Annotated in this window: 48 protein-coding genes and 1 other RNA gene (1 of these 49 running past the window's edge); 26 read left to right on the top strand and 23 right to left on the bottom strand. The window is 40.9% G+C overall.

Annotation, left to right across the window (positions count from 1 at the left end):
- The 3 genes in view from K9M07_02400 to K9M07_02390 are tightly spaced (at most 4 nt apart) and all read right to left on the bottom strand, a layout consistent with a single transcriptional unit that may run on beyond the window.
- Nucleotides 1-239 carry the start of a hypothetical protein gene (locus K9M07_02400; protein MCF7852073.1) on the bottom strand. The gene continues 289 nt to the left of window position 1, outside the view, so the window shows 239 of its 528 coding nt (coding positions 1-239); the start codon lies at nucleotides 237-239; its stop codon lies off the left edge, out of view.
- Nucleotides 226-987, bottom strand: a complete 762-nt coding sequence (locus tag K9M07_02395; GenBank protein MCF7852072.1) for a hypothetical protein — start codon at nucleotides 985-987, stop codon at nucleotides 226-228. The genes K9M07_02400 and K9M07_02395 overlap by 14 nt, the downstream gene beginning before the upstream one ends.
- A 4-nt stretch (nucleotides 988-991) precedes the next feature.
- Nucleotides 992-1,234 carry a hypothetical protein gene (locus K9M07_02390; protein ID MCF7852071.1) on the bottom strand — a complete coding sequence of 81 codons (243 nt, stop codon included), beginning with the start codon at nucleotides 1,232-1,234 and terminating at the stop codon, nucleotides 992-994.
- Nucleotides 1,235-1,527: 293 nt separating this feature from the next.
- Here K9M07_02390 and K9M07_02385 point away from each other — a divergent pair, with 293 nt between their 5' ends.
- The 10 genes from K9M07_02385 (at nucleotide 1,528) to K9M07_02340 (ending at nucleotide 10,419) form a co-directional block, all read left to right on the top strand.
- Entirely contained in the window at nucleotides 1,528-2,043 is a 516-nt protein-coding gene (locus K9M07_02385) for a hypothetical protein (protein MCF7852070.1), read from the top strand.
- A 208-nt stretch (nucleotides 2,044-2,251) separates the two neighbouring features.
- The gene (locus K9M07_02380) at nucleotides 2,252-2,878 is read left to right on the top strand and encodes a hypothetical protein (protein ID MCF7852069.1); all 627 of its coding nucleotides are present in this window, start codon (nucleotides 2,252-2,254) and stop codon (nucleotides 2,876-2,878) included.
- Between the two features lie 10 nt (nucleotides 2,879-2,888).
- Entirely contained in the window at nucleotides 2,889-3,665 is a 777-nt protein-coding gene (locus K9M07_02375; GenBank protein MCF7852068.1) for a DUF2764 domain-containing protein, read from the top strand.
- A complete protein-coding gene (locus K9M07_02370; GenBank protein MCF7852067.1) occupies nucleotides 3,662-5,458 on the top strand; it encodes a V-type ATP synthase subunit A in 1,797 nt (598 codons plus the stop codon). The genes K9M07_02375 and K9M07_02370 overlap by 4 nt, the downstream gene beginning before the upstream one ends.
- A complete protein-coding gene (locus tag K9M07_02365) occupies nucleotides 5,455-6,765 on the top strand; it encodes a V-type ATP synthase subunit B (GenBank protein ID MCF7852066.1) in 1,311 nt (436 codons plus the stop codon). The genes K9M07_02370 and K9M07_02365 overlap by 4 nt, the downstream gene beginning before the upstream one ends.
- Before the next feature lie 9 nt (nucleotides 6,766-6,774).
- Nucleotides 6,775-7,401 (top strand): V-type ATP synthase subunit D, encoded by a 627-nt coding sequence (locus K9M07_02360; GenBank protein MCF7852065.1) that lies wholly within the window; start codon nucleotides 6,775-6,777, stop codon nucleotides 7,399-7,401.
- On the top strand, nucleotides 7,398-9,323 hold the full coding sequence (locus K9M07_02355) for a V-type ATP synthase subunit I (GenBank protein ID MCF7852064.1): 1,926 nt from the start codon (nucleotides 7,398-7,400) through the stop codon (nucleotides 9,321-9,323). Before K9M07_02360 ends, K9M07_02355 begins: the two co-directional genes overlap by 4 nt.
- A gap of 20 nt (nucleotides 9,324-9,343) precedes the next feature.
- Nucleotides 9,344-9,769, top strand: coding sequence for an ATP synthase subunit C (locus K9M07_02350; GenBank protein ID MCF7852063.1), 426 nt, complete (start codon nucleotides 9,344-9,346; stop codon nucleotides 9,767-9,769).
- Between the two features lie 25 nt (nucleotides 9,770-9,794).
- Nucleotides 9,795-10,259 (top strand): hypothetical protein, encoded by a 465-nt coding sequence (locus K9M07_02345; GenBank protein MCF7852062.1) that lies wholly within the window; start codon nucleotides 9,795-9,797, stop codon nucleotides 10,257-10,259.
- A 4-nt stretch (nucleotides 10,260-10,263) separates the two neighbouring features.
- Nucleotides 10,264-10,419 carry a hypothetical protein gene (locus K9M07_02340; protein MCF7852061.1) on the top strand — a complete coding sequence of 52 codons (156 nt, stop codon included), beginning with the start codon at nucleotides 10,264-10,266 and terminating at the stop codon, nucleotides 10,417-10,419.
- Here the strand turns inward: K9M07_02340 and K9M07_02335 are convergent.
- The 3 genes from K9M07_02335 to K9M07_02325 all read right to left on the bottom strand — a co-directional run bounded on the left by K9M07_02335 (nucleotide 10,391) and on the right by K9M07_02325 (nucleotide 12,964).
- Nucleotides 10,391-11,677, bottom strand: a complete 1,287-nt coding sequence (locus tag K9M07_02335; protein ID MCF7852060.1) for an MFS transporter — start codon at nucleotides 11,675-11,677, stop codon at nucleotides 10,391-10,393. The two genes, K9M07_02340 and K9M07_02335, sit on opposite strands and share 29 nt — an antisense overlap.
- 42 nt (nucleotides 11,678-11,719) lie before the next feature.
- Nucleotides 11,720-12,346: a thymidine kinase gene (locus K9M07_02330; protein MCF7852059.1), complete on the bottom strand. Its 627-nt coding sequence runs from the start codon at nucleotides 12,344-12,346 to the stop codon at nucleotides 11,720-11,722.
- Between the two features lie 126 nt (nucleotides 12,347-12,472).
- Nucleotides 12,473-12,964 (bottom strand): hypothetical protein, encoded by a 492-nt coding sequence (locus K9M07_02325; GenBank protein MCF7852058.1) that lies wholly within the window; start codon nucleotides 12,962-12,964, stop codon nucleotides 12,473-12,475.
- Between the two features lie 66 nt (nucleotides 12,965-13,030).
- Between K9M07_02325 and K9M07_02320 the strand changes: the two genes are divergently transcribed.
- The 3 genes from K9M07_02320 (at nucleotide 13,031) to K9M07_02310 (ending at nucleotide 16,364) form a co-directional block, all read left to right on the top strand.
- Nucleotides 13,031-13,390, top strand: a complete 360-nt coding sequence (locus K9M07_02320) for a hypothetical protein (GenBank protein MCF7852057.1) — start codon at nucleotides 13,031-13,033, stop codon at nucleotides 13,388-13,390.
- Nucleotides 13,391-13,523: 133 nt separating this feature from the next.
- A complete protein-coding gene (locus tag K9M07_02315) occupies nucleotides 13,524-14,756 on the top strand; it encodes an MFS transporter (GenBank protein ID MCF7852056.1) in 1,233 nt (410 codons plus the stop codon).
- A gap of 192 nt (nucleotides 14,757-14,948) precedes the next feature.
- Nucleotides 14,949-16,364, top strand: coding sequence for an ankyrin repeat domain-containing protein (locus K9M07_02310; protein ID MCF7852055.1), 1,416 nt, complete (start codon nucleotides 14,949-14,951; stop codon nucleotides 16,362-16,364).
- Between the two features lie 21 nt (nucleotides 16,365-16,385).
- On the opposite strand, the gene K9M07_02305 is transcribed toward K9M07_02310, so the two are convergent.
- Together K9M07_02305 and K9M07_02300 are read right to left on the bottom strand one after the other, a co-directional pair.
- Nucleotides 16,386-16,952: an NAD(P)H-dependent oxidoreductase gene (locus K9M07_02305; protein ID MCF7852054.1), complete on the bottom strand. Its 567-nt coding sequence runs from the start codon at nucleotides 16,950-16,952 to the stop codon at nucleotides 16,386-16,388.
- Between the two features lie 4 nt (nucleotides 16,953-16,956).
- Nucleotides 16,957-17,469: an NUDIX hydrolase gene (locus tag K9M07_02300; protein ID MCF7852053.1), complete on the bottom strand. Its 513-nt coding sequence runs from the start codon at nucleotides 17,467-17,469 to the stop codon at nucleotides 16,957-16,959.
- 152 nt (nucleotides 17,470-17,621) lie between these two features.
- On the opposite strand from K9M07_02300, the gene K9M07_02295 reads away from it, so the two are divergent.
- A complete protein-coding gene (locus K9M07_02295; GenBank protein MCF7852052.1) occupies nucleotides 17,622-18,035 on the top strand; it encodes a hypothetical protein in 414 nt (137 codons plus the stop codon).
- Here the strand turns inward: K9M07_02295 and K9M07_02290 are convergent.
- Complete coding sequence (locus K9M07_02290) at nucleotides 18,020-19,147, bottom strand: 3-deoxy-7-phosphoheptulonate synthase (protein MCF7852051.1); 1,128 nt, start codon at nucleotides 19,145-19,147, stop codon at nucleotides 18,020-18,022. The genes K9M07_02295 and K9M07_02290 overlap by 16 nt on opposite strands.
- A 69-nt stretch (nucleotides 19,148-19,216) precedes the next feature.
- On the opposite strand from K9M07_02290, the gene K9M07_02285 reads away from it, so the two are divergent.
- Nucleotides 19,217-20,605, top strand: coding sequence for a sodium:alanine symporter family protein (locus tag K9M07_02285; protein ID MCF7852050.1), 1,389 nt, complete (start codon nucleotides 19,217-19,219; stop codon nucleotides 20,603-20,605).
- A gap of 1 nt (nucleotide 20,606) precedes the next feature.
- Nucleotides 20,607-21,980: a sodium:alanine symporter family protein gene (locus K9M07_02280; protein ID MCF7852049.1), complete on the top strand. Its 1,374-nt coding sequence runs from the start codon at nucleotides 20,607-20,609 to the stop codon at nucleotides 21,978-21,980.
- Here K9M07_02280 and K9M07_02275 read toward each other — a convergent pair.
- Entirely contained in the window at nucleotides 21,975-24,794 is a 2,820-nt protein-coding gene (locus K9M07_02275; GenBank protein MCF7852048.1) for a valine--tRNA ligase, read from the bottom strand. The two genes, K9M07_02280 and K9M07_02275, sit on opposite strands and share 6 nt — an antisense overlap.
- 72 nt (nucleotides 24,795-24,866) lie before the next feature.
- Nucleotides 24,867-27,731, bottom strand: coding sequence for a protein kinase (locus K9M07_02270; GenBank protein ID MCF7852047.1), 2,865 nt, complete (start codon nucleotides 27,729-27,731; stop codon nucleotides 24,867-24,869).
- Nucleotides 27,732-27,880: 149 nt separating this feature from the next.
- Between K9M07_02270 and trpS the strand changes: the two genes are divergently transcribed.
- Complete coding sequence (gene trpS / locus K9M07_02265) at nucleotides 27,881-28,888, top strand: tryptophan--tRNA ligase (GenBank protein ID MCF7852046.1); 1,008 nt, start codon at nucleotides 27,881-27,883, stop codon at nucleotides 28,886-28,888.
- 29 nt (nucleotides 28,889-28,917) lie between these two features.
- On the opposite strand, the gene K9M07_02260 is transcribed toward trpS, so the two are convergent.
- From K9M07_02260 to ruvB, 3 genes are read right to left on the bottom strand one after another with little or no spacing between them, the layout of a single operon-like run.
- Nucleotides 28,918-29,301 carry a hypothetical protein gene (locus K9M07_02260; GenBank protein ID MCF7852045.1) on the bottom strand — a complete coding sequence of 128 codons (384 nt, stop codon included), beginning with the start codon at nucleotides 29,299-29,301 and terminating at the stop codon, nucleotides 28,918-28,920.
- Nucleotides 29,302-29,308: 7 nt separating this feature from the next.
- Nucleotides 29,309-30,499, bottom strand: a complete 1,191-nt coding sequence (locus K9M07_02255; protein ID MCF7852044.1) for a hypothetical protein — start codon at nucleotides 30,497-30,499, stop codon at nucleotides 29,309-29,311.
- A gap of 18 nt (nucleotides 30,500-30,517) precedes the next feature.
- Complete coding sequence (ruvB, locus tag K9M07_02250) at nucleotides 30,518-31,516, bottom strand: Holliday junction branch migration DNA helicase RuvB (GenBank protein ID MCF7852043.1); 999 nt, start codon at nucleotides 31,514-31,516, stop codon at nucleotides 30,518-30,520.
- A 419-nt stretch (nucleotides 31,517-31,935) separates the two neighbouring features.
- On the opposite strand from ruvB, the gene dcd reads away from it, so the two are divergent.
- From dcd to K9M07_02230, 4 genes are all read left to right on the top strand, one after another.
- Nucleotides 31,936-32,505: a dCTP deaminase gene (dcd, locus tag K9M07_02245; protein ID MCF7852042.1), complete on the top strand. Its 570-nt coding sequence runs from the start codon at nucleotides 31,936-31,938 to the stop codon at nucleotides 32,503-32,505.
- Between the two features lie 136 nt (nucleotides 32,506-32,641).
- Nucleotides 32,642-33,142, top strand: coding sequence for a single-stranded DNA-binding protein (gene ssb / locus K9M07_02240; protein ID MCF7852041.1), 501 nt, complete (start codon nucleotides 32,642-32,644; stop codon nucleotides 33,140-33,142).
- Nucleotides 33,143-33,366: 224 nt separating this feature from the next.
- Entirely contained in the window at nucleotides 33,367-34,218 is an 852-nt protein-coding gene (locus tag K9M07_02235; GenBank protein ID MCF7852040.1) for an RluA family pseudouridine synthase, read from the top strand.
- Nucleotides 34,215-35,246 (top strand): glycosyltransferase family 9 protein, encoded by a 1,032-nt coding sequence (locus K9M07_02230; protein ID MCF7852039.1) that lies wholly within the window; start codon nucleotides 34,215-34,217, stop codon nucleotides 35,244-35,246. The genes K9M07_02235 and K9M07_02230 overlap by 4 nt, the downstream gene beginning before the upstream one ends.
- Before the next feature lie 131 nt (nucleotides 35,247-35,377).
- On the opposite strand, the gene K9M07_02225 is transcribed toward K9M07_02230, so the two are convergent.
- Nucleotides 35,378-38,107 (bottom strand): hypothetical protein, encoded by a 2,730-nt coding sequence (locus tag K9M07_02225; GenBank protein MCF7852038.1) that lies wholly within the window; start codon nucleotides 38,105-38,107, stop codon nucleotides 35,378-35,380.
- A gap of 338 nt (nucleotides 38,108-38,445) precedes the next feature.
- Between K9M07_02225 and K9M07_02220 the strand changes: the two genes are divergently transcribed.
- On the top strand, nucleotides 38,446-39,486 hold the full coding sequence (locus tag K9M07_02220) for a hypothetical protein (protein ID MCF7852037.1): 1,041 nt from the start codon (nucleotides 38,446-38,448) through the stop codon (nucleotides 39,484-39,486).
- A 7-nt stretch (nucleotides 39,487-39,493) separates the two neighbouring features.
- On the opposite strand, the gene ffs is transcribed toward K9M07_02220, so the two are convergent.
- Nucleotides 39,494-39,591, bottom strand: an RNA gene (gene ffs, locus K9M07_02215) — signal recognition particle sRNA small type.
- Nucleotides 39,592-39,816: 225 nt separating this feature from the next.
- Entirely contained in the window at nucleotides 39,817-45,513 is a 5,697-nt protein-coding gene (gene uvrA, locus K9M07_02210; GenBank protein MCF7852036.1) for an excinuclease ABC subunit UvrA, read from the bottom strand.
- 80 nt (nucleotides 45,514-45,593) lie between these two features.
- Between uvrA and K9M07_02205 the strand changes: the two genes are divergently transcribed.
- Both K9M07_02205 and pyk read left to right on the top strand, forming a co-directional pair.
- Nucleotides 45,594-47,258 carry a hypothetical protein gene (locus tag K9M07_02205; GenBank protein ID MCF7852035.1) on the top strand — a complete coding sequence of 555 codons (1,665 nt, stop codon included), beginning with the start codon at nucleotides 45,594-45,596 and terminating at the stop codon, nucleotides 47,256-47,258.
- Nucleotides 47,259-47,356: 98 nt separating this feature from the next.
- Nucleotides 47,357-49,174 (top strand): pyruvate kinase, encoded by a 1,818-nt coding sequence (gene pyk, locus K9M07_02200; protein ID MCF7852034.1) that lies wholly within the window; start codon nucleotides 47,357-47,359, stop codon nucleotides 49,172-49,174.
- On the opposite strand, the gene K9M07_02195 is transcribed toward pyk, so the two are convergent.
- From K9M07_02195 to cdaA, 5 genes are read right to left on the bottom strand one after another with little or no spacing between them, the layout of a single operon-like run.
- On the bottom strand, nucleotides 49,156-49,875 hold the full coding sequence (locus tag K9M07_02195; GenBank protein ID MCF7852033.1) for a 16S rRNA (uracil(1498)-N(3))-methyltransferase: 720 nt from the start codon (nucleotides 49,873-49,875) through the stop codon (nucleotides 49,156-49,158). The genes pyk and K9M07_02195 overlap by 19 nt on opposite strands.
- A 1-nt stretch (nucleotide 49,876) precedes the next feature.
- Nucleotides 49,877-51,214, bottom strand: a complete 1,338-nt coding sequence (locus tag K9M07_02190) for a lysophospholipid acyltransferase family protein (protein MCF7852032.1) — start codon at nucleotides 51,212-51,214, stop codon at nucleotides 49,877-49,879.
- The gene (locus K9M07_02185; protein ID MCF7852031.1) at nucleotides 51,202-52,359 is read right to left on the bottom strand and encodes a glycosyltransferase family 4 protein; all 1,158 of its coding nucleotides are present in this window, start codon (nucleotides 52,357-52,359) and stop codon (nucleotides 51,202-51,204) included. Before K9M07_02185 ends, K9M07_02190 begins: the two co-directional genes overlap by 13 nt.
- Nucleotides 52,349-53,599, bottom strand: coding sequence for a hypothetical protein (locus K9M07_02180; GenBank protein ID MCF7852030.1), 1,251 nt, complete (start codon nucleotides 53,597-53,599; stop codon nucleotides 52,349-52,351). Before K9M07_02180 ends, K9M07_02185 begins: the two co-directional genes overlap by 11 nt.
- Nucleotides 53,596-54,393 carry a diadenylate cyclase CdaA gene (gene cdaA / locus K9M07_02175; GenBank protein MCF7852029.1) on the bottom strand — a complete coding sequence of 266 codons (798 nt, stop codon included), beginning with the start codon at nucleotides 54,391-54,393 and terminating at the stop codon, nucleotides 53,596-53,598. Before cdaA ends, K9M07_02180 begins: the two co-directional genes overlap by 4 nt.
- 251 nt (nucleotides 54,394-54,644) lie before the next feature.
- Here cdaA and K9M07_02170 point away from each other — a divergent pair, with 251 nt between their 5' ends.
- Both K9M07_02170 and cydB read left to right on the top strand, forming a co-directional pair.
- A complete protein-coding gene (locus K9M07_02170; protein ID MCF7852028.1) occupies nucleotides 54,645-56,015 on the top strand; it encodes a cytochrome ubiquinol oxidase subunit I in 1,371 nt (456 codons plus the stop codon).
- Nucleotides 56,015-57,043, top strand: coding sequence for a cytochrome d ubiquinol oxidase subunit II (gene cydB, locus K9M07_02165; GenBank protein ID MCF7852027.1), 1,029 nt, complete (start codon nucleotides 56,015-56,017; stop codon nucleotides 57,041-57,043). Before K9M07_02170 ends, cydB begins: the two co-directional genes overlap by 1 nt.
- Nucleotides 57,044-57,074: 31 nt before the next feature.
- Here cydB and K9M07_02160 read toward each other — a convergent pair whose 3' ends face one another.
- Nucleotides 57,075-57,458: a hypothetical protein gene (locus K9M07_02160; GenBank protein ID MCF7852026.1), complete on the bottom strand. Its 384-nt coding sequence runs from the start codon at nucleotides 57,456-57,458 to the stop codon at nucleotides 57,075-57,077.
- Between the last annotated feature and the right edge of the window lie 213 nt (nucleotides 57,459-57,671).

Below are 57,671 nucleotides of genomic sequence, written 5' to 3'. Positions count from 1 at the left end.
TCCCCGACAAAGATGTTTAAATAGGCTTTGAGTTTGCCTTCAAAGTAGAGCCATTGCATTTGGGGTTCATTGACTTTATTTTTAATTTTTGAAACGAGTTCCGTAAATGGGTGCTCTTCAGCTTCATGTTGTTGATAGGCAAAGGTAGAAGAGTGAGAAGAGCAAGCGCTTAAAAAAATGCAAGAGATGATAAGAGTAATAGAGCGTGAAACAAGAGAAATTGAGTCAATTGTTTTCATTCTGTACGACATCCGGTGTAGGTGATAAATTCTGAACATAATCATTGAGGTAATTTATAGTAAGAATAGGGAAATACGTTCCATATTCTTTACAGTCATTTAAAAGAATTGATTCGATTTGTTTGCTCTCAGAAATCAAAGCATTTTTATATAGCTTAAGAGGGGTAGATTGAAATTGCTTGGCAGTAGAGCAAAAGGAATCCATTGCACTTGAGAGTTTTGAGCGTAATAGAGGGGCATGATTTAAAACGTCTAGAGGGGATGAAATGAGTTGTGCAGATTTAAATGTTTCTAAAATATCAGAATCATAACGATGAAAATCACTCTCCAAGGTGGGAGCGGAAAGAATGTGGACAGTATCCTGATCAAAGATGACAAGTTGAAGCAGGGTCACTTTGCCTATAGGCATTTTCTGATCAATTTGAAGTAATTCGGCATGATGAGAATCGATTTGCAGGGAGCCTAAAGAGATGCAGGTGTGATTGCGGTCCTGATTGAGAAGTTTCAAAGCACTTTTGACATAGTCGTTTGCAGAGACTGAATTGGGCTTGATATCATAGGCGATTGTCGGGGTGATTGTTTTTAGTTTTTTCGGGCTAACAAAAGCAATCGTCTCCTTTTTTTCAGCACTCTTTTGATCACAATAAACCCAATTTTTTGGAGGGATGAAAAAACAAGTTTTAATGGCGGATTGCAAATAGGTCATTGATAGAAAAGAAGCGAGAATAAGAAGGGGGTGGGCTTTCATGCGGCTAGCTCCCGTGCGAGTGCGTTGTCGCCTCTTCATCCGGTGGAATCAGAATAGTAATGGCGGCGATTGCAGCCGTTAGACCGATTCCCCATCCTATCATACTAATGCTAATAGCCGTTGTTGCAGCATCGGCAGAGCCAATAGCCGCATTACTCGTATATGAAGTGTCTCCATCAGGCTCTAAAGCAAAGATCCTAGATGTGGAGAGAAAAATAGAAACAAGTATGCAATATATTTTCTTCATAAATTTTACTATACTATTAGGCGATATCGACATTCAATAGATTTTCTGGTTTTTTACTCGACTTTGTAACTTTTTGGGCTTGATAGCCTCGAGATATTTGTTCTCTAGGGTTTAATAATCCCCCGGTTCGACCACAGGTTGAGCGTCCGAGAGCAAAGACCGCGGCAGGCGGATCCAAAAAGTTGCAAAGTCGAGTTTTAGAGTTTTTCATTTTTTTTCAACTCATTTCAGTGTAATCTTGAATCACGAGCGATATAATAATTTCGGTATATATTTTAAAAAGTGAGTTCTTTGTGAGAAAAAATTGGATTGGGTTGGTTTTGTGTGTGATGCTTTTGCCTGCATTTGTTCATGCAAGAGCTTCAAAACCCCGAACCGTCATGCGCGATCAATCGGGGATTTCAATTGGTCCTATTTATGACAATATTTTACAATCCGTTATTCCCTATCTTCAGATTTATAGTCGTGGCTATACGGTAGGATTTGGAGGAAATGGGTTTTATCGGGATCGATCCGTTGAACATAAAAAAAATGAAAAGATGAACCTTGTGGGTCATTTGGGATTTAGGGCAAAAAGTGCCAGTGATCTCTTTATGACATTTGGCGTCAGCGGAACCTATATGATTAAAGAAGATACGAAAAATGCCTATTTAATCGGCCCCTTTAGTGGTGTCGATTTTAACTTAGCCAAGCACATTCTTCTCACGGGGCAGGTGATGCCGTATGCCTATCGCCAAAGAGATATTGTCCAAAAAAAATCCCATTTGTTTTTTCAAAAATGGCAGTTAGGCATTGCTTATGCGTTTTAATTTGAACGGGGGCCAAGCTGCAATCTCCCTTGCTCCAGCCGGGAGCTCAAGCGGTCAGCGGATAGTGATAGCCAATATTCCTTAACCGTCAAAAAATCTCCTCTATTCATGGAGGGGATTTTTTAATGGAGTGGGAGAATTTTCATAGAAAATTATTTGCAATTATAGTATGTTGTTCCTTGTTATTGCTTTTGAGGAGTGAAGAAATATGAAAGTTATCGACTCATCCAAAGAGAAAGTCAAAAAAATTTGCGATGTACTTATTCGTGAAACCCTAGAGCCGGCTCATAAGCAAGCCGAAGCTGTGATTGAAGAGGCTCATAAAGAGGGTGAGAAGATCATCGAAAAAGCGCGCCTCAAAGCAAAAAAAATGATTGAGGAAGCGGAAGCATCCATTCAAGAGAGACAGCGCGTGTTTGAGTCTTCTCTTAAAGTATCGACTCAACAGGTGTTAACGCAATTGCGCGATCGCATTGAACATCACTTGTTTCACAAAGAACTCGACTCTCAAATTCGACGCTATCTGTCGAATAAGGAGACAGTTGTAAAAATTATCAATACAGTTGTTGAGGCCCTTAAAAAAGATGGGGTTTCTGCTAATATTGAAGCAATTCTTTCTAAAAAATTTAAAGCGGAAGAAATCTGTGCGGATCTTTTAAGCGATGTTATCGTTGCTTTAAAGGGGCAGACAGTCCAAGTTGAAAGTGCTTTAGAGGGCGTTATGATCAAATGTATTGATCAACATTTTTCAGTGGATATCACTGAAAAAGCTGTAAAAGAACTCTTGACGATGTATGCGCAAGAGAGCTTAAGGAAAATCCTTTTTAACCTTTAATTAATTGCTTATGAGAAATTATTTTTTTCTCGCAAATACACTTCCGGACTTGAGTGTAGATTCTAAGCCGGTCATGGCTTTTTCTGAATTGATGGTGCTTTTTAATGAGAATCTATCATCAAGCGATTTAGAAGAGGTTAGAGTGTTGCGCGCCTTCTATGACGTGATGAATTTAGAGCGACTCTTGGATGAAGAGGAACTCGATTTTAGAGCTAATCTTAATTATAATGAGTTGAAGGATGAGCTCGTTCATCAAGAGTATCTTCCGAAATATTTCTTTAATTTTCTTGAAAAGCATAAAGAAAACGAAGAACAGAGGCTCTTTTTTCCGGAGCTTTTAATGGATTATTTTCGCACGGAATCTGAAAAGAAGAAAGTATCCGCCTTCGTGTTACAATTTGAGCGCAAATTGAGATTATTTCTTTTAGCTTACCGAGCATTTAAGTCGAATTTGAGTCTTGATGAAGAGCTCCGGTTTGAAGATAAAAATGATGCTTTAGTTGGCCTATTACTCTCTTCCAAATCCATTCATGATCTTGACTTTGGAGATGAATATCAACATCTCGCCGCATCTTTAGATCAACTCAAAGAGAATCCTTTAGAAGAAGAGAAATTGATTTTAAAGTTTCGCTTTGATTTTTACACAAACTTTGCCATAGGCCATCCTTTTTCCCTTTATAATTTACTCGCATTCATGATGAAACTCATCCTTTTAGAAGATTTTGAGAAGCATGAGAAAGAAGACGGCAATTTAATACTAAACTCAATACTTAAGGATAGCGCATGAGCACTGATCTAAAAGAGGAAACCCATATTTTTGCAACAGGACATATCACTCAAGTTTTTGGTAACTTGATTCATGTGAAATTCGAGGGCGATATCAGACAAGGTGAAATGGCTTTTGTCAAAATCGATCAATTATTGCTCAAAGCAGAAGTCATTGAGATTTACGGGAATCATGCAAAAATTCAGGTTTTTGAAGATACCCGCGGCATAGAATATATGACCCCTGTTGAATTCCGCTATCATTTGTTAGAAGCAGAATTAGGGCCCGGTCTGATTTCCTCTATTTTTGACGGTCTGCAAAACCCTTTAGAGGGAATTGCTAATATCTCGGGTCTCTATTTAAATCGTGGCATTTATATCAATCCGATTGATCGGTCGACAAAATGGGATTTTCAACCGACGGCAAAGTTAGGGAATACCCTTAAGAGGGGAGATGAGATTGGATTTACGATGGAGGGGAGATTCCACCATCGCATCATGCTTCCGTTTGTTTTTTATGGCACATATACTTTGACATGGATTGCTGAGCCCGGGACGTATGTCATCGAAGATGTGATTGCTAAAGTGAAGGATGAAAACGGAGTCGAGCGTTCTGTCACTATGCTCCAAAAATGGCCGGTCAAAGCGCCGCTATTTGAAGGTAAGAAAATCAAAGCAAAAGAAATGATGGAGACGGGATCCCGCATTATTGACACCCAGTTTCCTATTATGCGAGGGGGGACATTTTGCACTCCCGGTCCTTTTGGAGCCGGAAAAACGGTGATTCAGCACCATCTCTCTAAATATTCATCTGTCGATCTTGTGATTGTCTGCGCTTGTGGGGAGAGGGCGGGAGAAGTCGTTGAAGTACTAAAAACGTTTCCTCACCTGATTGACCCTCATACTAATGAATCATTGATTACGCGTACAATCCTAATCTGCAACACCTCGTCGATGCCTGTAAGTGCTAGAGAAGCATCGATTTATATGGGAGTCACCATTGCTGAGTATTACCGTCAAATGGGACTCAACGTTCTTCTCTTAGCAGACTCAACATCGAGATGGGCTCAGGCCATGCGTGAAATGTCGGGAAGGTTAGAGGAAATTCCCGGGGAAGAGGCGTTTCCTGCATACCTCTCTTCGAGAATTGCAGCTTTTTATGAGCGCTCGGGCGTTGTCGAACTGGCAAACGGAAGAACAGGTTCTTTGACAATTGGCGGAGCAGTATCACCTGCAGGCGGTAACTTTGAGGAGCCGGTGACCCAAGCCACTCTCTCCGTTGTGGGAGCCTTTTTAGGTCTTTCAAGGGACCGCTCAAACGCCCGCAAATATCCGGCTATTGACCCAATGATTTCTTGGTCAAAGTACACGCGTCAAGTAGGTGAGAGTCTCTCGCATCGTTCTAAACAATGGGGCCATATCACACAAAAGGCAGCCGTAATTTTAAAGCGTGGGGATGAGATCCGAAAGCGAATGGAGGTTGTAGGTGAGGAAGGGATTGGAATTGACGAATTGATGATTTATTTAATGGCGGAGCTTTATGACTTTTCCTATCTTCAACAAAATGCTTTTGATAAGGAAGACACCTATTGCGCCCTTGATCGCCAAATAGAACTATTGGATTTGATCGCTTTGATTTTTGAGAACCACTTTGTTTTTTCAAGTCATGATGAAGCGCGCTCATACTTTTTAAATCTTCAAAATGATATTAAGAACTTAAACTTTACCGCATTCCATTCTGAAAGTTATTATAAAGCCTATCAAAAAATTGAAAATAAAATTCGATCTGCAATGAATGGGGAGAGTTCAATATGAGAAAGATTTATGATCGCATTGTTGATATTAGAGGCAGTCTATTGACCGTCATTGCAAAAGGAGCCAAACTGGGTGAGCTCGCCAAAGTTGATCGAAAAAATAACATATCAATATATGCTTCCGTTTTGCGCATTGAAAATGAAAAAGTCACACTACAGGCTTTTGAGGATACAAGAGGGATTTCAACCGGAGACAAGGTGACGTTTTTGTCTCAGCAGGTCAAAGCGACATATGGGGATGAATTATTAGGTCGCCGATTTAGTGGATTTGGATTGCCAATTGACGGGGGACCTGAGTGCCATGGCAATCAAGTTGAAATCGGGGGTCCTTCATTTAACCCTGTCAGAAGGGTTGTTCCTCATCAATTGGTCAGGACAAATATTCCAATGATCGACGTGTTTAACTGTCTTGTGAAATCACAAAAAATTCCCATTTTCTCAATTCCCGGAGAGCCCTATAACGAGCTGCTCATGCGTATTGCCAATCAAACGGATGCTGATGTCGTGATCATTGGTGGAATGGGGCTTCGATATGATGATTATCTCGCCTTTATTGAAAATGCCGAAAAATCAGGATCAATGGCCAAAACGGTGATGTATACCCACTTGGCAACAGATCCTGCAGTGGAATGCCTTCTTGTTCCCGATATGGCACTCGCCGTTGCCGAACAGTTTGCAATGCAAGATAAGGATGTCCTTGTCTTATTAACGGATATGACGGCATTTGCAGATGCGATTAAAGAGATTATGATTTCAATGGATCAGATTCCATCGAATCGCGGCTATCCCGGTTCGCTCTACTCAGATCTTGCATCTCGTTATGAAAAAGCCGTTGATATTGACGGAAGCGGTTCGATTACCCTCATTACGGTGACAACAATGCCGGGTGGAGATGTGACGCATCCGATTCCGGATAATACCGGTTACATTACCGAAGGGCAGTTTTATTTACATGGGGGCCGTATCGATCCATTTGGTTCTCTTTCAAGGCTGAAACAACAGGTGATTGGAAGCGTCACGCGGGAAGACCACTCTGAGGTGGCGAATACAATGATACGTCTTTATGCTGAAGCACAGAAATCAAAAGAGCGCCAAAGTATGGGATTTAAGCTATCGCGTTGGGATGAAAAGCTTATTCATTATAGCCGCAATTTTGAAAGCGATTTAATGGATCTTCAAGTCAATATTTCCCTTGAAGAGGCACTCGATAAAGGGTGGGAGATGTTAAGCCAATGCTTTGAGGTGAGTGAGGTTGGAATGAAAGATTCTCTTGTTCAAAAATATTGGCCTAAAATTCATGTGAGCTAGGAGTCGATCGTGTCTGAGATTAGACTGACAAAAAATGAGTTGAGAGATCAACAGCACAAGTTAGTGCAATTGCAACGCTATCTACCGACTTTGCAACTTAAAAAGGCGATGCTTCAGTCAGAAGTGGGGGCTATTCAACAGCATATTCACACGTTGGAAAAAGAGTTTGATCAGCAAAAATCGAGTGTGTTGGGTTTTATCAGTTTGGTTTCAGAAGGCGGGATGAAAGAGTTTTTTAATGCATTGAACTTTAAAGATTTGAAAACTTCTTCTGAAAATATTGCCGGTGTTGAGATTCCCGTGCTTGAAGGGATTGAGTTTGAAGAGTCCAAATATTCACACTTTGTCACACCTATTTGGTGGGATAGTGCCCTTAAGCACCTCAGACAACTTCTTTTGAAAAAACAGCATGTGAAATTTGCTCAGCAAAAAAAAGAGCTATTAGAAGCGGAACTTCGCTCCGTATCGATCCGAGTCAATTTATTTGAAAAAATTTTGATTCCAAGAACTCTCAATAATATTAAGAAAATCAAGGTTTTTTTAGGAGATCAACAACTCTCTGCAGTGGCGACTTCAAAAATTGCAAAGATGAAAACGCTCCTCAAGAAAAAAAGTGAAGTAGAGGAACTGGTATGATTTCTGATTTGAAAAAATTTGTATTTATTGGAGTCAAGGAGGATCTCGACACTTTTTTTAACCGTGCTCAAGAAAAAGGGGTCATTGAGTTTATTCCGGAAGATCGCGCAAGTATTCTTTATACGCCAAAATATATCGAGGATATTGTCAATGCGATTAAGATTATAAAGCATTTTCCAACTGAAGACCGTGCTTTTACGGAAGACTCTGAACTGCAAAAAATCATTGATGAAATTCTGCTTCTTCAGAAGAAAATAGATACGATGCAAGAAGAGAGGCTGCATATTCAATCCGAGATCGAAAAAATGCGTCCCCTTGGCCAATTTTCATTAGATGATATCCATCAAATTGAAAAGCTTTCAAGTAAAAGAGTTGCTTTTTTTTCATGTAAACGCGGGCATCGAGAAAGGGATCAATTCCCCGATGATCTCATTTATGTGACAAGTGACCATGACCTCGATTATTTTATTTATGTTGGAAGCGAATATCCCGAATATACACATCTTAATGAACTGACTTTTACCCTCTCGCTCAACGAGTGGATCGAAAAGAACCAACATTGGGAGCGGGGGATTAAAGAGGCTTATGCCCGCCTTAAAAAATTGGCGATTTATATTGATTATCTAAAAGATAATTTGGCAAAACAGCTCAATCACTCCAATCTCACAAAGACTAAAGAGAGCACAAGTGATCAGCTTGACGGGAGCCTTTTTACGATTAATGGATGGGTTCCAAAGAAAAAAATGCATGAGCTCATCGACTTATGTCATGATTTATCTGTTTATTTTGAAGAAGTGGCGATTGAAGTCGGTGAAAAGATCCCAACCTTTATGGAAAATAGGCACCTCAATGCGGTAGGTGAGGATATTGTAAATATCTACGATGTTCCTGCCCCTCAGGATAAAGATCCTTCGATGTGGGTCTTAGTTGCTTTTGCTCTTTTTTTCGCCATGATTGTATCGGATGCGGGATATGGTTTGATCTATTTGTTGCTGGGAATCTTTTTGCGTTTCAAAGTGTACAAAAAAGTCAAAGATGTCGGTAAGCGATTTATTAAATTGGTGATTATTTTAGGCGTTTCATCAACACTTTGGGGAATCATGACCTGCTCCTATTTTAGTGTCGATGTCAATCCGGCCAATCCCTTAAGCAAATATTCTTTATTGACCTATTTGAGCGAGAAAAAAGCCGAATATCATATGCGACTTAAGGATGATGTCTATGATCAATGGATCAAGGAATATCCCCAACTGAAGAGCGTTGCGACATCTAAAGAGTTTTTAGTTCAGGCTGTTAAGATTGTTAAAAATAAGCATATTTATGAGATGATCCGAGAGTTCAATGATAATATTTTACTTGAATTTTCACTCCTTGTTGGCGTGATTCATATCGCCCTTTCCTTCATGAGGAATTTAAGAAAGTGTTGGCCCGGTCTTGGTTGGATTGCCTTTGTTATAGGCGGATATCTTTACTTTCCTATTGAGCTGGAAGCTACATCGATGCTTCACTTTTTAGGCGTTATTTCAAAAACGGGAGCAGAGCAAATCGGTTACCAACTCTTGATAGGCGGTGTGATCGTTGCGATGGTCCTATCGCTGATTCAAAATCGTTTGAAAGGAATAACCGAAGTGCTCAATTCGATTCAAATATTTGCCGATGTCCTCTCTTATTTGCGTTTATATGCGCTTGGATTAGCGGGAATGATTTTAGCCGCAACAATCAATCAGATTGGGGGTGAAATCAATTGGGCAATTGGAGCTTTAGTTACGATTCTCGGACACTCAGTTAATATTGTATTGGGGATTATGAGCGGCGTGATCCATGGCCTGCGTCTTAACTTTCTCGAGTGGTATCACTATTCCTTTGAGGGAGGAGGAAGGCTTTTTAATCCATTAAAGTTAATCAAAACTCATCATAGTTAAAAAAATCAAAGGAGAAAAGTATGGACTTCGCTATGGCAGGGCCTGCGATTGTATTAGGACTTGGTTGCGTCGGTAGCGCAATCGGCTGCGGAATTGCAGGGATGGCTTCACACGGCGTAATGGCGCGTGTTGATGATAACCACGGAAAATTTATTGGGATGTCAGCGGTTCCTTCATCTCAGACTATTTATGCATTCATTTTGATGTTTTATATGAAAAATGCGATTCATGCCAATACGCTTTCGCCGATGTCCGGCGTTGTGATTGGTTTTGCGGTAGGACTTGCCATTTTACTTTCAGCCATATATCAAGGGATGTGTGCTGCAACAGGGATTCAAGCATCTGCAAAGCAGCCTGCAATTTTTGGTAAATGCTTTGCCGCATTGGGAATTACCGAATCATTCTCACTCTTTGCATTTGTCTTCTCATTGATGTTGCTAAAATAAAGAAAAGACTTGGTTGGAGGCATTTTTGATAGGATGTATCGTTAATTATTGCACTAATGATTTTCGTTATCTGAAATTTTGTATTGAGGCGCTCCAACCTCTTTTTTCTCCTATTCTTATCCCCGTATGTGACCATTTCTTTGATGGGACACCGGAGAATAGAGATCTTTTGAATCGCAGCTATCGCGAATATCCCAATGTCCGGTTCATTGAATTTGCTTTTAATGAAAAACCCTATGGTCTGCCTCAAACATTCGAAGACCCAACAAAGATGATTCATTTCTGGCACTCAACAGCCCGTTATGTGGGCTATCATTTTTTGCAGAGTGAATGCGAATATGTATTATTTCTTGATGTCGATGAAATTATCGACACGTCTAGATTTAAGTTGTGGCTAGATGCTTTTGATTATAGGGCATATAATGCGATTCGCTTTGATAGTTTTTTTTACTTTATGAAGCCCACAAAGCGGGCAATGACCTATTTGTGATGGTTTGTTTGATCTCAAGTATCAAGAAGAAGAAATGTATATCGATCCCCTTTCCGTTGCCATTTGCAAAGAGAGTGCACCTCCTAAATCTGATTTTCCATGGGTGACCCAAGTGACTCGAGACAGTATGCTTAAGCTGCACTTTCAGAAATACTATTAGTCTTTGCTTTAGGCTCGCGAATGAGTTTTGTGAGAAGAAAGGAGATGACAAAGGCTATGGGAAAGATTGAAAAGGCGGTGAAGAAATCATTCAGGCTATAGATGGGAACCCCATCAATCATCATTTTATTCCAATTGAGTTCGATGAGCTTTCCCGTTAGCGGTTGAAGAAGCATTGGAAGTCCCATAATAATGACAGCTGCAACACCCATAGATGTCCCCGTTAAATGAGAGGGATTGCTTTCTGTAATCGTGGGATAGCCAATGACCTGTGTGCTTGTAAAGAAACCAATGGCAAGGAATAGGACCATAAGGACGGGCGTGCTTGGCTGAGGGATCATTAAAATCAGTGCAAAAACCATGAGCGATGCCAACGCCCCAAAAAGCATAAGCGGAGTGCGTTTCTGCATTAAATCGGAGAGGTATCCAAATAGAGGAGAGCCTACAATGGTTCCCATGCAAATCATACTCACAATAAATGAGGCCGTAGCTAAAGGAATGTGATGAATTTGTGTCAGAAAAAGACTTCCCCACACCGCACCAATAATCATCACGGGGAGATTCATTAACCCGGTATAGAGGCCGCAATAAATGTTTTGTCGATTAAAAAAACTTAATTTCAACCCTTCTATGAAGGGGAGTGTAGGGGCAACTTCTCTAGCGTCACTTTTATCGACTTTATCATGAACAAATACATAAATAATCGCAAAAATAACAAGACCGAAGAGACCATCGGTTACGAGAGCTTGACGCCAGCTTAAAAGCTCTGCCAAATAAGAAAAAGGGGACTGAGCAATGACTCCACCCAAAAGGCCAACCGTCACCATCAAACCGACAATAAAAGCCTGACGTTTAGGCGGAAACCATCGAGAAACTAAAATCATGCAGCTTAAAAAGCAAAATGCATTGCCGATTCCGGATAAAAAATGGCAGAGGCAGGCTTGTCCAAACGTTTGTGCAAAAGAAAAACCGAAAGTGCCGAGAATGCATAAGGACAAAGCGGATAAAATGACTTTACGTGTTGAAAACCGGTCCAAAATAATACCGGCAGGTAATAAGAAAATGACGTCAGCTAATAAATACGTACTACACAGATACCCAAATTGACTTGCACCAATATGTAAATCCTTTAAGAGCATGGGGGCAATCGCATTGAGCATATGAAGCTGAACCAGTTCATAGGCAAAGAAAAGAGCGGCAGAAAAACAAATAATCCATGCAAGAAGTTTTTCAGGGATCCATTTTAAAAGAGTTGTCATCATCATATCCTATAACATTGTGCAAGTGATTTATCGGGGAATTTACCGACCGGTATATTCAAAAGAGGATTCGATCGCATAATTGCGAAAGACCTCAACATTTTCGATAAAATGATGCATACACATAGAAGTATAGCTTTCATTTCCTCCGATTTGAATTTGATCGCCTTCCTGAACGGGATCGCCGTTTTCATCAATTCTGAGATTCATTGTCGCCTTGCGACCGCAGTGACAAATCGTTTTAATTTCAGAAAGCTCATCTGCCCATGCCAGCAAGTAACGGCTTCCCTCAAAAGGTTCTCCTAAAAAATCAGAACGAAGACCATAACATAACACGGCAATGCCGAGTTGCGTTGCGACTTTTGCAAGCTGCGCAATCTGAGCTTTTTTTAAGAAATGCGCTTCATCAATGAGGACACAGCGAAGGGAGGGGATTTGTTCTTTTCTTTCAGCAATCTCTTCATAGAGATTAGTAGATTCGGTAAAACCAAAGCACTCTTTTTTCAGGCCAATGCGTGAATAAATCGTTGTACTGCCAAAGCGGGTATCAATACTTGGAGCAAATAAAAGCGTTTGCATGCCTCTTTCGTGGTAGTTGTAGCTTGCTTGCAATAAGGTCGTACTTTTTCCGGCATTCATCGCAGAATAATAAAAATAGAGTTTGGCCATAGATTTCCTCCGAGACTTTAAGATCGGCTTGCGTATAAAAAATAATCGATTTCAGAATATAATATCGAGGAAATATTTGCGATTCTAATGAATCACTCACCTTACGCAAAAAGGAAGGTGAGTGATTCAGCGCTTTCTTGTTTTTTTTTCTTTGATGCGGCTGTGACAAATCATGATGAGAAGAAGATAAATGGGAAGGATGATGTCCGTATAAAGAACTACTCCGGCATTTCCGGGCGCCATATTGTGATGCACAATGATTTGGACGATATGATTGATGCCGGCTCCTACGAAGAAAATAAAATAGGGCACTAATGCTCCCCAACGGAATTCTTGTCCTTTAAAAAAGGCGATAAAACCGGCGATCGAAATGGCGAGATTTCCAATAGCAATCTCAGTTTGAAAACCACCGGCCTTCCACCCAATATATTGGGCAGTCCAGTCGGGGAAAAAGGCATGGGAAATAAATCCGAGCATGGCGATACAGCCCACGCACCAGAGATAGAAGTGAGCAATGAGCCTTTCGATGAAATGCTTGGGTCTTCTATTCTGTATATGCTTAATCGTAAGTATGATTGCTATAATGATATAAATAGCAATAAAAATAAGTTGAAGCATAAATAGTATTCCTATGATGATGGGCTTATAATTTTTTTTATATAGCCTACTGAATATGGGGTCAAGATGTTACTATATGTTCTCTCGTGGATGGCTATCGCTATCCTTTCTATTAGTTATTGGTTTCAGATTTGGAAAATCCATGTTCACAAGGAAGTGAGAGATATCTCTCTAACCTACAATGTTTTGCTTGCCATTGGTTTTGCGATTTTGGGCTTTACCGCTTATGAAGAGGGCTCTGTTATTTTCTTAGTAAAACAAATTTCTACAACGATCCCCGTGATCATTATTATCATGCAAGTCATTGTACATAAAAGAGATGCATGGACTGAAGTGGGATTTAAAAAATGCTCTCAATGTGATAAGGGGCTGGATGTCAATTGGAAATTTTGTCCTTATTGCGGATTCCAAAAATCTTCTTTGTAAATCATCTCGTGCCTTTGTCAAGTTTAATTTTGATCAATGGAATTATTCGGAATCTTGCTATAATGAACTGTCAAAAAATTCCCTCTATAGATAGAGGCGATTTTTTTACCTAACACATTGAGTGGGATTTCCTATGAGTGAAAAAACGATCTCTTTATCTGACCCGCAGATTACAAGAAAAACGCGTTTGGCAATCATTTTTTCAAGCTTGATTCACGAGCCTTTTGCCTCCCTTTATGTGTGGCTTCCCTTTATTTTGCGCAAAGATTTATCCGCAACCGTATTTCAAATTTCCCTTTTGGTCACGCTTAAGCCGGTGATTTCGTTGGTCTCTTTTTATTGGAATAGTCACTGGAAAGGAGGCGTTCGCTCATCGTTTGTAATCTCGAGTATATTAGCCCGCTTACCGTTTCTTTTTTGTCCTTTTACCGGTAGCATTTGGTATTTTATTTTTGCTTCGACACTCTATATGTTGTTTTTTCGCGCTTCAATTCCCCCCTGGATGGAGATATTAAAAATCAACTTAGATAAGAAAAAAAGGCAGCGTTATTTTGCTTTAGGAAGTGTTTTGGGATATGGATTGGGTGTGCTTCTTGCCCTTTATCTGGGAGGGCTTCTCGATCAGTATGATCAAATATGGAAAATTCTCTTTTCCCTTTTTGCCTTATTTGGGATGATTGGGGCTTTGATTCAAGGTTCACTTCCCCTTAAAAATGAAGAGCAAAACCATAGCGTGAAAGTTGATCGCATCAGTCTTCTGCAACCTTGGAAAGATACATGGGAATTAATGAGGCAACGTCCTGATTTTGCCCATTTTCAATGGGGCTTTATGGCAGCGGGTTTTGGGATTATGTTGGTGATCGCCGTTGCCCCTCTTTATTTTGCCGATATCCTCCAATTATCCCATACCGATTTTGCCAATGCACGGTATATTTTTATGGGACTTGGCTTTGTCTTATGCTCTCCCTTGTGGTCCCGATTGATGAGCAGACTCTCAGTCTTTAAAATGACATCACTTGTGTGCTTAGCCTTTGCTATTTTTCCATTAACTTTGATTTTTGCAAAAATGTGGATAGCATGCCTTTATATCGCCTATGTTATTTATGGATTTGCTCAGAGCGGAAGCCATATGCTGTGGCACCTTTCAGGCCCATTATTTGCTAAAAATGAAGACAGCTCAAAGTATAGCGGGATCAATATCGTAATGGTCGGCCTGAGGGGGATGATTGCTCCCATGTTAGGTGGGATTCTCTACACCTTTTTTGGTTCCATGGTTGTCTTGGCTTTAGGGATGCTTTTTTGCTGTTTTGGTGCCTGGTTCATGGTCGGCGTGAAAGTAAAAGAAGAAGAAACCGTACTAACCTAACCACAGAATTCTAGAGCTTTAATGTTGAGTAACTTAGAAGAGTTAATTAGCTTAAGTTGCTCACTATTAACGAATTAATTCTTCAAGACTTCTTTTATAAACACCTAATTATCAATAGGCTACGCCCTGGTTTTTTTTTTTGATATAAAAAGAGTTTATATGGTATAATTTCATTTTTAAATGAGGGATAATATGAGTATAGAAAGTACAGGTGATCGAGCTGTTTTTGCTGAGCATTTATATAGATTGTCCGGAACTCTTTTTCGAGAGGTTACAGATCGTCTTCCCATTGATGCATGGGCTAAAATTTTTCTTCCGGTACCGGAAATCAAAGACGGTGATGACAAAAGCAGAGTGGATAAAATACATTCCGCTATCATCAGTCGAGCAAAACAATATGGATTTGAGCCATGTCCTGGCATAGATTTAGAAACAGCAGCAAAAGCTGCGGGTCAATTCACTAATGTGATATTTGACTATCATTATCGCAAAAGTTGTAAAAAAGAATCATCTCATTTTTATCCTGAATTTGAAAAACATATCATAGATATTGTGGCTAGAGGTGATAAAGTTAAATTTACTCCCGAAAGATGGGTGACTTTTGATAAAGGAATACCCAATTTATCTTACTTACGATATCGAACAATGACAGCACATTTTGAACCTTCTGATAAGGTTCCCGAAGAACTTAGAGGTCAATGGATAGCATTAATGAAAGATCTTCAGATATTTAAAGGGCCTGTTGATAAACCCGTTCCTTTATCAATCATTAATTTACCTTCAAAGTGTGGAGTCACCCCATTAGAGGTTGCGATGCGAGCACCGGATAAAGATCTTGCGCTCAGTTTACTCAATTTAACTGCAGCAGATCCCGTCGAATCTCGAGATATTGTCACAGAGGCGCTTAAAAGAAATAGCCGTATATACAGTTTTGCTCTCAATTGTTTAAGACATAGTCCTATTTTTAGATTGTTGACTTCATGTGTTGATCAACATAAATTAGAAGGGCTTTTATCCTCTGCTTGTAGAGAGGGTGACTTGGAATTAGTTACACACTTTCTGGAAAGTGGAGCTAAAGGGGAGAGGTCATCGGGTGTTTCGGCTTTGGGACTGGCTATTCAGCATGGGAAGCTCCCAGTCGTTAAAGAAATATTAAAATACTATCCTAATTATGTTAACTCAATTGTAGAGGCTATAGATCGTACACCATTGTTACTTGCTGCTAGATTTACACAACATAAAATCATTGAAGTATTATTAAATTCCGGTGCAAATCCAAACTCTTTTGGAGAGACATACATACTAGGGGGTATGATGAGCCCCGATAAAACTACTCCCTTAATCGAATCATGTATGAGGGGAGACGAAAAGAGTGTAAAGTTACTTTTTAAAGCTGGAGCAAATCCCTTTCTGACAATTAATAGAATGCCATGGGTATTTGCACACTTGATAGGTCCCAGTGGACATTTTTTATATTCACCATTAGAAGCTGCTCTTGGCTGTGGTCACTGGAATATAGCGAGAATCGTTGTACAAGCGCAAATCGCATCGGCATTTTCTGCAACCGTATCAAAAGTCATGGAGCTTTTTGACTTAATAGGGCGATAAGAAAAAAAGATTAAACGCTGTTCAACTGAGCGTTTCAGTAAAATCTAATAGTAGGGTCTTGAGGTTTTCGAGCTCTTTGTTGTCGATGAAAGATCCCTTTTCATTCAGCATCTCTTGCACTTTGATATAAGATTTTGTTTTCGGATAGACGTTTGCGCCCATCGATGACAAAATCGTTTGGAGATGGTTTGCCGCTCGAATGCCGCCAAAAGGTCCAACAGAGGAGCTGAGGATCAAAACGGGTTTCATTTGAAAAATTTCACAGACAGGGGTTTTTTCATTGATTGGCCTTGAGGCCCAGTCGATGGCGTTTTTTAAAGAAGCGGGGATGGAATAGTTGTGTTCCGGGGTTACAATGACCCAAGCCTCATGTGAGGCCATAAAAGCGCGGAAATCTTTGGCGATTTTGGGAAAGGCCTCAAAAGCGGTTTCATCTTGATTCAAAAGAGGGAGAGGATATTCGTTGAGATCGGTATATGTTGCTTTAAGTTTCAACTCCTGTGCCAAATAATAGGCATTTTTTGCGATTTGCTTACTGTAGGATTCTTTTCTTAAACTTCCTGAAAAAATTAAGAGGCTTCGAGACATACGATTATTTCCCTTTGTCGTTGATTGAATAGCCTATTCTCGCAAGTAAAAACCGAGAGACCAGAATAGGGTGTTTCATTAAATATTGAAAGAAGGTCCAATAGGTGATACTCGTTAGCGGTCGTTTGATGAGTGTGGGGTGGGTCAGCGCTTCATGGATCCATTCCGGATAAGGAGGCGGAAGGTGATAGGGGAGGTTTTGAATGGGAAAAAAACGAATATCTTGAATTTCGTCATTGATTGTGGGCAGACCGTTTTTGATTGTACATTCAAAGACGTGCGTATTGCGTGTAAGGCGATTAATGGGGCTGTATTCGGCTGTTTTCCTAGTGATGTCGACATGGTAACCCGTTTCTTCTAATGTTTCCCGAATAGCGGCTATTTCAGGGGATTCGCCCTGATCAATGCCTCCGCCGGGAAGAGCCCAAACGGGGACATCGCGTCGTTTAATGAGAAGAATTTCCGTTTTATCGGGGTTGAAAATTAATGAGGCAACGCTGTGATTAGAATATGACATATTAAAAATACATTGAGATTATGGTAAGTATCGGATATTCTCGTTTTTTATTAAAAGTCAAAATGCTTTTTTCTCATCTGAAGATGTTTTTCTCTTATTTAAAATCCTTTGTATTGATCATTACCTTGTGTTTTTTGAGTGGGTGTCAGAAGTTGACGGTTGAAAGGCACTATGTCGACGAGCGGCAACTTGCATCGACATTTGTGCAAAGTCCCGATCCTTTGCAAAAAAATCCGCCGGTGGGTGAAAAACTATGGATCAATTGGAATATCCCGTCTTCAGCATTCAAATCCCATCATGTGAGTGAAGATGATTCGACTCAGATTTATGAGAGATGCGGGCTTATTTTGACCCTCAAAGTGATTTTTAAAGATCTAAATGAGGATATTGTTTCATATCCCGTGTTATCCCGAAAAGGCTCTGTTGTGTATTCACTTCTCAATCAGGAATATGAAAAAACGGGGGGGATTCTCACCTATTATGCTGAAATAGCAACGATTGAAGGCAAAGTTCTAGAAGTATACAAACAGCAAATGTGGTTTAAACCCATTCACATTAAATCATAAGCTGTGATTGGCGTGCGGGATAAGCTCTCACTTGCATTGCGGATAAGGTATGCCGTCTTCTCGAAATTCATACAGTGGTCCGTAATAGATAAATCCATTGGAGCGTTTTGAATGTCTTTTCCACAATAACGCCCTTCTTGTAAATAGCTTTCTAACATGAGGCCACCTATCGGAAAGGTTTCTTCCAGCATATAGTTCATGCCTTGAGAAAAGGCTTCAACTTGTTGATTTTCAATTCGATTGCCATGGGAACAATCGATCATAATCGGCATTGGAATATGATGGGTTTTTAAAGCATTCGTAGATTGTATCAATGAATTTGCATCAAAATTGGGATAAAGATGCGAACCTCTCAAAATTAAGTGGGTGTAGGGATTACCGTTTGATATAACGGAAGCAGGAGATCCATCGGGTAAAAAAGAGACAAAAGAGTGCCCTGCTCTTGCAAAAGAAATCCCATGAACTGCTGTGTCAATATTGCCATCCACACTGTTTTTGACCCCAACCGGAATAGAAAGATGAGAGGCGATTTGTCGATGGACTTGAGATGTAGAGGTTCGTGCTCCAATCACTCCATAGCTAATGAGATCAATATAATACAGATATAGAAAGGGATCTAAAATTTCAGTTGAGATGGGCATGCCCAGTTCAGCCATTTCTAAAAAAAACCGCCTTGTTTTTAAAATACCCAGTTGAATGTCGTTAGATCCGTCGAGCCGTGGATCATAGATCAAACCTTTCCAGCCTAATTGGGTTCTAGGTTTTTCGACATGGGCGCGCATGACGATGAAAATAGTGTCTGAGACTTCATCAGCGAGGTCTTTTAATTTTTGGGCATATTCAAGCCCCTTTTCGACGCTGTGAATTGAACAGGGGCCAATGATAAACAGTTTGCGTTTGTCTTTGCCGTCTAAAATATGTTTAATACTTTGGATGTGATGAGAAATGGCAGTTTTTGCATTCTCGGATAAGGGGAGCAGTTGTTGGATATCTTGAGGGGAGGGCAATCGGTTCATAACGGTCATTATTCGAATTAAAACACAATTGTTGATAGCATGAATGACTTTATTATTCAATTCCCTCAGTTGCGATGAAGTATCAAAACGCAGCATGACCTGGAATAAAAAGCCGGAATATGGTAAAAGTTGGCATATTTTTTTTTGATAAGAGGCAAAAGTGATATGGATCGACTGATTGAAATACTCACTGAAATTAATGGATATATTTGGGGGCCCCCACTCCTGATTTTTCTGATTTTAGTAGGATTAATTCTCACCTTTAGAACGCGCTTCATTCAAGTAAGGCATCTTTGGTATGCGCATAAGCTTGCCTTTACGAGGCATGATGATTCGGCACAAGGCGATATTAGTCATTTTCAGTCTTTAATGACTGCGCTTGCAGCGACGATTGGGATTGGAAGTATTACAGGGGTTGCGACTGCTATTGTTTCGGGAGGCTTTGGTGCTTTATTCTGGATGTGGGTTGCGGCCTTTTTTGGAATGGCAACCAAGTATGCCGAGGGTATATTAGCCGTTAAGTATCGCGTAGTCGATGAAAAGGGGCAAATGTGTGGTGGCCCGATGTATTATCTAGAGCGGGGGTTAAAATCTAAATTTTTAGCTATAGTCTTTGCGGTTTTAGGCGCGATTACGGCGCTTGGAACGGGAAATTTGGTGCAGTCTAATTCGGTATCGCTTGCTATGCAGGAGATATTTCATGTCCCTCTGCTTTGGAGTGGGGTAGCTCTTTTCTTTCTTGTTGGTATTCCATTAATTTGGGGGATTAAGAGTATTGGGCGTTTGGTTTCTATTTTGGTTCCTGCCATGGCCCTTTTCTATATTGTAGGCGGGCTGATCATTGTTTTTATGAAGATTGATATGGTGCCTCATGCTTTTGGGCTTATTTTTAAGCATGCATTCACTCCTCAAGCGGCTACCGGTGGCTTTTTAGGTGCAACTGTTATGAAGGCAATTCAGATGGGAATATCAAGAGGGATCTTTTCAAGTGAAGCCGGACTTGGAACATCGCCTATTGCCGCTGCCGCTGCTAAAACGGATTCACCCGGAAGACAAGCGCTGGTTTCGATGTCGAGTGTTTTTATTACGACGGTGATTGTTTGTACAATTACGGGGCTCGTCATTGCAACAACAGATGTTTTAGGTGAAATAGGACCCGATGGAAAGCTACTCAATGGCTCAGCGCTGGCATTGCGGGCTTTTGATGCGGTGATTCCCGGTGGTGGCCTCATTGTCACAATCGCATTAATCCCTTTTGCCTATTCCACGATTTTGGGCTGGGCCTATTATGGGGAAAAATGTATGGAGTATTTACTCGGAATTAAAGCAGTTCCGTTTTATCGAATCCTTGCAGCGCTTATTGTCATTCCGGGAGCGATTCTTAATTTGGAGGTTGTGTGGAAAATCGCCGATATTATGAATGGTTTAATGGCCTTTCCCAATCTAGTGGGGCTTTTTTTTCTAACAAAAATTGTCTCCTCTGAAACACGCATTTTCGAAAACCTTTTGCATTCGGAAAGAATCAATCGTCAAAAACAAAATAACGAGGCTTAGAATGGAAAAGACACTTATTTGGGGCTTAGAAACATTTAATTATTTTTTTTGGAATCACTGTCTTTTCGTTCTTCTTGCGATTGTCGGTATTATCTATACGGTGCGATTGAGGGGCGTTCAATTCACTTATTTTATCCACTCCCTCAAACTGGCTTTTTCCAAAGAAAAAGATAAAAATGCCGAAGGCGATATAAGCCAGTTTCAATCGTTGATGACAGCCTTGGCTGCAACGATTGGTATTGCAAGTATTGCAGGGGTTGCAACGGCCATTGTTGCGGGGGGATTTGGCGCTGTTTTTTGGATGTGGGTGATTGCCCTTATCGGAATGGCTACGAAATTTGCCGAAGCGATTCTAGCTGTCAAATTCCGCATGCAAGATCGTCTTGGGATGATGTGTGGTGGCCCAATGTATTACATTCAATATGGGCTAGGTAAGAAATGGCTGGGGGTTTTATTTGCTATTTTTGGAGTGCTCGCTTCATTTGCCGGTGGTAATTTAATTCAGTCTAATTCAATTGCTCATGCGATTGGGACATTATTCGAGGTGCCGGGGAGTTGGACAGGCATTATTCTTTCTATTTTAACTTTTTTAGTTTTAATGAGGGGGATTTCTTCGATTGGCAAGATTTCCGCTTATCTAGTTCCCTTTATGGCTCTGACCTATCTATTAGTCGGTTTCGGTGTAATTGGATACAATTATGATCAAATCATTCCCGTCTTTAAGCTGATTTTTCAATCGGCTTTTTCAGGTCAGGCTGCTGTTGGGGGCTTTTTGGGTTCAACAGTCACTGCTGCGCTTCAATATGGGATTTCAAGGGGAATTTCATCAAGTGAAGCGGGGCTTGGAAGTGCGCCCATCGCCGCTGCTGCTGCGAGAACGGATGAGCCGGGAACGCAAGCTCTTATTTCAATGATTGGAACATTTCTGTCAGTTATTTTAGTTTGTTCGATTACGGCTTTCGCAATTGGTGTGACCGGAGTCTTAGGGCAATTAGATGGCAATGGGAATGTATTAAATGGGGTCGCCCTAGTCATGGCGGCGTTTAAAACGCTATTTCCCTTCGGTAATATCATTGTCGCGATTGGAGTGATTCTTTTTGGCTACTCAACGATCTTGGGTTGGGCTTATTATGGCGAAAAATGCATTGAGTATCTTTTTAAAGAAAAATCCATTTTTTATTTCAGAGTGCTTTTTTGCATGTTTGTTTTTATTGGAGCGATTCTCCATCTAGATCTCGTTTGGCCTATTGTTGATTTAACCAATGGACTCATGGCGCTGCCCAATTTAATCGCCCTATTTGGATTATCTAATGTCGTTACGACGGAATCAAGAGTCTTTTTTAAATCATTACGCAAAAAGCACGCTTTGTCATAGCTTGCTTTGGATTTCGTCGATCTTGATCTTAGTCGTTGTTAAGTTCTCTCGTGTTTTATCAACAAGCTCAGCCGGTGCTCTTTCGATAAATTGAGCGTTAGAGAGTTTGTTTTCTAAATCAACGGCTAGTTTTTGAAGTTTTTCCAATTCTTTTTCCAAGCGCTTTTGTTCTGCTTCAATGAGAATTTTAGGAAGAGGAATCAATAGCTTGACGTGATTGAGCATGCCGGTAGCGGCATATTCAATTTTTGGAAGATCAAGACAAAACTGAAGTGTTTTAATTTTTACTAGTGCCTTAATGATGATTTCATTTTCTTTGATGATCTCAATGAATTGTGAGTTGGGGTCACCGGAGTAGAAGACATCAACAGGTTCAGAAGGGGGGATTTGCATTTCCCCTCGTATGTTGCGCACTTTATAGATTAACTCATTGACAGACTGGAAGTTAGATTCAACGATTTCATCGATGTCTTTAGAGCGGAAAACAGTAGGAAAAGGGGCGATAGCGCATGCTTCGCTCTGAAGAGCGCGCGTTGTATTTTCCGTATAAGGATCTGCATGATTTTTAAGGTGTAAATTTTTAAAACGCTGATTTAAGTGGGAAAAGATCTCTTCAGTAATAAAGGGGGCAAAAGGGTGAATGAGACGCACGCTAGCGACTAGAATAACAAGAAGAATTTTCCTTTTATTCATGGATTGAATGGGGTGCTGTTTCTCATTAAAGAAATAAGGTTTTGTCGTTTCGAGATAATAGGCGCAAAACTCATCCCAGAAAAAGGAGTAGACGCTGAGGGCTGCATCATCAAAATCATAAGAGTCAAGGCACGCGCTCACTTGTTGAATGAGTCGATTGAGTCTAGACAAAATCCATAAGTCATCAAGTGTTGTCGAATTGAAATCGAGTCCTTTAGCAAATTCTTCGGAGGTCAAGGGCTCGAGGTTCATTAAAATGAACCGCGCGGCATTCCACAACTTATTTGAAAAATTTTTATACTCTTCAAAACGGCGACGATCGAGGTCGATTTGTCGCGAATCGGTCACACTGGAGCAAAGGGCCATGCGCATAGCATCGGCTCCGTATAAGTGGATGATTTCAAGGGGATCGATCACGTTGCCTTTCGATTTAGACATTTTTTCCCATTTAGAAGAAATGTCTTTGGGGAGGGGCTCTCCCATTTCATATTTTAAGCGCTCTTTAGAGGTGAGATAGTGAGTTTGTCCTTCTTTATCGGTATGCCAATAGGATTTTCCATAAATCAGTCCATGAATAAATGTTTTATGAAAGGGGATTTGTTTTAGGGCAATATGGCTCATAAGCATCATACGCGCTACCCAGAAGAAGAGGATATCATGTCCGGTGATCAAAATCGATGTGGGGAAGAATTTGTTAAAATCTTCAGATGAGTCAGGCCATCCAAGCGTTGAAAAAGGCCATAGGGCGGATGAGAACCAGGTATCGAGAACATCCTCATCCTGTTCCCATTGTGACGGATCTTTTTTAATTTCATCCGGTAGATCATCCCCATCATAGCAGAGCATTTGATCGGGATTGTTCTTGTGATACCAAATGGGAATGCGATGTCCCCACCAAAGCTGTCTGGAAATACACCAATCGCGCAAGTTTGTAATCCAGGCTTCGTATGTCTTGTGATAATGTTGAGGTAATAACTCAACTTTTCCCGAATGAACGAGATCGAGGAGTTCATCTCTGAAAGCGCTCATTTTGACAAACCATTGCTTTGAAAGGTAGGGTTCGATAACGGCTTTAGATCGATAGGAGTAGCCGATGCGGTTGATATGGGGCGTTGCTTTAACAAAAGCTTTTAATTCTTTCATCTTTTCAATGACGGCTTCTCTGGCTTCCTGCATTGTAAGGCCTTCAAAATGACCGCCATTTTCATTGATTTTCCCATCCGGTGTCATGATATTAATCATAGGAAGTCGGTGCTTAAGTCCAATTTCATAGTCATTGAAATCATGAGCAGGTGTGATTTTAACACACCCCGTTCCAAATTCCGGATCGACATAAGTATCCCCAATAATTGGGATTTCACGATCACAGAGAGGTAGGTATACTTTTTGACCAATAAGGTGTTGATAGCGTTCATCTTTAGGTGAAACGGCTACAGCCGTATCTCCAAGCATCGTTTCAGGACGTGTTGTCGCAATTTCAATAAAGTCATTTGTCCCGATGATGGGGTAGCGGAAATGATATAAGTGGGATTTTGCTTCCTCGTATTCCACCTCGTCATCTGCTAAGGCCGTTTGCGTTATAGGATCCCAGTTAACAAGATAATCACCTCTATAAATCAACCCTTCATCGTAGAGTTTTTTAAAGGCCTTTCTCACTGCTGCCGAGGACTTTTCATCCATAGTGAATCGTTTGCGCGACCAATCCAAAGAACAGCCAACCATCTTGAGCTGTTTGATGATTTCCTCTTCGTGTTTTTCCTTCCAAACCCAAATATGCTGCAAAAAGGCTTCACGTGTGTAATCTTTTCTGCGTTTCCCTTCGGTTTTAATCAGATGTTTTTCAACAACAGTCTGTGTGGAGATGCCTGCGTGGTCAAAGCCCGGAAGCCAAAGTACTTCATATCCTTGCATCCGCTTATAGCGGATCAAAATATCTTGTAGAGTATCATCTAAGGCGTGACCCATATGAAGGACACCCGTCACATTTGGAGGGGGGAGGATAATACAAAAGGGAGGTTTTTCGCTTTCTACATTTGCCTTGAAAAATTCTCTTGTTTCCCAAAAAGATTGCCATTTAGGTTCAACTTTTAGATGATCATAGGATTTAGGCAGTGTTGACATAGCTTCTCGGTTTTAAAAAATTTGTAAAAAATCATAGCAAATTATCAATGGATTGTCAAAGTGGTTGATTTCTTAATTTTTCATAAGGGATTGGATCATCAGGGCTTTGTTTTTTTTATTAGTGGCAATATACATGATATAGAGTTGTTCATAGAGGGATCTTTTTTCTAGAAAGAGGGCTTGATCTGCCCATTTCCCTTTAATATCGATATATTTTGAGACATAGTGAGCCAGAAGCGCCGTCACAGGAGGATGGGGAAGTTCAATGAGTTGGCGATAGGATTCAATGAGTCTTTTTTTTCCATCTGTTGCCATAAGATAAATCGCGTAAGGTGCATAGAAGTGGGAAAGGGGATGGGTAACCTCTGATGGATAACGCTCTAAAATTGAGCGAGCGCGATGAAAGTCTTTTAAGAGCAGTAGAATTTTAACATGTAAGATATCAATCGATTCGCGGTATTTTGAGGAGATTTTTAATTGATCGATGAATGAGGAAAAAGGGGCCCATTCATTGGAAGAAATATGGGGGAGAAAAGCATCATATAGATAATATATAGCTTCAATTTCCATTTTCCCAATGGGACCATTGATAAATTTTGATAATTGATCGAGGGAGTTGGTTAGCCTGTGTTTCCCATAAGGTTGTGTTGGATCATCTGAATATTGACTCTTCGCGCTATCAAAAATCTGAGTATATGGACTGGGGCTCATATTTCCGAATTTAGGTAGGCAGTTGGCTTGATAACAAATTTTCACAAGGCCAATGAGATAGTCTATTTTGGCATTATCGCTGTAGTTTGAGCTTTCAATACGCTCAAGTGCCACGGCAACATCTTCATAAGCGTGCAGGTAAAGAAGGGAAAACAAGCAATTGCCAATGATGATTTCAGGGTAGGCTATGGGTTCTTCGAGGCGATAGAGGATTTCATTGATATAAGTTTTTTTCTTCATCCAAAGACTGAGCCGAATGGTAAGATAAACAAAGCGTTCTTTTTCTGTTTTGAAATAGGGTGGTTTTAGAAAAAGCGAGATCAGTTCAATGTTTTTTTCAATGCTTTTAAAGAAAAAAAGAGTTTCTTTAGATTTGAGGGCATCCGGAAAAAAATGCAGCGCTAAAAGAGCAAAGGCGTACGTTTGTTTTCGATCCATGCGCGTTGTTTCGTGCATGCGAAAGATGATTTGCTCTTGAAGCATATGGATAAGAGGATGGCGAGGATATTTTCTCAGGCCAAGTTCTAAGCATTTAATCTCCTCCTCAATGTCATGATCGAGCTTATAGATCATTGATTTCCCTAAGTATTCAAGAGGCGCACCTGAGGTTTTTTCAAGTTTTTCAAATTCGAAATTGGATTGATTCAGACATTTTTGGCGCTCAGCCGTATTTTGAGTTTCTTTTGCTTTTTCAAGAAGTGTGACTCCTGCTCTAAAAACAGCCTCTCTTCCTTCAGCTCTTCCTTTAAAAGATTGAGCGATCCGTTGATACTCTTGAAAGGCTTTATGAAAATCCTTAGAAGCTAAAAAGGCATCGGGGACACTTAAGCAGTTGATCATTGCCGATTGCGATCCGACATAAACATTCCAATTTTCAATTTTGAAATCCATGTCTTTACATACAAGTCCGATATGGGATCCAACAATCGGGATATAGCCGACAAAGTTTAAGACGAGTTGTCCGTCTAAAAATAAGCTGACCCGGTTTTCAATTTTTTCAATAACAAGGTGATAAGACTTTCCTTTTTTAATTGAAACTTCAGAAATATTGAGGACTTCGATGTTCGATCGATAAAGCCGGATACCCGGATTCTTTTTTGTTCCAATCCACAAACAATACCCTTCTTCCAGTTCTCTTCGCGATGCCGCTTCCGGAATACAAAATAGTAGGCCAATACCTTGAGATGAATAACTGACAGCCAAATCGGCTTCTATCTTAAAATTTCCCGTATAACTCCCTTTGGAAATCATCAGCATGACCCACTGCATCATTTCGCTGCTGCGTGTGAGCGCGACATTACGGCTAAGAAGGATATTTTCTTGGAATTCCCAAATCTCTTTGTCGTCAATGGCAAATTGGTTTTGAAAGATCCAATCGGGTTTGCCCTCAATATAGTGTTCTAAGGCGTGAATGAGTTCAGAGACATGTTGGTAGCGCTCTTCGGGATGGAATGCTAAGCATTTTTTAATGATTTCACTGAGCTGGAGTGGAATATCTCTTTCCGGAGCCGCTTCAATCGGATCAATAAGACGCTCATATTTTGCGTTTTTTCTAAATTCAGATAGGGATTTCCGTCTAAAGGGTGTTTTTAGCGTGAGAAGTTGATAGAGAATCACTCCCAAAGCATAGATGTCGGATTGGATACTTGCGGGATGACTAAATGCCCGTTCAGGTGCCATATAGGTGAGAGTTCCAACGGCTTTGCCGGGTCTTGTCAACTCATGGGGGATACTATCGGGGATTTCGATGTCTTCTTCAAGCTCATAGTCTTCGATCAGATATTTTGCCAATCCCCAGTCTAAAATCAGAACTTGGCCAAACTTTCCGACCATAATATTACCGGGTTTTAAATCCCGATGGATAATTTTTTTAGAATGGGCAAATGAAATGGCTTGGCATACATTGAGGAAAATCCTGACCAATGAACCGATAGATGAGCCAATAGGATGAGGGGATTCGCTATTTTTTTCTCTTTCAATGGTGTTTTTTAAAATTTCCTTGAGAGAGTCTCCTTCAATAAAGGGCATCGTATAATAGGCTTCATTTTCTTCCTGATGGATAAAATAAATGGGGATAATGGACGGGTGAGAGAGCTGAGCGGCAATTTTAGCTTCTTTTAAAAACCGCTGCTTAACCGATTCATATTTGAGATATTCACTGCGTATGCGCTTTAAGGCAACAACGCGCTCGCAAGTCGGATCATGGGCGAGGAAAACTTCGCCCATTCCCCCCTTGGCAATGAGGTTCTTAATTGTATAAATCCCAATTGATTCCATGTATTTGGGTATAACATAAATAATTGATATTTTTCAGCATTGTTTGAAAAAAAACAGATGAGTATACTCCCGCTCAAGTTAAATAAGGTGTAAGTAAGGTGTCGCGAAAAAAAATTATTCTCACGGGAGACCGGCCGACCGGTAAATTGCACTTAGGTCACTATGTCGGATCTCTTAAGGCCCGTGTTGATTTGCAGAGCAACTATGAACAATATGTCATGATTGCAGATGCACAAGCGCTTACGGATCACTACAGTGAGCCTGAAAAAGTGCGCGAACATGTTCTCGAAGTTGCTATGGACTACCTCTCTGTCGGAATCAATCCCAAAGAGACAACGATCTTTATTCAATCTATGATTCCCGAAATTCATGAATTGGCCATGTATTTTCTTAATCTTGTGACATGGAATCGCTTGCAGCACAATCCAACGGTCAAAGCGGAAATTAGACAAAAGGGGTTCAAAGAGGGGATTCCTGCGGGGTTTATGACCTATCCCGTGTTTCAGGCTGCCGATATTACTGCCTTCCATGCCGATCTGGTTCCTGTCGGTGAAGATCAAAGGCCCATGATTGAGCAGACAAATGAAATTGTCCGTTCATTCAACCGCATCTACAAGTGCGATGTATTAAAAGAAGTCGAGGCTCATGTTCCGAAAATAGCTCGCCTTCCCGGCATTGACGGTTCGAATAAAATGAGTAAGACCCTAGGCAATGCAATTTATCTATCCGAAGATCCCGACTCGGTAGTGAAAAAGATCAAAAAAATGACGAGCGATCCCAATCACGTCAATATTGAAGATCCGGGTCAGGTGGAAGGAAATCCTGTCTTTATTTATCTCGATTGTTTTTGTTCCGATATTGAGAGGCTCGATGAATTGAAGGCGCATTATGCGCGAGGTGGCCTTGGCGATGGAGTGCTAAAAAAATATCTTGCTGAAGTTCTTGTTGAGTTTCTAAAACCGATTCAACGCAAAAGAGCTGAAATTGAAAAAAATAAAGGCGACGTTCTTAAAATCCTCAAAAAGGGGACTGAAGTAGCGCGAGAAAAAGCTGCGGATACGTTAAAAAGAGTTAAGCAGGTCATGCACCTCGACTATTTTGCTTGAGCGGAGGCTTAAACCATCAAAAAAATTCCCTATTCAGGATGTGAAGCTTCTTGATCTTCTTCGATTTCGTGGTTGAGGTCTTCTTCTCTTTCATCTTCATCGGGAGTTCTGCTTTCAAAAAGTTCTTTTCCCAGAAGATAAATGGCTGAAACGATGAGAACAACCGGGAGTAGGATTTCCCATGAAACATTGAAGTGGGCGGTGATAAAGACACCCACGAAAACAAAAAGAGAGATAAACATATCATAATAACGGCCAAGTAGAGCTTGTCTCACGGCAAGGGGAATCCCTATGGCAAGCATAATGCCCGGCCACCACGATTTAAAATAGACAATGAATGCAAGTCCAAAGAGAAATAGAGCAGAAGAGATCGCCTTAGCTCGTCTTTTTGAAGTGAAAGGGTGAGTCATCATATTTCTCCTACTTAAGAGTATGTAAATTAAATTCTGTTAAACCTTTCATTTGTGCGAGATGGGTGAGGGGAAAAAAATCACTTAAAATTTGGGTGGCTTTTTCTCCATTGCGGGCAAGGTAGTTTGCGCTAAATAAGCATAAGCCGGCTCCAAGTCCTTCTCCATAGCCTTCAAATAAAATCGTGTTTTGCTCGAGTGTAATTGTAAAATCATTACTTTTTAATTGGTCTTCACCGAGTTTTTTTTGCAGTGCAAGCAAGCTAATGTCTTTTGTTTGATTCTTGCCTTTGACTCGAAGGGCATAAACGCGACTAGAGGCATTATCGACAAATAGATCAATCCCCGTAATTTGATCGATTTGCATTAGATTTGCTAAATCATCCCGATGCATTTTAAATCCCCAAGAAGAGGCCATACGGTTTTTACGGGCGATGGGAGATTCAACTCCTTCAGGGGAAGAGGCCTCTTTTCGGTAAATTCCCTTATAACTTGCGGTGCGTCCGGCAGAATTTTTGGTAACTTCTGCGGGGAAAGCCCCCCCTTTATATGTCATGATGACGTATTTTGTCGCATCGACGGAGAGATCGATTTCTGAAGAGAGTTTTGTCATGACTGTGCCGAAATAATTTTCCTCAATCCCATCGACATGCCAAAGGCAATCCATGTTTTTAGTGGCAAGAAAGTAGGCTTTTGTTCTCTCGGTAATAGCAAGGGCTTCTAATGCCGGGAAGGAGATCATTTCATCTGCAAAACGAGAGGCAAGGCGGGATTTAATGTAGAGTTCGATATCCGTGTCGTTGATGAAATATAAAATGTCATCGATATAATGGACTTCAAGCGATCCGAAAAATTCGGTGCCATTCACGAGAAAGGTCGTAGCCGGATCTTTGGGTACAATACGCAATTGATAAGTGTGATCGAAGGAATTTCCCCACTTCATTCCCATTTTTTGAGGAAATAAGAAATGGCGTTTTTCTGACGAGGATGTGTAAAGAGTTTTACCGGTTTTTAAATCAAAAATGGAAAACCCCTCTTTGATTTCAATTAAAGCTCCTTCAGAGTTTTGTAGTACGAGAACTTTAATAGATGCCGGCTTCTCATTGGTATGCTCGTCGGTTTTTTCAGCAAATGCACTGAATATAAGGGTCATATTTAATATGGTAAACACTCTACAAAGAGAATTGCGCAATTGTATCATTGATTTATCCTAACAAATTTATTTGCGTATCATTCCCAGGTGCCTGTAAGCGAGTGGTGTGGCTTCTCGGCCACGAAGAGTGCGCTTAATAAACCCCTGCATCAATAAATAGGGCTCATAGACATCGCTAATTGTTTGCATCTCTTCACCAACAGCAGCCGATAGGGTTTTTATCCCAACGGGGCCACCATTATAATGCTCGATCATTACCTGGAGAATTTTCTTGTCCATTTCATCTAAACCTTTATGATCAATGGCTAACATATCAAGCGCTTTTTTGACAGCAATTTTATCAGCCCGGCCTTGGTTTTTAATTTGGGCATAATCGCGAACCCATTTGAGAAGATTGTTGGCGATACGGGGTGTTCCCCGCGATCTTCCTGAGATTTCAATGGCTCCTTCCTCTTCAATATTGAGGTTGAGGATGCGGCTTGAGCGGCAAATAATTTCTTTGAGTTCAAGGGGGGTATAATAGTCAAGGCGTGCAACGAAGTTAAAGCGCGAGCGCAGAGGAGAGCTTAAAAGGCCAACACGCGTGGTAGCGCCAATAAGAGTAAAGGGATTTAGCGTGACGCGGACACTGCGCGCATTTGTTCCTGAATCGATCAGTAAATCGAGGGAGTAATTTTCAAGGGCGGGATAAAGGTATTCTTCAATATTGCGCGATAAGGCGTGAATCTCATCGATAAAGATGATATCGCCTTCTTGTAGATTTGTTAAAAGACCCGCTAGGTCACCGGCTTTTTCAAGGGCAGGGCCGGAAGTAATGACAAGATGTGTTCCCATTTCTTTTGCTAAAATATTAGCAAGCGTTGTTTTACCAAGTCCCGGCGGACCATAGAAAAGAGTATGCCCAAGGTGTTCATTGCGCTCTTTGGCGGCGCGGACAAATACGTCGAGACGCTCTTTTACTTGTGAGTGGCCGATAAACTCATTGAGGTATGAGGGTCTCAGCTGAGAATCAAATTGTTGATCTCTTTCGTTAAATTCTGCAATAGAGTGTTCTTGGGAATCCATTATAAGTACTCTTTTTTGGGATAAATCTGATCAAAATAAGCTCGAGGCTTTTGCAATTAAACAATAGTGTTTAATTGCAAAAATCCGCCGGCTTATTTTGATCATCTTTTCCCGCCTGACGATCTGTAAAAGTTCAGAGTGACTCACTCAAGTCTACCCTGAACTTTTACAGACCATCAGACAGAAAAACCTGATTAAAATAAGCTCGAGGCTTTTGCAATTAAACACTAGCAGGAAAACAGTTTTTTCGATAGCCTTATCGAGATAATGAAGTGAGTTATTAAAAAAATCCCCTCCATGAAATAGAGGAGATTTTTTGACGGGTTCAAGGAATATTGGCTATCAATGGCTGCCGCTTGAGCTCCCGGCCGAAGCAGGGGGATTGGCCAGCTTGGCCTCCGTTCATTAAAGGAGTGAAAATGAGTATTCAGTCAGATAAATGGATTAAAAAAATGGCGCTTGAGCATGGGATGATCGAGCCGTTCTGTGAGGAGCTGGTTCGCGAAGTCAATGGCGCGCGCGTTGTTAGTTTTGGGCTCTCTTCTTATGGGTATGATTTGCGTGTTGGGAACCAATTTAAGGTGTTTACCAATGTGTATAATTCAATTGTTGATCCCAAAGCGTTTAAAGAAAACTCGTTTGTTGATATTGAAGGAGATGAATGTATTATTCCTCCTAATTCATTTGCTTTAGCAGTGAGTGTTGAGTATTTTCGCATTCCCCGTGATGTTCTCACAATGTGTATTGGAAAGTCGACGTATGCCCGTTGTGGTATTATTGTCAATGTAACCCCTTTTGAACCTGAATGGGAGGGTTATGTGACATTGGAGATTTCAAATACGACGCCGCTTCCCGCTAAAGTCTATGCAAATGAAGGGCTTGCCCAGGTTCTTTTTTTCAAGGCGCAAGAGGCTTGTCTCACCTCCTACAAAGATCGTGCGGGAAAATACATGATGCAAGAGAGGCGAATCGTTACTCCGAGAATGTAGTTTCTTGTGAATAATACTTCAATTCCCTATTCTTATACTTTGTGAATCAATTCATAGCTTATGTAAGTTATGATATCTCGTATTGAGATAGATCAGAAGTCAGCGAGAAAATGCCAACTATTGAAGAGGTAAAAATATGAATCACATCATGATCGCCGGTCATTTGGGAAATGATCCAGAAGTACGCTTTACATCCGGTGGAGCCAAAGTGACTGCATTTCGAGTTGCAGGGAATGTTCGCCGTGGTGGCAAAGATGAGACAATTTGGTGGAGAGTCACTGTCTGGGGTGAGCAATTTGATAAGATGATTTCTTATCTTAAAAAAGGTAGCCCTGTTATCGTCCATGGCGAATTATCAAAGCCGGAAATCTTTAAAGACAAAGAGGGAAATCCGCAGGTATCACTGAATGTGACGGCGCAAACGCTCTCTTTTAGTCCGTTTGGTCGAGGAGATCGCAACCAAGAGGGTGGATCAACAAACCAAAATTTTTCTAGAGCACCTGTGCAGAGCCATCATCAAGAAACGAATCATGGCAATACATCTGATATGAATTATTCTTACTATGACCAGCCCGAGCAGGGACAAGGTCAGCAAGACATGGCCCATACATTTTCGGATGATGACATCCCTTTCTAAGAAGCTATTTATATCGCTCGTGATTCAAGAGTTGGAATTTTTAGAAGCCGGCTCCCCGCTTGGTCGATTTGACCTCGCCTCTGCCTATTGTCAATAGCGCAGCGGCTCGGGTCAAAAGGCCTTCGGCCTGATCGACCATCGGCGCGCCGGCTTCTAAAAATTCCAACTCTTGAATCACTCCCGGTATAAAAGAATGTCATCCAAGATTTTAAATAGGTTCTAAAATGAGCGGCTCATTGATTCATTTAAGGGTTGATAAGGAAAATGTCTCTTTGGTTGCTTTTTTGCATATGACGCAGCTCGCTACATATTCAAAAAAAGAGATTAAAAGGGCTTTAGAAAAAAAAGCCTGCCGAGTCAACGGTCATATTGAGACCTTTGCTTCTAGGGTTCTCAAGGTAGGCGATCGAGTGACTTTTGATCTCAATCGCCTGAATAAAAAGCCACTTGAAGTTCTTTTTGAAGATGAAGATCTGATTGCTATAGATAAACCTCCTTTTTGGGTTGTCGATCCTATGAATATTCATCGTTCATTAGGCGCCCCATATCACATGGTTCATCGATTAGATAAGGAAACAACCGGGGTTCTTCTCCTCGCTAAAAAAGAAGAGGTCAAACAGGCTCTAGAAGGGCTTTTCTTTAACCGTCAAATGAATAAGACATATGTGACGCTTGTCCAAGGTGATCTAAAAAAAGAGGCCGGGGTTATAGAGGGAGAAATCGATATTCTAACGCAGTCGGGCGGAAGTAAAGTCATGGGACTCAGGCAATCTGAGACCTCTAAATCGGCAAAAACTGAATATCGAGTGATCCATCAAAAGAGAGATATTGCTTTATTAGAGTGTTATCCTCATACGGGAAGAACACATCAAATTCGAGTCCACCTTACTTCCATAGGTCTTTCCATTTTGGGGGATAGTCAATATGGCAGTGCCAAGCAGATGGCATCGCGCATGATGCTTCATGCGGCAAGCTTAAAATTTATACATCCTATCAAAAATGAGATGATTCACATTCAATCGGCTCTTCCACTTGACTTTACCCACGCGATGCACCGCTGGGGGATTGAGGTATGAAGGTCTTAATTGTTAAAATGTCTTCAATAGGGGATATTTTACAGACTTTTTTTGCCGTAGATTATATTAAAAAGAAGCATCCCGGAGCTATTGTCCACTGGCTCTGCGATACGAGGTTTAAAGATATTGTTGAAAGTCATCCTCATGTTGACAGTGTAATTGATGTCGATACCAAGCATTTAAGAAATACCTCATTCAAAAAGATCCTTAAAGACATTGCTCGACTTAAGTCTTTAAAGTATGATCTTCTTTTCGATTTGCAGGGGAATATTAAATCCTCCATTATTTCTTTATTTATTCAGGCTCCAATCAAAGCGGGGTATGAATTTCGCTCTGCTCCGGAATGGCCTCATGCCCTTACCATGACTCATCGTTATCCGGTGCAAAAGGATGAGCCTATTGTGCATCAGTATCTTTCTATCTTACAGCAATATTTCAAAGATCGAGAGGAGTATGTTTTTCCCAAAATACGTCTTAATTTATCGCAATCCGATATTGATTTTTTGTCTCAAACAAGGATAGAAATCCCCATCAATTGTCTAATGATTTGCTTTGGCTCAAATTGGAAAAATAAACGGATGAAAAAAAGACATTTGATTGCCCTCCTCAAATCCATTGCAAAAGAATATCAGGTTCATTTTATCTTCATTTATAAAAGTGAAGAAGAAAAACTACTGGCTAAGCAGTTAGGGCTTATTTTTAGCTCTCAGGCCCAAGTTGTTGGAAATCTATCCATTCCACTTTGGCAATATTTAATGTCAAAATGCCGGGGTGTCATCAGCATGGATTCTGCAGCACTTCATCTCGCTGCCCATCTTCGATTAAAAACATTTGCTTTTTTTGGTCCGTCCAATGCCCAAATTTATAATCCTCTTGGGAAAGAGCATATGGCATATCAAGGACCTTGTCCTTACCAAGTGCAATTTGTGAAGCGGTGCCCTTTTTTGCGCACATGTGAAACGGGGGATTGTATGCATTCGATTGATCTGGATTTAGCCTTTGTTCAAATCAAACGTTGGCTTAACTAATCTATACCGCTCGTCATTCAAGAGTTGTTTTTTTTGTCGCCGGCATCCCCGCTTGGTCGATTTACCTCACCTCTGCCTATTGTCAATAGCGCGCCCTTTCGGTAAAGGGCCTTCGGCCCGATCGACCATCGCTATAGCCGGCTTCTAAAAATTCCAACTCTTGAATCACTCCCGGTATATACTGCTTGTGTGATTCGGGTGAGCGGGTTAGCGCGTCGATCTAGTCCGGCATCGATGGCTTCGCGCTCTTCAATCATACATTCGAAGATAGAAGAGTCTGAGCAACGGGCCTCGATTGCGCGTACTTTGACTGCAGATAAATGCATTGATTCTTGCAAGTATTGGGTTCCCTTGTGAATCATTGCGCTTACGCTTGCCGGATTGAGAAACATCTTTAGGGAGCGTTGAATGCTTGATTCGATCATAGGTGAAACTTGTGAGACTGCCCCATCTGACAGGGATTTTCCAATTCCGGTGATTGCTGAGCTTACCCAAGTTGGAATGAATCCGGATAGTGTTGAGCTAATGCTCTCATGAGTAGATACGGCACACTCCGGAAGATAGCTTGACATTTTAGAAACCGTTGAGGCAGCTATTTTAGGAGCTAAGTTTTTTAGAGTATTTGGTAGTGTTTCTCGATAAAATTTATCGTGCTGTCTACGCATATCAATACGTGCGGCATCATCGCCATATTGATCATCCCATGTATCGAACATATCGGAAACAGTCTTTAAAATAGGCTTCTCTACCGATTCTAAATACTCGGAGCGGTGACTAATATGAGAAACAACTGATTGGGCAATAGCCGTTGCAATGAATTCCTTATATCGACAAATAAGTGACCAAATTCCGGCATCCATCCATCCGGAATCAGATTTTAATGTGTCTAACATTTGGTCTAAAAGTAGCATGACTTGATCGATAACGGGTTGTAATTCCTTAAGGGAATGAGCAGGGGGTTCAATCGCTGTTGCGTCGGATGGGCTATCAGAGCCGGATTCCGATTCTAGAGAGGGTGTCAATACTTGATTAAGCAATTCATAAATAGGGCCGTGAAGACCATTTTTATTCGATATCGATTGAGTGAGCGTCATAAAAATGGAGCTCATGATGGTCACAAGATTTTCTTTTAAAAATTGTTTTAAAAGGAAGTTAATCACGAGGTTTTGGATAGGTGCCTCTACGAGCTGATAGTAATAGGCAATCGTAGAAAAGATGACGGCAATAAAATTTCTAATGAATGCAACAATGGGTTGAGCGCCTTCCGGTGCGGCAAAGTAGGCGTAAACAGATTGTGCAATGACCTTAGGAGGGGTTGAAAATTGAATATTCTTTGAAAGAAAGCGATTTAAAAAGGTTTCGCAGAGATTTTTATAGAGCGCATTTGTTTTCTCTTTGACAAGAGGTCCTAAAGTTTCATCTCTAGGGACAGAGTTAACTTGTTCTTCAGTTAGGTTGAGCCCAAAGATATCCATTGCTTCTTGAAAGAGAGATGTTTTAGAGATTTCTTCTTCATATCTCAAATCAAACTCTTCCTTGAGTTCAGATAAATCCTTGTCATTTTCCTCAGCAAAATCACTTAGAACCAAGACGATTTGTTTATCCCAAATTGTAGTGCGGATATGATCGTATGCTTTGGAGGGGTCTTCAGCGGAGCCGGCTGCCTGAGCGACTGTCGCTAAATGAACTTGCTCTTTGATGATGCGTCTTTCGATATGCTGATAGTGCGTTTCGGTAATGGATTTAAGAGAATCGTATTGTTTCAGCGCAAGTTCGATGAATTGTGCGTCTGAGAGGTCTTCAACGCTATCAGGCAATTTAATCGGATTTTTTGCCGTGGTATTTCTGGCGAGAAGTGTGAGTTTAAGTGAATTGAATTGTCTATGGTCTCGATATGCGCTGAGATCACCGGCTTTACCAAGCAAATGATCAATAGCAATAGAGTTAAAGATTTCCCATTCTCCGTGGGAAATCCCCCATTTCTGTGCAATACTTTTACGCATTGCCATGGGTAATACGGTTTTTGATCGATCGCTCAAGTAGCGGTTGATAATCTCTTCTGAAAAGCCTTGGTCCTGTAAAATATTTTTTGCTGCTTGAGAATAATGGCTATCTAAATCAGGCAGTTCTGATTTTGCCGCATCATATAAAAAATCATCCGGATCATGTGATTGTGTTAAAATATGGAGGATCGTTTCTCCAATTTTTCTTTTTTCTGCAAAATGACAAGTATCGGTTTTTTTCAGCTGACTTTTATCGAGTTTTTCAATCTGGGTAAATGATGATAAAACAGGGATAAAAAGATCATTTAAGGATTCAAATAAGCGGGCTCCAATTTGTGTGTCTGAGCCGCGCAAGAATTCTTCTATAATATCTTTTTTGATGAGGGCGTGGTAAAACTCAGAGCCGACGAGATCCATTGCCGTTAAGCAGTAATTAAAAAAGGGTTCTAAAACAGCAATGATAATGGGTCTTATAAAAGGAGAAATATGAGGGCTATTTTGAATGGCGCGTTTTAAATTACCGACAAAAGATTCGGGATGGAGGGGATCAAAGACACTGGGTTTTTCTTTTGATCCGGCAAAAGCAGGTGCTCCGTTAACCAAATCCATATTTTCATCCATGAATCCAACCATAATAGAAGCGGCAAAGTAGACGATCAGCGCTGTGAGACGGTATTTTACTTTGTAAAGGGCATCAGCTCGATCAGTTGTATTTGTAGCGATGGGAGAGAGGGGGATGTCGAGAGGGCGTGCGCGTGCTGAAAGTGAAGGCGCATCGCTCTTAGATTCTCCTAAAAAGGGAATAGCATCTATAGCTGCTCGAGAGGAAGGTGGCATGGCGCCGACACTTTCGCTCATTGGGAGGGGCGCTAGTGGATTGAGGGATAGAAAAGAAAGCATATATTTATATTATTATTTATTTATCATTTAAATATTCTACAATAAATTGGATTTAATTTAAAGTGGTATTTGGTATTACTCTTTAAAGCACAGTGACTTAGGGTAGGTGTAGGCTGTTGATAGTAAGATGTTTGCGAACGAAAATAATAATAAATAGTTTAATTTGACTCCGAAGGTCCCTAGATATTTGTTTTTGTGGACTGGTTAATTAAATTTGTTTTAACCTAAAATTGATCATCCCAAAATAAATATAAAAAAATTTTGACAGCCCAAAGTGCTGAATATCATAAGAAGTTATGACAAAACAAATTTTTATTACAATTTCTTTATTCTTTACATGTTCCATGCTGTTAGCAGAGACAACGGGTTTGAAGCCGCCAAATACGGAATTTTATTATGATATTGAGGGGGAAATGCTCTGGATGAAGCGTTCCAAGCTCAATACGGTAAGTCTTGTCGATTATGATGGATATTTTGGTGAAATCGGGACCAAACAGGTCGGAACACAAACCCTTGTACACGACTTAGACAAGCAATTTGTAGGAAGAATTACGGCCATTATTAAACCCAATCAAAAAAATTTAATGGAAGGGCGTTTTACAACTCCCGCACACTTTGTTTCAGATGTTTATATCGAAGACAACCAAGAGACCAATATCGATGCAAATATAGCCCTTGGCTATTATTTAAATGCCAATACTTCAAATCCCCTTCCAACACCATTGATTGACTTTGACAATACCGATTATGTCGATGCAAACAAGGCGCATCTTCACTATGAAACAAATATGTATACGATGGAAGGGAATTATTGGACCTATGTCACCCCTCCCCGTATTAATTATTTTGCCGTCGCTTATGGTTTTGGGCTTCGTTTTATTAATGTGCATGAAATTTTTAGAGAGACTTTTTACCAAACTCAGGCAAGCAGCTTTTTTAGAGTTCAAACAGATAATCAGATGTGGGGGGCCCAAGTGCTAGGTCGTCTCGAGGTTAATCCATATAGCTTTATGACATGGGGAATTCGGGCGACGGGGGCTGTCTTAGGTAACAATATTAGTATGGTTAATCACGTCACGGATCACAATGGAACGACAGATCTTAAATATCAAAGTTTACATGAGCTCTATTATGGATATTTAGGCGAGGTGGAAACGTACTTGACGGGCTATTTTTTGAAGAGATTCAATTGGAGGCTCGGTTTAGACGGTATTTTGCTTAGAGGCGCTGCTCTTGCCCCACCGAACATCAATTTAACGACAAAAATCACCCCCATTGATAAAGACGTCAATATCATCTTTTTATCGTGGACAGTAGGGCTGGGCTGGGATTTTTGATGAAAAAAAAGTCGGAGAGCACTGAGGACATGAAGCCTTATCTTTAAGGCTGCTACCTTCCGGTCCTGACCTGATTCGGATTGCGTCACCCCTAAGGTCCCCGACAAGTCACTATTATGGCATAAAGATCATAGCCTTCGCAAGAAATAAATTTATTACTCACCTTACGCAAAAATGAGGGTTCAGAGAGCGAGCGAGGCAAAGCCGGATCAAAACGAAGTGGTCCGAATGAGGAGGGCATAGCCAAAGTGCTATGTCCGACGAGGGAGGATTGATATGGCAAAGCCGTAGCCGCTCTATAACCCTTCATTTTTGCGTAAGGTGAGTTATTTACCTCGACTTGGGAAGATAGCGAGCCGTCAATGATTGAGGGCAATCATAAAGGCCTTTGAGAGAGCCTTGATAAAGAACTTCCCCTCCATAGGCTCCGGCATCGGGGCCAAGATCAATAATATGAGATGCGGATGCAATGAGATCGACATTGTGCTCGGCAATGACGATTGTTGCCTTTTTTTCTAAAATTTTTTCAAAGACAAGCAGTAACTTTGAGATGTCTTCAAAATGAAGTCCGGTTGTGGGTTCATCGAGAAGAATGAGCGTTTTAGAGTGAATGGATTTAGAGAGCTCCTTGGCAAGGCGAAGCCTCTGAGCTTCTCCACCCGATAAAGTTTGAACTTCTTGGCCGAGTTTAAGGTAGCCGAGTCCAATAGCGATAAGGGTTTCAAGCCCCTGCTGAAATTTGGGAATAGGAGGTAGAAACTCAATCACTTCTTCGATTGTAAGTTTTAAAATTTCCCCTAAGTTTTTTCCTTTATATTCGACTTTCAAGCTGAGGGGGTTAAGGCGGTTTCCATTGCAGTCAGGGCAGATCATTTTGACGGCCGGCAGGTATTTGAGATCTATTGTTTTAACGCCGAGTCCCCAGCACTTACGGCACATACCTTTAAGATGGTTAAAACTAAAGTTTTTGGCTTGTAAGCCACGAATTTTTGCTTCGGGCAGGGACGCAAAAAATCCTCTAAGGGGGGTGAGAAGATCGACGTAAGTGGATACATCGGAACGAATCGTTTGGCCAATGGGGTTTTGATCGACAACGAGGAGTTTGGATAGAGCATCAATGCCTTTAAGCATCCCATAGGGACTATCAATTTGATCCTCTTTTAGGCGCATCTGCAAGGCTTTTGCAAGCAGGGGTTTAATGACCTGATGCATCAGAGAAGATTTGCCTGATCCGGAAACGCCCGTGATACAAGTGAGTGATCCAAGGGGGATTTCGACATTGATATTTTTTAGATTGTTGATATGAGCATTGACAACGTTTAATTTTCTTGAAGAGCGTACTGAAAGTGGGATATGTAAAACTTGTTTTCGCCCGCTTAAGTAAGCTCCGGTGAGTGAATGAGGGTCGTTTTTAATCTCTTCAAGAGAACCTTCTGAGGTAATATTTCCACCGAGCCGCCCGGCTCCGGGTCCAAAATCAATCACTTTATCGGCAATTTGAAGCGTCATCGGATCATGTTCAACGAGAAGAAGCGTATTCCCCAGATCGCGTAAGTGAAGAAGGGTTTCATTGAGAAGATGATTGTTATGGGGATGAAGGCCAATCGTTGGTTCGTCAATAACATAAATGCAACCCGATAACGAGGAGCCGAGCTGGCGCGTTAATTTAATGCGCTGCATTTCACCACCACTGAGAGTAGGGGCTGACCGGTCGAGCGAGAGATAACCGAGGCCAATTCTTGAAAGGAAATGAAGGCGTGAGAGAATTTGATCCATCACATCGCTCATTGCTTTTGGTGATTTGAGCATCAAGTTTTGTAAAAAAAGAGTGGCCGAATCGGTTTCCATTGCAGTCAATTCATGCATTTTTTTGCCATTGAGCTTGACATGAGAAGCTAGGGGATTGAGCCTTGAGCCTCTACAAGAAGGGCAGGTATATGACTGCATGAGTGGAATTAAAGATGTTTTAAGATCACTGCGAGCGATTTTTGCAGAGCGCTCTAATGCTTTTTCAATACCTATCCATTTAAAATGGCTATTGCGCACTTTAACCGGATGGGAATCTCCTTTGAAAATGATATTCAGTTGTTTGGGATTTAAATTTTCAAGCGGTTCATCGGGATCGATTTTAAGCTGATAGAGAAGCGCCGTAAAGATTTGAAAGGGGAATTTCGTCCCATGATCTTTCCAAAGACAAGCGAGTAGCTCATAACTTGAAAAGCCCATCAAATGTTGATGCTCAGTTAAATTGGATCCCCAAATTGTTCCAATTCCCTGACAATCAAGACACATTCCCTCTGATGAATTAAATGAAAACGTATGCGGTGTGATATCGGGATATGACTCTCCTGTGCTTTCCACCGCAAAAGATAAGTTAAATAGTATATCGCCTTCGGGTAGAGAAGCGATCACTTTTTGGTTTCCGATATGTGCAGCCGTTTCAATTGTTTCAATCAGTCGATTGTAGATCCCCTCTTTAATAACAATGCGGTCAATAACGATTTGGAGTGTGTTTTTTAATTGAGGGCGGTAATGGATTTCTTCATCGAGGGAGAACACATCGCCATTCAACCGAATGCGTAAAAAGCCCAATTTTTTATAGCGCTCAATCTCGTCTTGGAAAGATTTCCCGCTGGGCAATTCCACAGGGGAGAGGATTTGTACTTTTGTTTTGGCCGGTAAGCTGAGAAGATGATTTGCAACATATTCTTTTGTAATGGCTTTAATTTCTTCGCCTGTTTTAGGGCAATATGCAATGCCTTCTTTAGCATAAAGAAGGCGCAAATAGTCATAAATTTCCGTCATCGTTCCCACAGTTGAGCGGGGATTACCGGTATGTTTAGATTGTTCCAAAGCAATGCTGACAGCAAGTCCATCGATTTTCTCTACCTTGGGTTTAGGCATCATTGGAACAAGCGCCCTTGCAAATGAGGAGAGCGATTCGATATAGCGTCTTTGTCCTTCGGCATAGATAGTATCAAAAGCAAAAGAGCTTTTCCCCGAACCCGAAGGTCCCGTACAGACAGTGATTTGATTGTGGGGAATTTGAGTGCTTACTTTCTTGAGGTTATTTTGTTCGGCATCAACTACTGTTAAAAAATGGATAGGTTCTTTGTGCGTTGGGTTTCGAATATAGTCGGCGAGTTGTGAGCGATTCAATTCAATTGATTTTCTTAGATGAATTGCAGTCTCATTTTTCTCTTGTTTCAAAAGTTGATCGTATGGGCCGCTATAGAGGAGTTGTCCTCCTTGGCTTCCCCCTTCCGGACCAAGATCGATCACATAATCACACGCTTTGATAAAGTCGATATTGTGTTCAATAACGCATACGGTATTTTTATGCTCGACAAGCCGCTGCAAAATTTTGAGAAGTCGATCGATATCTTCAAAGTGAAGTCCTGTCGTTGGCTCATCTAGAATATAAAATGTCTTGCCCGTATCAGGTCTTGAAAGTTCTTTAGCCAGTTTAATTCTCTGAGCCTCTCCACCACTTAGAGTTGTGGAAGGTTGTCCGAGCTTCATGTAGTCAAGCCCAACTTCAGATAATAAAGAGAGTTTGGAAAAAATAGGGGGAATATCTTCAAAAAAGGAAAGGGCTTCTTCAACACTCATGTTGAGGACATCGTAGATCGACTTGCCCTTATAGAGGATTGAAAGCGTTTTGGGATCAAACTGCCTTCCTAGGCAGCCCGGGCAAGTCACCATTTGATCTTCCATAAAATCCATATCGATTTTAATCATTCCCATACCGAGGCAATGAGGACAGGAACCCTCTTTGACATTGAAGCTAAAGCGCCCTACCTTAAATCCGTAAGCGCGGCTTTCAGGGAGCTTGGCATAGAGTTCCCGAATATCGTCAAAGAGTTTAATATAGGTTGCGGGATTGGATCTCGATGTACGGCCAATGGGTGTTTGATCGATTGCAATCACTTTATCAATGGCCTCAATATTGTGAATCGATGCGTGTTTGCCAACATCAACCTTACTTTTATGAAGTTTTCTCTGCAGAGCCGGAAAAAGAGTTTGTGAAATCAATGATGATTTCCCCGATCCGGAAACACCGGTGACGGCAAAAAGAGTCTCTAAGGGAAAATGGACATCAATTTTTTTTAGATTATGATGCTCAGCCCCCTTCAAGGTTAGAAAGGTTTTTGTTTTTCTCTTTTTTTTAGGGATATGAATTGTTTTTTTTCCCGTGAGATATTGCCCTGTTAGAGAGTCATTGGATTGAATGAGATCAACAAGCGTTCCGCAAACTAAAATGTCGCCGCCACGCACCCCGGCGCCGGGACCAACATCAACAATAATATCTGCAGCTAAAATCATCTCTTCATCATGTTCAACGACAATAATAGTATTGCCTTGATCTTTAAGCGCGATGAGGGATTGGATCAGTTTTTCATTGTCGCGTGGATGAAGCCCAATGGAAGGCTCATCAAGAATATAAGTGGCGCCAACGAGCGATGATCCGATTTGCGAAGCAAGCCGTACGCGTTGAGATTCACCTCCCGATAAAGTGGGCGCTGTTCTCGATAGAGATAAATAGTGGAGTCCCACATGCATTAAGAATTCAAGGCGGCGTGTAATCTCTTGAAGCAATCCCTTCGCTATAAATAGTTCTTTTTCACTCAATTGAAGAGCGTTAAAAAAATCTAAAGCAGAGGCTATGTCGAGTTCTGTGATTTCAGACACTGTTTTATTGCCAACACGCGTGTGAGAGGGATAGGGTTTGATTTTAGAGCCATGGCATGCCGGGCAAGTTCCCATTGTCATCATAGCTTCCATAGAAGAGCGGTATTTATCTGATTTTGCCTCCATGTAGCGCTTTTTAGCTTCTGCAAGAACACCGTTAAAATGGACATACTCAATCCATCGATTCCTTTTTACCGGATGATAAAATTGCATTTGAGTCCATTTTTTATTGATCCCATAGAGGTAAGCTTCTTGTCCTTCTTTAGGAAGCTTTTTGAAAGGGGTTTTAATACTGAAGTTGTAAATTTTTGCTAAGTTGTTATAAACATTGCCCCAGTAAATTGTTTGATAAGAGCCGGCAAGAGAAAAGCAGTCTTCGGCAATACTCAAGTCGGGATCAAGACATTTATCTAAATCAAATTCAAAGGATTGGCCAAGCCCTTCACATTCAGGGCACATGCCGCTTGGGTGATTGAATGAGAAATCATGGGGATAGAGTGGGGGATAAGACTGCTTTGACTTAGGAGAATAAGCAAACGTCGAAAAGAGTTCAATTTCACGTGTTTTAAGGGTATAAATTGAGACAATTCCCTTTGAAAACTCAAGGGCTGCAGAGACACTTTCAGTGAGGCGTTGTTTATCTTCTTTTCTCACTTTGAGTCGATCAAAGACGATATCAATGGTGTGGGAAACATTTTTATCGAGATCGATCGGATCGGAAAGATCCATCATTTCTTGATCAATCAAAACTCTTGAGTAGCCTTTTCTTCTCAACTCATTAAAATCTTCTTGGAAACTCCCTTTTTTATCTTTGACATAGGAGGCGAGAACGTAAATTTGTTCATCGAGTTGAGTTGCTAAAAGTGAATCAATAATTTCGGTGAGTGTTTGAGATACGACTTTTTCTTTCGAAATAGGACAGTAGTTGATACCGATTTTGGAAAAAAGGACTCGAATAAAGTCATAAATTTCAGTCATTGTTCCGACAGTGGATCGGGGGTTTTTCCCTGCCGTTTTTTGCTCAATGGCAATAGTTGGGGTGAGGCCTTCAATCAGGGCCGCATCCGGCTTTGAAAATGAGGAGAGACGGCGCTTAATGTGTGTAGAGAGGGATTCGAGGTAGCGGCGTTGGCCTTCAACATAGATCGTATCAAAAGCTAAAGAAGACTTTCCCGATCCTGAAACGCCTGTGAAGACAATCAGCTTATTCTTATCGATTGTTAAATCGATTCCCTTTAAATTATGTGTTGAAGCTTCTTTAATTCGGATCGAAGTCGATCTAAAGGGGTTTTGGGGCGCTAAGCTACGAGTAGAAAGAGGGGGCTTTTGATTCATTTTATTTGGGAGTTTTTTGATAAATGATTATAATCGCTTCTCCAAACTCTTTGCAATACTCTTTTTAATAAGGAATAGAGATGGCTACATCATCAGATTTTGCTGCTTTTGATAGAACAACCCAATTGCGTTTGATCGCCAATACGCTGCAAGGCGTATCAGACGATGCGATTCTATCCTATGATGAAAAAGGGCGTCTCGATGTCCGGTTTTCATATACGAGCTATTTGCTTCCATCTCTTTTTTATCCTATTCTAACCAATCATCAAGAAATCGAGCTGAATGAAAAAATTAGAAAAGTGATGCAAGGGATTTTTGGTATAGCCATCACAAATAGAATATGGGGGGATTATTCAGGGCAATCGCCTTTAACGGTCCGATCGGTCAAAGAATTGCTCGTTGCGATAGCCATGCCCTGCGAAGATGATTTAGAGTGGATTTTTGATCAAAATAAAACAAAAAATTTTGAGTCTACAGGTCGAAAGTTTTCTGATTGTGTCTTTAAAGAGCTAAGGAATGAGGAATATAATGAGTTGATTGATTTACTTGATCCTTTATCTCGTGAAGAGACCTTTTGTTTTGGTCAATCGATATTTCCGGCTCATTCAGAAGGATATGGTGCAACACATGAAGGGAGAGAAAGACTCGTTTCCGTTATCAAATTATTGGCTGAAACCAAGCTATCTATGCCCCGTACTGAAGAAGCTTTAACTCCGGCTTTCACTTCAGGTGAAGAGCAACCATTAGAAGCCGCGCTTGACTCACTTTCTGAAGAGGCTTTTTTTGATACGTTTTTAAAGCGCTGCATTGGTCGTGATACCCCCAAGAAAACGGTGTATCGAACGCCGTATGGTATTTATAGTTTAAAAGGAAAAAAAACAGATGGCGGCTGTAAAGTTATGTTTCTTTCTCCGATGGATAAGGAATCGACATCCCAATCCATTGTTGTTTTTTTACCAACGCAGCTTGATATGACCTCTTTTCGACAAAATTTATATGAGCATATCGGAGCAAGAGCAGTTTTTGATATTCAAAAGGAATTTGCCGATTTATGCGATGGGTATGGTATCACTAAAGACAGGCCCGCTATTTTTGCAGGCTATAGTCTAGGCGGAATCCAGGCGTACTTATTGGGGCATTTTGAAGAGGGACGGTGCAGCCGGTGGTTTATGACGTCTAACCCCGGTCTTGATAAAAGTTGGGATAAGCAAATCATTCATAAACATATTCAGGATTTGTGGGCCGATAAAAAAACTTCAACTTTGTCGATGTGTGTTCTTACTGATGATAATATCCCAAATTATGGAGAAGTTAAGCCTTTCTCCAATATTCAATGCTATAATGAGGATACATTTCCCTATCATGTGCGCTTTACGATCATCTCTCCTAAACATAGGAAGGAAGAAAAGTACTACCGAGCGAATTTATTTGACACATTAGCCGGGGCAATACGCTCATTTTATGGCCCTCATTCCGTAACGCCATTCATTAGTCATAGGGATGGCTACAAAGTCTCAATTATAGATAATAGAAGCGAGAGAGGCGTTTCAGACTTAAGCAGTCATTCTCAAAATAGATTTCTACGTTTAGAAACTCTGGTTCGTAAACGCATTGCAGAATTTTTTTCGAAAGTCCAGTCACATGAGGATACTTGTGAAGATAAATTTAATACATTATATCCTCGACCTCGTTCTCCAATGTCATCTCCCGTTGATACTCATGCCGGCCTTTGGGCTTCACAATGATCCGGATGAGAAAAGAGGTGAAATTAAACTTATCTCTCAATTATATATCGGTGATAGTGCAATTTCACATTTGAGAGCATAGATTGATTGAACGTTTTATCCCCCCAAGAACAAAAATCATTTGCACTTTAGGCCCCTCTTGCCGAACGAAGGAAAGAATTATTCAGTTGATTCGAGCCGGAATGAACGTCGCTCGCATTAACTTTAGTCACGGCACTCACGAAGAGCATGCTCAAACAATTGCTAATGTTAAAGAGGCGAGAAGAGAATGCAATGTTCCCCTTGCGATCATGCTCGATACCAAAGGGCCGGAAATCCGCGTGACGCAAGTTGTGAATCAGTCAGTTGAGGTCGCTGTTTCGACAAGGCTTGTTCTTCTCAAGGATCAAACTCCAATCACTTCCCCCAATGAGATTGCAATCTATCCGGCTGATGTGATTGATCAGCTTAAAGTGGGAATGGTCATTTTATTCGATGACGGGGCCCTGCGCTCCGAAGTGATTGAAGTCAATACCGATCGCGCTGTGATTCAATTTTCAAATGGCGGAACTTTAAAAAACCACAAGGGAGTCAATATTCCAAAGGGCGGAATTGTTATTCCGGCAGTGACGGATAAAGACGTTGAGGATATTGAATTCGGGAGCAAACAAGATATTGATGTCATTGCCGCTTCTTTCGTATGCAATGCAGAGCATGTCATGGAAATTAAACGATTGTTATCCCAATTTGGGCAACCCAATATTGCTGTTATGGCCAAAATAGAGAGCTATTTTGGCGTTCAGAATTTTGATAGTATCGTCCATGTTGCTGACGGAATTATGGTTGCTAGAGGCGATCTCGGTGTTGAAATGCCGATCGAACAAGTTCCAAAACTCCAGAAGGAATTTATTTTAAAATCTTACCGCGTGGGAAAACCCGTTGCCGTTGCCACTCAAATGCTTGAATCGATGATCAATCATCCTTCTCCAACAAGGGCAGAAGTATCTGATGTTGCCAATGCCATTTATGATTCGGCCTCTTGTGTCATGTTATCCGGGGAAACGGCTGTTGGTAAATATCCGATAGAAACTGTAGAAATGATGAAAAAGGTTATTGATGAAACCGAGCGGGACTTTAAATACCGAGAATATTTCTTTCATCGCCTTGGCAAACACTTTTATGATGTCTCTTCAGCCGTTGCGTCGGCCAGCGTGAAAACGAGCTATAGTGCGGATGCCAAGGGGATTATTGTATGTACCATGAAGGGAGGGACAGCTCGATCAATTTCTCGCTTCCGTCCCGATTTGCCCATCTTAGCCATCACGCCATTTGAAAAGACCTATCATCAACTCGCTATGAATTGGGGAATTATCCCGATTTTAAAGAAGGTGAGTTCGGTCAGCGAAGCCATTCATGTCGCAAGTCACTTTGCTATGGATAGAAAAATTCTCAATTATGGCGATCTCATCGTTGTATCAGCGGGGTCACCATTCAATGTGAGTGGCTCAACAAATATGATGATCGTTGATATTATTGGGGATGTTTTGGCTAGAGGTGAGGGTCACGGTTCTTATGAAAGGGTGTACGGTCAGGTTTGCGTGGTGCTGACCCCCAACGAAAAAGCCTATTATGCTTCCAAAAATAAAATTATTATTCTCTCACGATGTGATGAAGCATATGAGCATATTATTCGAAATAGTTTAGCCGTTATTCTACAAAATCCTTCTGATGATCATCGATCAGAAGAAAAAGCCCTGGAATTGACATTAAAGTACAAAATTCCGCTCATTACAAGAGCCGATAATGCCCTTTCGATTTTACAAGACAACCAGTTTGTCACAATGGATGCCGAGAAGGGGATTATTTTTAAGGGAACGATTGATCCTAACCTACACTATGAAAATGATACATGTCGTTATCATCCCCCTCTTGGGTAAACTATGGATAGTGCGAGAAGGCCAACTGCAAAAATAGCTGCCGTTTCTGTACGGAGAATATTGTCAGACAAACTGATTCCGATGGCATTGTGTTGTTTCAAATCGCTTAAATCTGCTTTAGAAAAACCTTTTTCCGGTCCATTAATAAAAACGAGATCTTGGGTGAGTTCGCTTTTTTCAATAGATTGAGTTAGTTTCTCACGGCTGCCAATATCGCCATAAAAACAATGGCCGTTTTTTGGAAGCTCTTTTAGTGAACCTTCTTGAACTTTAGGGAGATAAAGCCTTCCGGATTGTTTAATCGCTGCAATAGTGATATGCTCGATCCTCTCTTGTTGTTGGCGAGAGAGCCCCTTTTTTTCGGAGTGGGAGGAATCAAATAAAACAATTTCATCCACTCCAAGCTCCGTGCATTTTTCAATAATGAGATGGAGGTGGGGGAGTTTAGGCATCGCTTGATAGAGAATAATCGATTGTTTGGGCTTAGGAGAGAAGACATGTGTTGTGATCTTGATGAGTGCATGGGATTTTTCTAAAGAATAGATGATTCCTTGTGCAAGAGAGCCTTTGCCGTTAATGAGTTCGACAGATGAGCCCTTGTCAGCGCGCATCACTTTTTTCAAGTGAAAAAATTCCTCACCGCTGAGCTCAACGTCTGCAGTCGTTAAGGGGGCATCGATAAAAAAGCGCATATGGGGCATATTAACCTAAAACGTTTAAGTTGTCAGAGGGGGTGAGAAAATGCATCTCTTCCGCTTTTATAAAATATTGTGGTCGACAAATCGCTTTAATTAAAATAGTTTTTGGTTCATCACTTACTATTTCTTGGTTTTCAAAAGCGATTTTTTCTAAATCGGAGTAAGATAAAACATCCAATGCACCCTGTTTTTTATAATATTTTTTAAGTTTTTGATAATGGGTAAAGTGAAAAACAAGTTTCGCATTGAGATCTTCTGAATATAAATCACTTTCTTTGGCATATTCTATAACAGTGCCGTGAAATTTTCCTTCAAAAGAGTTTTTAGGGACAAATAGCTTTAAAAATGCATTGGGATAGATCTCTTGAAACAACTCGATGAGAGGGGAAAAGCGGTCATAAAGTGCCTCATCAAGAGGCATAATAATTGTAATAGTTTCATGGCGAAATCGGTAATAAACCGTATCGGGTGTTTCTTGTTTCCATCGATTGTGAAGCCACATCCATTCGGAAGGGTGCTTTGCAATGCTTTCTTCAAGCAATGAAAGGGTTTGCCTCATCAAGCGATCGACTTCATTTGAGAGAGAGGCATCCGCATTGGGCCAAATGGGATCCGAATAGTGGATAAAGTAGCGGGTTTTTTTGCGCGTAATTGATGCAAAGATAATGGGGCATTTCATTTTATAACTTAAAATAGCCGGAAGGGGTGAAGTCCATGCGGGGGTTCCCAAAAAGGGGGATTGAAATCCTCCGGAGGGGAGGGCTTGATCCCCAACAAGTCCTAAAAATTTACCGGTCTTTAGAGTGCGCATCCCTTCTTTAACGGCATCTTTTGGCGAAATAATGCGGCCGCCGAAACGTTCTCGGATAGAGCGTATCCAATGAGAGAGAAACGGGTTTTTTAGCTCATTGCCAATGGCAGCTCCCGGCATTCGAGTCGTCCCTTCTAAAAATAGAGCTTCCCAATTGGCTTGGTGAGCGCAAAAAAAGATAATGCCCTGGCCCTCATCGATCAGTTTTTGAGCATATGCGGGATTTTCACAAATGAAACGGCGCTGTAAGTGGCGGTCTCGCTCAAACTTGCCATACTCCAGACATGTAATAGCCAAGCTTTCAAAAGATTCCTTGGCGATTTTAATTTTTTGCTCTTTGTTTAAATGCAGCGCGACAGCATGAGATAAATTGATAAGAGCCGTTTTGCGAAGGGTAGGGAAGAGATAATAGATAGAGCGGCCGATGCCCTTTCCAAGTAAATGGATCATGGGATAAGGTAAATAACTGAGGAAGCGTGCAAATTGACGGATAAGGAGAAACGAAAATCGGTATTGATTTACTCTAGACATGCATCAATCATTTTATTGAGTTGGGTTGTAAAATCCAAGTGTTTTATGCTTTCTCGAATAGGAAGCGCTGTTGAAAAAGTTTTTCTTTCCAAAAGGCGGTTTTCCAAGATTTCGGCGAATGAATCGATGTCAAAGAGGGAAGGGATAATCCGGCCATTTGCTGCCGTTAAAACTTCTGATCCCCCATTGAATGGAGAGGAAATGACGTAAACACCCATCGCGAGAGCTTCAACTGTGACATTGGCAAATGGGTCGTAATATGAGGGGATGATGAGCGTATCGGACAGAGCATAAAATTTCATGATATCGGGCTGCGATCCCAAAAATGAAACATGCTTTGATAAGCCTAAAGAGTGGGCCTCCTTCCGAAAATAGGGGGTGTTTTTTTCTTTTCCAATCACATAGAGGTGAAAAGGCATCTCTTTTAATAAGGCGAGGGCTTTAAGAAGGGGAATAAGTCCTTTGCGGAAGTAGCCATTACCGATAAATAAAAGGTGGTGAATATCTTTGGGTTGGTTGAGCTCTTTGAGCAAATTTTCTTTTGTCTCTTCAAAATGGGAAAAATAGGGCTCCATTTGCCGGTGCTCCACGCCGTTATGAATCACTTCAATCTTATGGGGATCAATCGAGTAGTATTGAAGGATTTCATCTTTTACCATGGATGAATTGGTGAACAGTTTTTTCAGTGAGGGGTTTTCAAAAGATGCCTGTTCGATATCTAAGATGGCTTTGTGGGTAGGATTAAGAAAATAGGTCTTTTGTTTGATCCACGAATCAATTTGTTTGCGGCGATCGATAAAAGCTCGATGAGAGCCGTTTCCCGCGCGAATGTGTGTTTGATGGCTTGTCCGGTCGAGACCGAAAATAATATCCATAGGATGGGATTTAAGCCAGTTTTGGCAGGCCTTATCAAAAGATTGAATAGGATTCAAAGGGAAAAGGAGTGGGGGATTGACAGGAATAATTTGAACCTGATCATCAAGAGGACGGTTGAACTCCTTATTCGAACAAAGAAATGAAACTTCATATCCTCGAGCCGCAAAAGCGTTGACTAGATAACGAGAGTATTTTTCGAGTCCTCCCAATAAATTGAGATGACGTTTTAAAAAGCAAACTTTAAGAGATTGCCGATGATCAGGAACCATTTTCCTCTGAAACTACGATTTGATTTCCGTTTAACTCAAATGATAATTCCAACAGTTTATCATCTGACCTAAAAAGTTGGAAACGATTCATGTAATTTCTAAAGCGATTCCTTAAATATTTCTGTCGAAGCTCGGGTTGTAGCTCTCTAATTTCTTTGTCGGAGACGTCGGAGAGAACGATGCTAACATAGCGATCTTCGAGTTCTTTGGGGTTGATGAATTGAACGCTCCAATTGAGCTTGTTGTTTTCGGCCGGTGGATAAATAACGACAATTTCCATCATATTTTTCACGACTTCAATGAACACGTCATTTGCCCCTTTTGCATAAAGAGGCAAGTTAAGAACGGGCATTTGAGTGGGAGAGGTTGAAATCAAAGGGCCTGAAAATTTCATTGTTTGAATATTGGCATTCGATCTCGTCATAGGGGAAGAAAAAAGAGAGAGTGGAATGGCGTTGCTAATTGGAAGGAGTTCAGAGCGAATAAAATCAATGCGCAAATAGTTGGCATCCGGATCATCGATTTGAATCGGTTTCTCGGATATAGAGGGAAGATAAATCTGTTTCCACTCCTTGGGAATGAAAAAACTCACAACATCTTTAGTTTTACTCGTAGTGCTTGACTGCAGATTGTCGAGTTCGGCTTTTGAAATATCATTGAGGTTAAAGGTGAGCTTAACGCCTCGCGTTTTAAGTTTGGCAACAGTCGATTCAGGGCCGCTCACTGTTAAGTAGAGTTGATAGGGCCATACATCTAAAAAACGGTATCCCCTTGGAGCTTCTCCAATAGGTTGGGTGATAAAGACGGGAACCTTCACCGTAGCTAAGGGGGACATCTTAACAATATAGTTTTTGAGGGATATTTTACTTACTCCTTTTTGGAGATTGATATCCGGATTTAATGAAACGATATTTGTTTTGGTAATTGTTGTAACCCATTCATTCTTAGTTCTGTTTGCAGCATCAATGACAATTTCTAAGTCGTTTGAGGAAAGGCGTTCCAAGACGGTCTTTTTTCCGGTTAAGGTCAGGGTTATTTTTTTGCTCATAATCCCATCCGATTGGATTCCCTCAATTGTTTTGCCTTGAGGGACATTAATAATTCGGACATTGACATTGCTGAGAGTTTTAACGGTTGTCAGGGTATTATCAACGACAAACCAAATAAAAATTGCTAGGATGAGCGCAATCAGTTTTCTCGGCCAATTGTTTACAAGGAAGTTTATTAAAAACGTTTTCATCGTCTAAACCAACTCGCAAAATTGAAACGAGCTTTTTTTATTTTTTGGGGTGATGGGTTAAATATACTGCGGAGTATTCCTTTAAAGCGATCGATTTTTATTCCCCTCGTCATCATTCCATCACGTGCAATCGATACTTTTCCCGTCTCTTCGGAAACAACGATAATTAATGCATCGGAGAGTTGACTAATTCCGAGTCCGGCGCGGTGGCGTGTTCCCATCGATTTTGAAAGATGGGGTGTGTTTTCGGCAAGGGGTAAAATAACTGATGCAGCTACAATTTGATCATTGCTAATGATGACAGCCCCATCATGTAAAGGCGTTGTGGTCATAAAGATGGATTCGAGAAGCTCTGATGAGAACTTAGCGCTTAGAAGAACGGCTTTTTGTGAGTATTCATTTAAGTTGTCTTCATTTTCAATCACAATAAGAGCTCCAATGCTCTTATCTGCAAGGCGATATGTCGAGGTTGCCAAGTTTTCTAAAAAGGTGTCGAATTCATTAATTTCTCTTGTGCGTTTTCCTTTCCAGCTTAATTTCGAGAGCGCAACGCGCAGTTCGGGTTGAAAAATAATCAATATTCCAATCACCGCAACATTGGCCATAAGAAGCATGATTTTATGCAGAATAGGGAAATTAAGCAGTGAGGAAAGGGCGAAGATGAATAGAAAGGCCAATAGACCTAACATCAAATCCATTGAGCGGGTATTCCAGAAAAAGGAAAGAAGGTAATTGAGCATGACCGCTATGATCACGACTTCAATAATCGGGGTAATGAGGTAATAAAAATGCAACATGCGTTATTTTTCAACAGAGTTTTCCTCATTTTTAACTAAGACGCAGGAAAAATCAATCTAGAAAATAAAAATTCACAAGGAAAAATCATAAACAACCCTTTTGGAAGATGATTAATTTTATGTAAGTTGTTTAATTTCAATTTATTGAAACAAAAATTCTCATTTGTAAAGCAAAGCAATTTATTGACAAAATTATAAAAATTATTAGGATGTATATATTAATTTTTTAATGACCCGGGTATTTTTCCATGGATGTTGTTTTTCTTTCCCGTATTCAATTTGCGCTTAATATTACTTTTCATTATTTATTCCCTCCAATGAGCATTGGGCTTGGCCTTCTTCTTGTAATCATGGAAGGTATGTATATGAAAACTAAAAACCATTTTTATAAAAAACTCGCTCAATTTTGGACGAAAATCTTTGCTCTTTTCTTTGCTGTTGGTGTTGCAACAGGGTTTGTGCAAGTCTTTGCTTTTGGGAATAATTGGGCGGATTATTCTAAATTTGTTGGCGACGTCTTCGGAACTGTTCTTGCTGCAGAGGGAATTTTTGCCTTTTTCCTCGAGGCGGGTTTTTTGGGGATTATGTTGTTTGGTTGGGAAAGAGTTAAGCCGCGCGTTCACTATTTGTCAACGATCCTTGTCACATTTGGTGCCCATTTTAGTGCCATTTGGATTGTGATTGCCAATTCATGGATGCAAACACCGACGGGCTATCAAATTGTTGGATCCGGCAGAGGCGCGCGCGCTGTTGTCACCAATATTTGGGAAGTTTATTTCAACCCTTCTTCAATGGATCGCCTTGCTCACGTGTTGATCGGTTGTTGGATTACGGGATCTTTTTTATTGATTAGCATTGGAGCCTATTATCTTTTAAAAAGACGCTCACTTGATTTTGCTAAAGTTTCTTTAAAAGTTGGTCTAATTATCGGATCAATTTGTTTAATTTTACAGCTGATTTCGGCGGATGTTACGGCAAGAGGTGTCGCAAAAAACCAACCCGTAAAGCTTGCAGCAATGGAAGGAGTATATAAAACAAAAGAGTATACTCCGATGACTCTGCTTGGGTTTGTCGACTCAAAAGAGAAAAAGGTTGTTGGAATTAAAGTGCCCGGCTTATTGAGCTTTTTGACATTTCGCGACTTTAAACAACCGGTTCAAGGTCTTGATCAGTTTGATCAAAAAAATTGGCCCAATATCTCCATGGTATTTCAAAGCTATCACATTATGATTTATGCCTGGGTCGCTATGGCCATTTTGGCCATTTTAGCTTGGATTTTTGTTTATCGAAAAAAATTGGAAGAGAGGCGATGGTTGTTGTGGCTTTTAACATTTGCGATTGCTTTTCCCTATATCGCGAATACGGCAGGATGGTTTACTGCCGAACTCGGTCGTCAACCTTGGCTTGTATATAATGTACTGAGAACATCGGAAGGGGTTTCTCGATCCATTGTAGCCAATCAAGTGATAGGATCATTAATCATGTTTATTTGCATATATATAGCTCTCTTTGCCATGTTTATTTTCCTACTCAACCGCAAAATCAAGCATGGTCCGGAGGCTGAAGAGAGAGAAGATGTCGTTTATCGCACCCCATTTACAGGTAAGGAGAATCAATAATGGAACTAGCAACAATGCAAATCTTGTGGTATCTCGTTTTGTGTGCCTCAGTGATTTTTTATACGATGTTAGATGGATTTGATCTGGGTGTGGGATGCTTACATCTCTTTGCAAAAGCAGATTATGATCGGCGAATTTTCTTAAATGCAATCGGTCCCATTTGGGATGGCAATGAAGTTTGGCTTGTCATTATTGGCGGAGCTTTGTTTGCCGGTTTCCCGATAGCTTATGCCGCTATCTTTTCATCCTTTTATACGCTGTTAATGATCTTTTTAGCCGGAATTATTGCAAGGGCCGTTGCCATAGAGTTTCGCTCCAAACACGAAAGCAGGGCTTGGAGGTCGGCTTGGGATATCGTATTTTTTGTCGGATCGCTAGTGATTACATGGGGAGCCGGTGTCGTTTTAGGGAACCTGATTCTTGGGATTCCTATTGACGGCAATCAGGGCTTTCATGGTAATTTTTGGGCATTTATTAATCTCTACTCGGTCATTGTTGGTTTTTTAGCCGTCTCTTTATTTATGTTGCACGGTCTTATCTTTCTTTTGATGAAGACGGAAGGGGAGTTGCATGATCGCTTGAGAAATTGGATTAAACCTTCGATGACTTTTTTTATTGCAATGTTTGTGATTGCAACGCTTGATACTGCACATACGGCAAGACATATGCTGCATCGTTTTCTTGATCACCCATGGCTTATCGTCGTTCCTGTCATTATGTTGCTGGCTATTATCAATATCCCTCTCCAAGCAAAGAAGAAAAATGACGGCTTTGCCTTTCTTTCGTCATCGCTGGCTATTATGCTTTTCTTTTGTCTTTTTGGAATTGGTACGTATCCCTATATCTTACGCTCATCTATCAATCCGGAGCAGTTTAGTTTAACGATGTTTAACTCATCGTCTTCGGCAACGACACTAGAGGTGACGCTCACGATCGCAGCAATTGGAGTGCCCCTTGTTTTAGCCTATGGCTATTTCATCTATTGGGTCTTTAGAGGAAAGGTGAAGCTCGATAAATCAAGTTATTAATAGAATATACCGGGATAGTCCCCATGCATTTTTATCCGATGTTATAGTTTGTTTCGGCAAGGACAACATCTAAGGCTATGAGAAAATCTTCCTTGCTCATCAGGGCTGTTGGTAGGGCGATTGAGTTAAAGCAAGTGTGTATTTCAAAGACATCTCGCTCAGAAGGACAGATGTTAATTCGCACGCCGGGGGAGAGCATGGTATTTCCGGTGGTAGCGTAGACAAACATCTCTCGCCATGATTTATCGGAAGAGTTAATTCTCTCTCGAATCCACGCTATCTTTTCAGGAGAAATAGTATCTTCCGTGCGAATGGATGCTAGAAGTGCTTCTATTGAGACGGGGGATCCTTGAAGCGTTTCTGCAAACTCTTTCGCTCCTTTAGTGGTAAGTAGTGTTTGTAACTCGCTGCTCATCCCTTCAAGAAAGGCCTCAGTAGCTTCGATATACGGCTTTAGATTTTCTTTTGCTTCTTCTAGGGCTTCGTCATTTTCGGTGATTTTCAGCGTAGTTGTCGCATAAGTTAGAATTTTACACAGCTACCGCCAGCTTGGGTTCAGTTTTACATTTTTCCGGATTTAAAAGCACTTCATTAATCATTTGCCAATTCCTCGTCTCTTTGCTCCACC

Source organism: Simkaniaceae bacterium (genome assembly GCA_021734805.1).
Classification (GTDB): Bacteria; Chlamydiota; Chlamydiia; order Chlamydiales; family JACRBE01; genus Amphritriteisimkania.
The sequence above is the reverse complement of the archived record's forward strand: the minus strand, read 5'-3'. Positions and strand labels throughout refer to the sequence as shown.

Coding starts and splice junctions, on each gene's coding strand:
- K9M07_02395 (MCF7852072.1), bottom strand. CDS start 987: ATGAAAGCCCACCCCCTTCTTATTCTCGCTTCTTTTCTATCAATGACC.
- K9M07_02390 (MCF7852071.1), bottom strand. CDS start 1,234: ATGAAGAAAATATATTGCATACTTGTTTCTATTTTTCTCTCCACATCT.
- K9M07_02380 (MCF7852069.1), top strand. CDS start 2,252: ATGAAAGTTATCGACTCATCCAAAGAGAAAGTCAAAAAAATTTGCGAT.
- K9M07_02375 (MCF7852068.1), top strand. CDS start 2,889: ATGAGAAATTATTTTTTTCTCGCAAATACACTTCCGGACTTGAGTGTA.
- K9M07_02370 (MCF7852067.1), top strand. CDS start 3,662: ATGAGCACTGATCTAAAAGAGGAAACCCATATTTTTGCAACAGGACAT.
- K9M07_02365 (MCF7852066.1), top strand. CDS start 5,455: ATGAGAAAGATTTATGATCGCATTGTTGATATTAGAGGCAGTCTATTG.
- K9M07_02355 (MCF7852064.1), top strand. CDS start 7,398: ATGATTTCTGATTTGAAAAAATTTGTATTTATTGGAGTCAAGGAGGAT.
- K9M07_02350 (MCF7852063.1), top strand. CDS start 9,344: ATGGACTTCGCTATGGCAGGGCCTGCGATTGTATTAGGACTTGGTTGC.
- K9M07_02335 (MCF7852060.1), bottom strand. CDS start 11,677: ATGACAACTCTTTTAAAATGGATCCCTGAAAAACTTCTTGCATGGATT.
- K9M07_02330 (MCF7852059.1), bottom strand. CDS start 12,346: ATGGCCAAACTCTATTTTTATTATTCTGCGATGAATGCCGGAAAAAGT.
- K9M07_02325 (MCF7852058.1), bottom strand. CDS start 12,964: ATGCTTCAACTTATTTTTATTGCTATTTATATCATTATAGCAATCATA.
- K9M07_02320 (MCF7852057.1), top strand. CDS start 13,031: ATGTTACTATATGTTCTCTCGTGGATGGCTATCGCTATCCTTTCTATT.
- K9M07_02315 (MCF7852056.1), top strand. CDS start 13,524: ATGAGTGAAAAAACGATCTCTTTATCTGACCCGCAGATTACAAGAAAA.
- K9M07_02310 (MCF7852055.1), top strand. CDS start 14,949: ATGAGTATAGAAAGTACAGGTGATCGAGCTGTTTTTGCTGAGCATTTA.
- K9M07_02305 (MCF7852054.1), bottom strand. CDS start 16,952: ATGTCTCGAAGCCTCTTAATTTTTTCAGGAAGTTTAAGAAAAGAATCC.
- K9M07_02300 (MCF7852053.1), bottom strand. CDS start 17,469: ATGTCATATTCTAATCACAGCGTTGCCTCATTAATTTTCAACCCCGAT.
- K9M07_02290 (MCF7852051.1), bottom strand. CDS start 19,147: ATGCTGCGTTTTGATACTTCATCGCAACTGAGGGAATTGAATAATAAA.
- K9M07_02285 (MCF7852050.1), top strand. CDS start 19,217: ATGGATCGACTGATTGAAATACTCACTGAAATTAATGGATATATTTGG.
- K9M07_02280 (MCF7852049.1), top strand. CDS start 20,607: ATGGAAAAGACACTTATTTGGGGCTTAGAAACATTTAATTATTTTTTT.
- K9M07_02275 (MCF7852048.1), bottom strand. CDS start 24,794: ATGTCAACACTGCCTAAATCCTATGATCATCTAAAAGTTGAACCTAAA.
- K9M07_02270 (MCF7852047.1), bottom strand. CDS start 27,731: ATGGGCGAAGTTTTCCTCGCCCATGATCCGACTTGCGAGCGCGTTGTT.
- K9M07_02260 (MCF7852045.1), bottom strand. CDS start 29,301: ATGATGACTCACCCTTTCACTTCAAAAAGACGAGCTAAGGCGATCTCT.
- K9M07_02255 (MCF7852044.1), bottom strand. CDS start 30,499: ATGATACAATTGCGCAATTCTCTTTGTAGAGTGTTTACCATATTAAAT.
- ruvB (MCF7852043.1), bottom strand. CDS start 31,516: ATGGATTCCCAAGAACACTCTATTGCAGAATTTAACGAAAGAGATCAA.
- dcd (MCF7852042.1), top strand. CDS start 31,936: ATGAGTATTCAGTCAGATAAATGGATTAAAAAAATGGCGCTTGAGCAT.
- ssb (MCF7852041.1), top strand. CDS start 32,642: ATGAATCACATCATGATCGCCGGTCATTTGGGAAATGATCCAGAAGTA.
- K9M07_02235 (MCF7852040.1), top strand. CDS start 33,367: ATGAGCGGCTCATTGATTCATTTAAGGGTTGATAAGGAAAATGTCTCT.
- K9M07_02230 (MCF7852039.1), top strand. CDS start 34,215: ATGAAGGTCTTAATTGTTAAAATGTCTTCAATAGGGGATATTTTACAG.
- K9M07_02225 (MCF7852038.1), bottom strand. CDS start 38,107: ATGAGCGAAAGTGTCGGCGCCATGCCACCTTCCTCTCGAGCAGCTATA.
- K9M07_02220 (MCF7852037.1), top strand. CDS start 38,446: ATGACAAAACAAATTTTTATTACAATTTCTTTATTCTTTACATGTTCC.
- uvrA (MCF7852036.1), bottom strand. CDS start 45,513: ATGAATCAAAAGCCCCCTCTTTCTACTCGTAGCTTAGCGCCCCAAAAC.
- K9M07_02205 (MCF7852035.1), top strand. CDS start 45,594: ATGGCTACATCATCAGATTTTGCTGCTTTTGATAGAACAACCCAATTG.
- K9M07_02195 (MCF7852033.1), bottom strand. CDS start 49,875: ATGCCCCATATGCGCTTTTTTATCGATGCCCCCTTAACGACTGCAGAC.
- K9M07_02190 (MCF7852032.1), bottom strand. CDS start 51,214: ATGTCTAGAGTAAATCAATACCGATTTTCGTTTCTCCTTATCCGTCAA.
- K9M07_02185 (MCF7852031.1), bottom strand. CDS start 52,359: ATGGTTCCTGATCATCGGCAATCTCTTAAAGTTTGCTTTTTAAAACGT.
- K9M07_02180 (MCF7852030.1), bottom strand. CDS start 53,599: ATGAAAACGTTTTTAATAAACTTCCTTGTAAACAATTGGCCGAGAAAA.
- K9M07_02170 (MCF7852028.1), top strand. CDS start 54,645: ATGGATGTTGTTTTTCTTTCCCGTATTCAATTTGCGCTTAATATTACT.
- cydB (MCF7852027.1), top strand. CDS start 56,015: ATGGAACTAGCAACAATGCAAATCTTGTGGTATCTCGTTTTGTGTGCC.
- K9M07_02160 (MCF7852026.1), bottom strand. CDS start 57,458: ATGAGCAGCGAGTTACAAACACTACTTACCACTAAAGGAGCGAAAGAG.